The sequence below is a fragment of the Marinobacter sp. genome, from assembly GCF_040882185.1.
Lineage (GTDB): Bacteria > Pseudomonadota > Gammaproteobacteria > Pseudomonadales > Oleiphilaceae > Marinobacter.
Genome location: NZ_JBBEBW010000036.1, coordinates 115,344 through 173,014 on the forward strand (window position 1 = coordinate 115,344; position 57,671 = coordinate 173,014).

At 54.4% G+C, this 57,671-nt stretch carries 49 protein-coding genes and 3 tRNA genes (2 of these 52 cut by a window edge); 28 read left to right on the forward strand and 24 right to left on the reverse strand.

Features of this window, described 5'->3' with window-relative positions; all coding sequences use genetic code 11:
* Nucleotides 1-1,121 carry the 5' portion of an ATP-dependent RNA helicase DbpA gene (gene dbpA / locus WEB64_RS17290; protein ID WP_368057090.1) on the reverse strand. 253 nt of this gene lie to the left of the window's left edge, so the window shows 1,121 of its 1,374 coding nt (coding positions 1-1,121); it begins with the start codon at nucleotides 1,119-1,121; its stop codon lies beyond the left edge, outside the window.
* A 107-nt stretch (nucleotides 1,122-1,228) separates the two neighbouring features.
* Here dbpA and WEB64_RS17295 point away from each other — a divergent pair, with 107 nt between their 5' ends.
* Entirely contained in the window at nucleotides 1,229-1,765 is a 537-nt protein-coding gene (locus tag WEB64_RS17295; RefSeq protein ID WP_368057088.1) for a DUF2058 domain-containing protein, read from the forward strand.
* Nucleotides 1,766-2,048: 283 nt separating this feature from the next.
* Here WEB64_RS17295 and WEB64_RS17300 read toward each other — a convergent pair.
* The 7 genes from WEB64_RS17300 to WEB64_RS17330 form a co-directional block, all read right to left on the reverse strand.
* A tRNA-Arg gene (locus tag WEB64_RS17300) sits at nucleotides 2,049-2,125 on the reverse strand.
* Nucleotides 2,126-2,590: 465 nt separating this feature from the next.
* Nucleotides 2,591-2,667: transfer RNA gene (locus WEB64_RS17305), tRNA-Arg, on the reverse strand.
* A gap of 32 nt (nucleotides 2,668-2,699) precedes the next feature.
* A tRNA-Ser gene (locus WEB64_RS17310) sits at nucleotides 2,700-2,790 on the reverse strand.
* Nucleotides 2,791-2,925: 135 nt separating this feature from the next.
* The gene (csrA, locus tag WEB64_RS17315) at nucleotides 2,926-3,126 is read right to left on the reverse strand and encodes a carbon storage regulator CsrA (protein WP_368057086.1); all 201 of its coding nucleotides are present in this window, start codon (nucleotides 3,124-3,126) and stop codon (nucleotides 2,926-2,928) included.
* Between the two features lie 185 nt (nucleotides 3,127-3,311).
* Nucleotides 3,312-4,544 carry an aspartate kinase gene (locus WEB64_RS17320; RefSeq protein ID WP_368057084.1) on the reverse strand — a complete coding sequence of 411 codons (1,233 nt, stop codon included), beginning with the start codon at nucleotides 4,542-4,544 and terminating at the stop codon, nucleotides 3,312-3,314.
* A gap of 105 nt (nucleotides 4,545-4,649) precedes the next feature.
* The gene (alaS, locus tag WEB64_RS17325) at nucleotides 4,650-7,277 is read right to left on the reverse strand and encodes an alanine--tRNA ligase (protein WP_368057082.1); all 2,628 of its coding nucleotides are present in this window, start codon (nucleotides 7,275-7,277) and stop codon (nucleotides 4,650-4,652) included.
* Between the two features lie 222 nt (nucleotides 7,278-7,499).
* Nucleotides 7,500-8,693 (reverse strand): DUF5610 domain-containing protein, encoded by a 1,194-nt coding sequence (locus WEB64_RS17330; RefSeq protein WP_368057080.1) that lies wholly within the window; start codon nucleotides 8,691-8,693, stop codon nucleotides 7,500-7,502.
* A gap of 169 nt (nucleotides 8,694-8,862) precedes the next feature.
* On the opposite strand from WEB64_RS17330, the gene WEB64_RS17335 reads away from it, so the two are divergent.
* Nucleotides 8,863-9,351, forward strand: coding sequence for an RDD family protein (locus WEB64_RS17335; protein WP_368065729.1), 489 nt, complete (start codon nucleotides 8,863-8,865; stop codon nucleotides 9,349-9,351).
* Nucleotides 9,352-9,381: 30 nt separating this feature from the next.
* On the opposite strand, the gene lptG is transcribed toward WEB64_RS17335, so the two are convergent.
* Nucleotides 9,382-10,443: an LPS export ABC transporter permease LptG gene (lptG, locus tag WEB64_RS17340; RefSeq protein WP_368061090.1), complete on the reverse strand. Its 1,062-nt coding sequence runs from the start codon at nucleotides 10,441-10,443 to the stop codon at nucleotides 9,382-9,384.
* The gene (gene lptF, locus WEB64_RS17345; protein ID WP_368061089.1) at nucleotides 10,436-11,539 is read right to left on the reverse strand and encodes an LPS export ABC transporter permease LptF; all 1,104 of its coding nucleotides are present in this window, start codon (nucleotides 11,537-11,539) and stop codon (nucleotides 10,436-10,438) included. The genes lptG and lptF overlap by 8 nt, the downstream gene beginning before the upstream one ends.
* Nucleotides 11,540-11,786: 247 nt before the next feature.
* Here lptF and WEB64_RS17350 point away from each other — a divergent pair, with 247 nt between their 5' ends.
* From WEB64_RS17350 to WEB64_RS17385, 8 genes are all read left to right on the forward strand, one after another.
* The gene (locus WEB64_RS17350; RefSeq protein ID WP_368061088.1) at nucleotides 11,787-13,280 is read left to right on the forward strand and encodes a leucyl aminopeptidase; all 1,494 of its coding nucleotides are present in this window, start codon (nucleotides 11,787-11,789) and stop codon (nucleotides 13,278-13,280) included.
* Nucleotides 13,267-13,752, forward strand: a complete 486-nt coding sequence (locus WEB64_RS17355) for a DNA polymerase III subunit chi (RefSeq protein WP_368061087.1) — start codon at nucleotides 13,267-13,269, stop codon at nucleotides 13,750-13,752. Before WEB64_RS17350 ends, WEB64_RS17355 begins: the two co-directional genes overlap by 14 nt.
* A gap of 243 nt (nucleotides 13,753-13,995) precedes the next feature.
* A complete protein-coding gene (locus tag WEB64_RS17360; RefSeq protein ID WP_368061086.1) occupies nucleotides 13,996-16,074 on the forward strand; it encodes a TonB-dependent siderophore receptor in 2,079 nt (692 codons plus the stop codon).
* A 431-nt stretch (nucleotides 16,075-16,505) separates the two neighbouring features.
* On the forward strand, nucleotides 16,506-17,339 hold the full coding sequence (locus tag WEB64_RS17365; protein ID WP_368061085.1) for a formate/nitrite transporter family protein: 834 nt from the start codon (nucleotides 16,506-16,508) through the stop codon (nucleotides 17,337-17,339).
* A 59-nt stretch (nucleotides 17,340-17,398) separates the two neighbouring features.
* Nucleotides 17,399-19,120, forward strand: coding sequence for a protein kinase (locus WEB64_RS17370; RefSeq protein ID WP_368061084.1), 1,722 nt, complete (start codon nucleotides 17,399-17,401; stop codon nucleotides 19,118-19,120).
* A 237-nt stretch (nucleotides 19,121-19,357) separates the two neighbouring features.
* Nucleotides 19,358-22,210, forward strand: a complete 2,853-nt coding sequence (locus WEB64_RS17375) for a valine--tRNA ligase (protein WP_368061083.1) — start codon at nucleotides 19,358-19,360, stop codon at nucleotides 22,208-22,210.
* Complete coding sequence (locus tag WEB64_RS17380) at nucleotides 22,210-23,127, forward strand: ketopantoate reductase family protein (protein WP_368061082.1); 918 nt, start codon at nucleotides 22,210-22,212, stop codon at nucleotides 23,125-23,127. Before WEB64_RS17375 ends, WEB64_RS17380 begins: the two co-directional genes overlap by 1 nt.
* A gap of 3 nt (nucleotides 23,128-23,130) precedes the next feature.
* A complete protein-coding gene (locus WEB64_RS17385) occupies nucleotides 23,131-23,679 on the forward strand; it encodes a cob(I)yrinic acid a,c-diamide adenosyltransferase (RefSeq protein ID WP_368061081.1) in 549 nt (182 codons plus the stop codon).
* Between the two features lie 8 nt (nucleotides 23,680-23,687).
* On the opposite strand, the gene WEB64_RS17390 is transcribed toward WEB64_RS17385, so the two are convergent.
* The 4 genes from WEB64_RS17390 to WEB64_RS17405 all read right to left on the reverse strand — a co-directional run bounded on the left by WEB64_RS17390 (nucleotide 23,688) and on the right by WEB64_RS17405 (nucleotide 29,735).
* Complete coding sequence (locus tag WEB64_RS17390; RefSeq protein WP_368061080.1) at nucleotides 23,688-25,718, reverse strand: methyl-accepting chemotaxis protein; 2,031 nt, start codon at nucleotides 25,716-25,718, stop codon at nucleotides 23,688-23,690.
* A 148-nt stretch (nucleotides 25,719-25,866) separates the two neighbouring features.
* Complete coding sequence (ampE, locus tag WEB64_RS17395; RefSeq protein WP_368061079.1) at nucleotides 25,867-26,757, reverse strand: regulatory signaling modulator protein AmpE; 891 nt, start codon at nucleotides 26,755-26,757, stop codon at nucleotides 25,867-25,869.
* Nucleotides 26,757-27,383 (reverse strand): 1,6-anhydro-N-acetylmuramyl-L-alanine amidase AmpD, encoded by a 627-nt coding sequence (ampD, locus tag WEB64_RS17400; RefSeq protein ID WP_368061078.1) that lies wholly within the window; start codon nucleotides 27,381-27,383, stop codon nucleotides 26,757-26,759. The genes ampE and ampD overlap by 1 nt, the downstream gene beginning before the upstream one ends.
* Nucleotides 27,384-27,434: 51 nt before the next feature.
* Nucleotides 27,435-29,735, reverse strand: coding sequence for a DUF1631 domain-containing protein (locus WEB64_RS17405; RefSeq protein ID WP_368061077.1), 2,301 nt, complete (start codon nucleotides 29,733-29,735; stop codon nucleotides 27,435-27,437).
* Nucleotides 29,736-30,056: 321 nt separating this feature from the next.
* Between WEB64_RS17405 and nadC the strand changes: the two genes are divergently transcribed.
* Both nadC and WEB64_RS17415 read left to right on the forward strand, forming a co-directional pair.
* Complete coding sequence (gene nadC, locus WEB64_RS17410) at nucleotides 30,057-30,911, forward strand: carboxylating nicotinate-nucleotide diphosphorylase (RefSeq protein ID WP_368061076.1); 855 nt, start codon at nucleotides 30,057-30,059, stop codon at nucleotides 30,909-30,911.
* A 109-nt stretch (nucleotides 30,912-31,020) separates the two neighbouring features.
* Nucleotides 31,021-33,771: an EAL domain-containing protein gene (locus tag WEB64_RS17415; RefSeq protein ID WP_368061075.1), complete on the forward strand. Its 2,751-nt coding sequence runs from the start codon at nucleotides 31,021-31,023 to the stop codon at nucleotides 33,769-33,771.
* A 24-nt stretch (nucleotides 33,772-33,795) separates the two neighbouring features.
* On the opposite strand, the gene WEB64_RS17420 is transcribed toward WEB64_RS17415, so the two are convergent.
* The 5 genes from WEB64_RS17420 to WEB64_RS17440 form a co-directional block, all read right to left on the reverse strand.
* Nucleotides 33,796-34,122 (reverse strand): YqcC family protein, encoded by a 327-nt coding sequence (locus WEB64_RS17420; RefSeq protein WP_368061074.1) that lies wholly within the window; start codon nucleotides 34,120-34,122, stop codon nucleotides 33,796-33,798.
* Between the two features lie 20 nt (nucleotides 34,123-34,142).
* Nucleotides 34,143-34,937 carry a ParA family protein gene (locus tag WEB64_RS17425; protein ID WP_368061073.1) on the reverse strand — a complete coding sequence of 265 codons (795 nt, stop codon included), beginning with the start codon at nucleotides 34,935-34,937 and terminating at the stop codon, nucleotides 34,143-34,145.
* Between the two features lie 67 nt (nucleotides 34,938-35,004).
* The gene (hda, locus tag WEB64_RS17430; RefSeq protein ID WP_368061072.1) at nucleotides 35,005-35,718 is read right to left on the reverse strand and encodes a DnaA regulatory inactivator Hda; all 714 of its coding nucleotides are present in this window, start codon (nucleotides 35,716-35,718) and stop codon (nucleotides 35,005-35,007) included.
* A complete protein-coding gene (locus tag WEB64_RS17435) occupies nucleotides 35,697-36,254 on the reverse strand; it encodes a CDP-alcohol phosphatidyltransferase family protein (protein ID WP_368061071.1) in 558 nt (185 codons plus the stop codon). Before WEB64_RS17435 ends, hda begins: the two co-directional genes overlap by 22 nt.
* A gap of 27 nt (nucleotides 36,255-36,281) precedes the next feature.
* Nucleotides 36,282-37,592, reverse strand: a complete 1,311-nt coding sequence (locus tag WEB64_RS17440; protein ID WP_368061070.1) for a DUF2066 domain-containing protein — start codon at nucleotides 37,590-37,592, stop codon at nucleotides 36,282-36,284.
* A gap of 235 nt (nucleotides 37,593-37,827) precedes the next feature.
* Here WEB64_RS17440 and purM point away from each other — a divergent pair, with 235 nt between their 5' ends.
* From purM to WEB64_RS17455, 3 genes are all read left to right on the forward strand, one after another.
* Nucleotides 37,828-38,892 (forward strand): phosphoribosylformylglycinamidine cyclo-ligase, encoded by a 1,065-nt coding sequence (gene purM / locus WEB64_RS17445; RefSeq protein ID WP_368061069.1) that lies wholly within the window; start codon nucleotides 37,828-37,830, stop codon nucleotides 38,890-38,892.
* Nucleotides 38,889-39,554 carry a phosphoribosylglycinamide formyltransferase gene (gene purN / locus WEB64_RS17450; protein ID WP_368061068.1) on the forward strand — a complete coding sequence of 222 codons (666 nt, stop codon included), beginning with the start codon at nucleotides 38,889-38,891 and terminating at the stop codon, nucleotides 39,552-39,554. Before purM ends, purN begins: the two co-directional genes overlap by 4 nt.
* Before the next feature lie 110 nt (nucleotides 39,555-39,664).
* The gene (locus WEB64_RS17455) at nucleotides 39,665-40,450 is read left to right on the forward strand and encodes a DUF3108 domain-containing protein (protein WP_368061067.1); all 786 of its coding nucleotides are present in this window, start codon (nucleotides 39,665-39,667) and stop codon (nucleotides 40,448-40,450) included.
* Here the strand turns inward: WEB64_RS17455 and WEB64_RS17460 are convergent.
* From WEB64_RS17460 to dcd, 3 genes are all read right to left on the reverse strand, one after another.
* Nucleotides 40,447-41,718: a valine--pyruvate transaminase gene (locus WEB64_RS17460; protein ID WP_368061066.1), complete on the reverse strand. Its 1,272-nt coding sequence runs from the start codon at nucleotides 41,716-41,718 to the stop codon at nucleotides 40,447-40,449. The two genes, WEB64_RS17455 and WEB64_RS17460, sit on opposite strands and share 4 nt — an antisense overlap.
* A 45-nt stretch (nucleotides 41,719-41,763) precedes the next feature.
* A complete protein-coding gene (locus WEB64_RS17465; protein ID WP_368061065.1) occupies nucleotides 41,764-42,363 on the reverse strand; it encodes a YjaG family protein in 600 nt (199 codons plus the stop codon).
* 63 nt (nucleotides 42,364-42,426) lie between these two features.
* On the reverse strand, nucleotides 42,427-42,993 hold the full coding sequence (gene dcd / locus WEB64_RS17470; RefSeq protein WP_368061064.1) for a dCTP deaminase: 567 nt from the start codon (nucleotides 42,991-42,993) through the stop codon (nucleotides 42,427-42,429).
* A gap of 448 nt (nucleotides 42,994-43,441) precedes the next feature.
* Here dcd and WEB64_RS17475 point away from each other — a divergent pair, with 448 nt between their 5' ends.
* From WEB64_RS17475 to WEB64_RS17495, 5 genes are all read left to right on the forward strand, one after another.
* Nucleotides 43,442-44,014, forward strand: coding sequence for a porin family protein (locus WEB64_RS17475; protein ID WP_368061063.1), 573 nt, complete (start codon nucleotides 43,442-43,444; stop codon nucleotides 44,012-44,014).
* A 173-nt stretch (nucleotides 44,015-44,187) separates the two neighbouring features.
* A complete protein-coding gene (locus tag WEB64_RS17480) occupies nucleotides 44,188-44,787 on the forward strand; it encodes a paraquat-inducible protein A (protein WP_368061062.1) in 600 nt (199 codons plus the stop codon).
* A complete protein-coding gene (locus WEB64_RS17485) occupies nucleotides 44,784-45,401 on the forward strand; it encodes a paraquat-inducible protein A (RefSeq protein ID WP_368061061.1) in 618 nt (205 codons plus the stop codon). The genes WEB64_RS17480 and WEB64_RS17485 overlap by 4 nt, the downstream gene beginning before the upstream one ends.
* Nucleotides 45,394-47,067, forward strand: coding sequence for an intermembrane transport protein PqiB (locus WEB64_RS17490; RefSeq protein ID WP_368061060.1), 1,674 nt, complete (start codon nucleotides 45,394-45,396; stop codon nucleotides 47,065-47,067). The genes WEB64_RS17485 and WEB64_RS17490 overlap by 8 nt, the downstream gene beginning before the upstream one ends.
* Nucleotides 47,064-47,660, forward strand: a complete 597-nt coding sequence (locus WEB64_RS17495) for a membrane integrity-associated transporter subunit PqiC (protein WP_368061059.1) — start codon at nucleotides 47,064-47,066, stop codon at nucleotides 47,658-47,660. Before WEB64_RS17490 ends, WEB64_RS17495 begins: the two co-directional genes overlap by 4 nt.
* 26 nt (nucleotides 47,661-47,686) lie before the next feature.
* Here WEB64_RS17495 and apbC read toward each other — a convergent pair whose 3' ends face one another.
* Nucleotides 47,687-48,787, reverse strand: coding sequence for an iron-sulfur cluster carrier protein ApbC (apbC, locus tag WEB64_RS17500; RefSeq protein WP_368061058.1), 1,101 nt, complete (start codon nucleotides 48,785-48,787; stop codon nucleotides 47,687-47,689).
* A 144-nt stretch (nucleotides 48,788-48,931) separates the two neighbouring features.
* Here apbC and metG point away from each other — a divergent pair, with 144 nt between their 5' ends.
* From metG to nth, 8 genes are read left to right on the forward strand one after another with little or no spacing between them, the layout of a single operon-like run.
* Nucleotides 48,932-50,968, forward strand: a complete 2,037-nt coding sequence (gene metG, locus WEB64_RS17505; RefSeq protein ID WP_368061057.1) for a methionine--tRNA ligase — start codon at nucleotides 48,932-48,934, stop codon at nucleotides 50,966-50,968.
* Between the two features lie 17 nt (nucleotides 50,969-50,985).
* On the forward strand, nucleotides 50,986-51,567 hold the full coding sequence (gene rsxA / locus WEB64_RS17510; protein WP_368061056.1) for an electron transport complex subunit RsxA: 582 nt from the start codon (nucleotides 50,986-50,988) through the stop codon (nucleotides 51,565-51,567).
* An 11-nt stretch (nucleotides 51,568-51,578) separates the two neighbouring features.
* On the forward strand, nucleotides 51,579-52,157 hold the full coding sequence (gene rsxB / locus WEB64_RS17515) for an electron transport complex subunit RsxB (protein WP_368061055.1): 579 nt from the start codon (nucleotides 51,579-51,581) through the stop codon (nucleotides 52,155-52,157).
* Nucleotides 52,157-53,764, forward strand: a complete 1,608-nt coding sequence (rsxC, locus tag WEB64_RS17520; protein ID WP_368061054.1) for an electron transport complex subunit RsxC — start codon at nucleotides 52,157-52,159, stop codon at nucleotides 53,762-53,764. Before rsxB ends, rsxC begins: the two co-directional genes overlap by 1 nt.
* 11 nt (nucleotides 53,765-53,775) lie before the next feature.
* Complete coding sequence (gene rsxD / locus WEB64_RS17525) at nucleotides 53,776-54,828, forward strand: electron transport complex subunit RsxD (RefSeq protein ID WP_368061053.1); 1,053 nt, start codon at nucleotides 53,776-53,778, stop codon at nucleotides 54,826-54,828.
* A 2-nt stretch (nucleotides 54,829-54,830) separates the two neighbouring features.
* A complete protein-coding gene (gene rsxG / locus WEB64_RS17530) occupies nucleotides 54,831-55,457 on the forward strand; it encodes an electron transport complex subunit RsxG (RefSeq protein ID WP_368061052.1) in 627 nt (208 codons plus the stop codon).
* 25 nt (nucleotides 55,458-55,482) lie between these two features.
* Complete coding sequence (locus tag WEB64_RS17535) at nucleotides 55,483-56,199, forward strand: electron transport complex subunit E (RefSeq protein ID WP_368061051.1); 717 nt, start codon at nucleotides 55,483-55,485, stop codon at nucleotides 56,197-56,199.
* 13 nt (nucleotides 56,200-56,212) lie between these two features.
* Nucleotides 56,213-56,857, forward strand: a complete 645-nt coding sequence (gene nth / locus WEB64_RS17540; RefSeq protein ID WP_368061050.1) for an endonuclease III — start codon at nucleotides 56,213-56,215, stop codon at nucleotides 56,855-56,857.
* 87 nt (nucleotides 56,858-56,944) lie between these two features.
* Here nth and rpoS read toward each other — a convergent pair whose 3' ends face one another.
* On the reverse strand, nucleotides 56,945-57,671 hold the 3' portion of the coding sequence (gene rpoS, locus WEB64_RS17545) for an RNA polymerase sigma factor RpoS (protein ID WP_368061049.1). The gene runs 275 nt beyond the window's last position; only the last 727 of its 1,002 coding nucleotides appear in the window; the start codon falls outside the window, past its right edge; its stop codon occupies nucleotides 56,945-56,947.

A 57,671-nucleotide genomic window follows, 5' to 3' on the forward strand; every position in this document is an offset into this window, starting at 1 on the left:
GTCGCCAGCAGTGCCGGGGTATCGCCCCACGCGAGTGGCTTTCCGGCAATAACTTCAAGCCGAGACACCCGGTGCCCCTGAGAAGGCGTGCAGAATGTCACAGCGACCCCCTTCTCACCCGCCCGGCCGGTACGGCCAACGCGGTGGGTATGAATTTCAGAATCACGGGCTGGCTCTACATTGACGACCAACGGCAATGCCTTGATATCAAGGCCCCGGGCCGCCACATCCGTGGCGAGAAGTACGGCACAACTCTGGTTGGCAAAACGGGCCAGAACCGCATCGCGATCTCTCTGGTCCAGATCGCCGTGCAGGGCCAGCGCACTGAAACCACGCCCTTTCAGAGCAGCCTCAATCTCGTCGCACTGCTGTTTGGTTGTGCAGAACGCAATACACGAGGACGGACGAGATTGTGATAGCAAGGCCGCCAGAGCATCGGTCTGTTGGCCGGGCTGAAGCTCGTAAAAACACTCTTCAATATCGAGTTCTGGCTCCGAATCCGCAACGCGAACATCCACCGGATCGACCTGAAACGTTTCACTGAGAGTACGGATGGCATCGGGCCAGGTCGCTGAAAACAACAGAGTCTGTTTCTGAGCGGGTGTTTGAGCAAGAATATCGTTAATGGATTCACTAAAGCCCATATCGAGCATCCGATCGGCCTCATCAAGCACGACCGTCAAAAGCTTGTCTAGCGTGAGAGTACCTTTGCGCAAATGGTCCTGCACGCGCCCGGGCGTACCGACGACTATGTGAGCGCCGTGGCTTAAGGAGCCAATTTGAGGCCCGATAGCCACCCCGCCACACAACGTCAGTATCTTCACATTATCTCTGGCCCTGGCAAGCTCCCTCAGTGCCTTGGCGACCTGGTCAGCCAACTCCCGGGTAGGGCACAATACCAGGCCCTGAACTGCAAAATGCCGGACATTGAGTCGCTCAATGAGGCCAATACCAAATGCTGCGGTTTTTCCGCTACCGGTTTTGGCCATGGCTATAACATCCCTGCCTGCAATAGCAGGGGGAATACTGGCTGTCTGAACCGGCGTGGGCGAGCCAAAGCCTATCCGGGCAAGGTTGGCAAGCATAGCGGGCGAGAGCCCGAGGTGGTCAAAAGTCGACATAAACAGCCCTGAACATGGATACGGTTGGCCCCGAAAGACGTTATCTGCGCGTATACTAACCCATCAAAGCGACAGCGTCCGGCATAAACACGAGGAAGCATTTGATTATGGCATCACTGCAGGAACAATTAATGAAAGCAGGCCTGGCCGACGAGAAAAAGGCCAAAGCCCTGAAGAAAGAAAAGTACAAGCAGCGCAAACAGCAGCCCAAAGGCACTACCGAAGTTAACGAAACCCAGATTCGCGCACAACAGGCCCAGGCTGAAAAAGCAGAACGCGACCGGCAACTGAACCGGGAACGGCAGCAGATCGCTGAACGCAAAGCTGTCCAGGCCCAGATTCGTCAGCTTGTGGAGTCAAATCGCCTGGATCGCAAGTATGGCGAAACCGCCTATCAGTTCGTCCATGACAAGAAAATTAAAAAAATCTACGTGGATGACATTATGCTCGATCAGCTCTCACGGGGCCGTCTCGCTGTTATCTGCGTGAACGACAGCTATGAACTGGTGCCCGAGGTTGTGGCACGAAAGATTCAGGAACGCGACGAGTCTGCCGTGTTGGTGCTCCATGATCGCAAGCAGGACGACAACGCGTCGGACGATCCCTATGCAGGGTACGAAATTCCTGATGATCTGATGTGGTAAGGCGCCTGCTCCGGTCGAACCTCTTACGGTTCAAATCCTGGCAGACTCTGAGGTATGCAAACAAAAAACCCCGCTCTTGGCGGGGCTCTTTGTTTGATATGGTGCGGCTGGGAGGATTACTCGGGCCTTTGGCCCTCACCCCTTCGGGGTCGTCGTCGCGTTGCTCCGACGTTCCTGCGCAGGCGAGGCCTGCTCCGGTCGAACCTCTTACGGTTCAAATCCTGGCAGACTCTGAGGTATGCAAACAAAAAACCCCGCTCTTGGCGGGGCTCTTTGTTTGATATGGTGCGGCTGGGAGGATTCGAACCTCCGACCGCTCGGTTCGTAGCCGAGTACTCTATCCAGCTGAGCTACAGCCGCAAATTAGCTTTTAACGCGTTGACCGAACTTTTACGATTCAAACCCTGTCGTGTCTCGGAGTGTAGCTCAGGCTCCGGATTTACGACAGACTGTACTTAATTAATGGTGCGGCTGGGAGGATTATTCGGGCCTCTGGCCCTCACCCCTTCGGGGTCGTCGTCGCGTTGCTCCGACGTTCCTCCGCAGGCCGTGCCTGCTCCGGTCGAACCTCTTACGGTTCAAATCCTGTCTGGCCTTAGAGCATAACGAATGCTCGGGGTTTGCGACAGACTGTACTTAATTAATGGTGCGGCTGGGAGGATTATTCGGGCCTCTGGCCCTCACCCCTTCGGGGTCGTCGTCGCGTTGCTCCGACGTTCCTCCGCAGGCCGTGCCTGCTCCGGTCGAACCTCTTACGGTTCAAATCCTGTCTGGCCTTAGAGCATAACGAATGCTCGGGGTTTACGACAGACTGTACTTAATTAATGGTGCGGCTGGGAGGATTCGAACCTCCGACCGCTCGGTTCGTAGCCGAGTACTCTATCCAGCTGAGCTACAGCCGCACAATGTTCTCTTTCTCTCACCAAAATGAGGATGGCGGAGAGGGAGGGATTCGAACCCTCGATACGCGCAATGCGTATGGCTCCTTAGCAGGGAGCTGGTTTCAGCCACTCACCCACCTCTCCTTGAGAACGCGGCGTATAGTACCATAATTTTTCTGTTTTCATAGGGTTGACTCCGGATTTTTCTTGCTGTTTTCACCGAATAGAAAAATCAAAGCCAAAAAAAACCGCCTGCTTATGCTCAGACGGTTTTCATACTCAGCTGTTTCCAGGCTCCGGCCCATCCGAGTCACCTTTCTCACTTTGGATGCGCTGGTATATTTCTTCCCGGTGAACAGCAACTTCCTTAGGGGCGTTAACACCGATACGCACCTGGTTCCCCTTCACCCCCAAGACAGTCACGGTGACTTCATCACCAACCATCAGGGTTTCGCCGACACGACGAGTCAAAATCAACATTTTCTATACTCCCTTATCAAAGCTACCTGTCCGACGTTAGCGGTACGTCATATATTTATACTGGGACCACGCACTATGCTTCAAAAGCAGAACAATCACTTACATCGATTACTCTGACGTCTAAATATAGGGAATGGTTCCCTTTTTCACCAAGACCTGGACGAATCGATCTATGCTTCGCCTTATCAGGTCTCAATCTGGGGCTTATGCAATTCAAACGCACTATGAAGCGCCCGAACCGCCAACTCAAGATACTTCTCGTCGATCACCACCGAAATCTTGATTTCCGACGTGGAAATCATACGAATATTGATACCTTCTTCGGACAGCGCTTCGAACATTTTAGTGGCCACACCCGCGTGCGAGCGCATACCCACACCGACAATGCTCACCTTTGCTATCTTACTGTCACCGCTGACCTCCCGAGCTCCGAGCTCATCTGCGACGCGCTGAAGCACTTGCTGCGCACGCTTGAAATCATTCCTGTGTACGGTAAAGGTGAAGTCCGTACGGTTATCCGCACCGACATTCTGGACGATCATATCCACTTCGATATTCGCACTGCTTACAGGCTTTAATATACGTAAAGCGATGCCTGGAGTATCAGGCACACCGGAAATCGTCAGTTTGGCTTCGTCCCGGTTAAACGCGATGCCGGAAACCAGTGGTTGCTCCATGACACTCTCATCCTCAAAAGTAATCAGTGTGCCCTCGCCCTCCTGAAAACTGGAAAGCACTCTGAGAGGGACATTATATTTGCCTGCAAATTCAACCGCGCGGATCTGTAACACTTTAGAGCCCAGACTCGCCATTTCAATCATTTCTTCAAATGTGATGCGATCCAGTCTCCGTGCAGTATCTACTACCCGCGGGTCAGTGGTGTAAACACCATCCACGTCTGTGTATATCTGACACTCATCAGCTTTAAGTGCCGCAGCTAGAGCCACGGCCGTAGTATCAGAGCCGCCCCGCCCGAGGGTGGTGATATTGCCAAGCTCATCGATACCCTGGAAACCCGCCACTACGACCACCCGCCCTGCCGACAGATCCTCCCTCATACGCTGCTCGTCGATCTGGCGGATCCGGGCCTTGGTATGAGCACTATCGGTCAGGATGCGCACTTGGGCGCCGGTGTAAGAGCGGGCGTCACAGTTTCGTTTCTGTAGTGCCATAGACAGCAGAGCAATGGTCACCTGCTCACCCGTTGAAACCAGCACGTCCATCTCACGGGGAGTCGGCTCTTCCATGATCGCGCTGGCGAGCCCGATCAGCCGGTTCGTTTCACCACTCATGGCGGAGACCACCACCACAATGTCGTGCCCTTCCTCACGAAATCGAGCAATTTTTTCCGCAACCGCTTCGATTCTGTCCGTGGTACCTACCGAGGTACCACCAAATTTTTGAACCAACAGAGCCATGGTCTTCCCAAAGTCCAATCAGGGGGCGTTCAATGACACCAAGTCAGGCGTCACCCTTGTATAACCGGCGGATTATAGACCGCCCATTCTCCAGACAACAACGCTTTAAGCAGTGGCTGAGGCTACCCAGTCCGGCACACCTTTAAGCGCGTCCGTCAGTTTGGAGGGGTCGTTACCGCCGCCCTGGGCCATGTCGGGGCGTCCACCACCCTTACCGTCGACAAGACTCGTCAAGTGTTTCATCAGATCGCCTGCTTTAACGCGGCCAGTCACCGATTTGGAGACACCGGCCACCAGGGTAATCTTGCCATCCTCAACACTGGCGAGTACTACGACGCCCTCACCAAGCTTGTTCTTGAGCTGATCCGCCGTTTCCATCAATGCCTTCTTGTCAGCCCCGGCAAGCTCAGCCGCGACAACTTTCAAGCCGTTGACTTCAACCGCTGAACTGGCCAGATCGGTGCCAGCAAAACTCGCAAGCTTCGATTTCAGTTGTTCGAGTTCTTTCTCTAACTGCCGGGTACGCTCCAGCGTAGATTGCACCTTCTCGACGACGGACTCTCGCGAACCTTTAACCAGGCGCGCGAGCTCACGTAATGCCTGCTCGGTCTGATCCATCCACTGCAGGGCACCTTCGCCGGTAACCGCTTCAATACGACGAACTCCAGACGATATCCCACTCTCAGAGGTGATTCTCAACAGGCCAATATCGCCGGTACGAGAGACATGGGTGCCACCACAGAGTTCAACCGAGTAGTCATCGAGACCCATGCTGAGAACACGGACGGTATCGCCATACTTCTCCCCGAAAAGGGCCATGGCGCCTTTAGCCTGGGCTTGTTCCATATCTGTCAGTTCCGTCGCAACCGGGCTGTTACTACGAATCTGCTCATTTACCTGCCGCTCGATTTCATGCAATTCCTTGGCTGTAAGGGCTTCGAAATGCGAAAAATCAAACCGGAGCTTGTCGGGGTCAACAAGTGATCCTTTCTGAGTCACATGCTCGCCCAGCACTCGGCGTAGTGCTGCATGCAGCAGGTGAGTCGCGGAGTGGTTCAAGGCGGTGGCCTGACGACGAGCGTGGTCAATACGGGCATCCACTTCCAGGCCGGGAAACCATTCACCTTCAAGCACGCTACCAATGTGCAGGTGATGGTTGCCGTCTTTGCGAGTATCCGTTACCTGAAACCGTCCGCCACTCCAGGTAAGCAGACCGGTGTCGCCAACCTGGCCACCAGACTCAGCATAGAATGGGGTACGCTCCAGCACCACAATGGCTTCATCGCCAGCCTGGGCGCTCTTCTCTTCGCCCCCCACGATCACCGTGCGAATAGTTTCATGGCCATCGATGTGTTCATAACCGGTAAATTCGGTGCTGCCTTCAATGGTGAGGCTGTCATTGTAATCGATACCGAATTTGCTGGCCGCTCGCGCGCGCTCGCGCTGGAGACCCATGGCCTTTTCGTAGCCCGCGTAGTCCAGTGTAAGCCCCCTCTCCCGGGCAATATCGTTGGTTAGATCAACCGGAAAACCGAAGGTGTCGTAAAGGGTGAAGATGGTTTGGCCAGGAATCTCAGTACCTTTCAGCTCACTGATATCCTGCTCAAGCAACCGCAACCCTTTATCCAGAGTTTTGGCAAACTGCTCCTCTTCCTGCAGCAACACTTTCTCGATCTGGGCCTTGCTCCGGACCAGTTGGGGGAAAGCATCGCCCATCAGTTCCACCAGGGCTGCGGTCAACTGGTGGAAAAATGGCTGGGTAGCACCCAATTTATTGCCATGGCGAGCCGCTCGACGAATTATCCGGCGCAACACAAATCCCCGGCCTTCATTTGAAGGCATTACGCCGTCCGCGATCAGGAAGGCGCAGGAGCGAATATGATCAGCCACAACGCGCAGCGATGCCTCTGTGGTGTTAACACCACCCAGAATATCCGATGCCGCACGCAGCAGGTCCTGGAACAGGTCGATCTCGTAATTGCTGTGTACCCCCTGTAGTACGGCGGTGATGCGTTCCAGCCCCATGCCGGTATCTACCGACGGCTTGGGTAAAGGCTGCATTTCACCATCTGCCTGGCGATTGTATTGCATGAAAACCACGTTCCAGATCTCAATGTAGCGGTCACCGTCCTCTTCCGGGCTGCCCGGGGGGCCGCCAGCAACATCTGGGCCGTGGTCAAAGAATATTTCAGTGCAGGGGCCGCAAGGACCGGTGTCGCCCATTTGCCAGAAATTATCGGAGGCATAAGGTGCCCCTTTATTATCCCCTATGCGGATAATGCGCTCAGCAGGGACGCCAATTTCCTTATTCCAGATATCAAAGGCTTCGTCATCTGTGGCGTAAATGGTTACCCACAATCTTTCCTTGGGTAGCTTGAGCCATTCTTCACCGGTCAGGAATGTCCAGGCGTAGTTAATCGCCTCGCGTTTGAAATAGTCACCAAAACTGAAGTTGCCCAGCATTTCAAAAAATGTATGGTGGCGCGCGGTGTAGCCCACGTTCTCAAGATCGTTGTGCTTGCCGCCAGCCCTGACACATTTCTGGGTGGTCGTGGCCCGAGTGTAGTCCCGCGCTTCGCGGCCCAGGAACACGTCCTTGAACTGGTTCATGCCCGCGTTCGTGAACAACAGAGTGGGATCGTCCGCTGGCACCAGCGAACTGCTCGAAACAATGGTATGACCCTGCTGTTTGAAATAATCCAGAAACGCTTGTCGCAACTCTGCGGTTTTCATAACCCTGCCCTGATTTATCGACCAGTCTTTCGATGAGGAAGTCATTAGCGGGTTCGGTTAGACCCTGGTCGGGCCCAGCCAAGCCACACAAGGCCGCTACTCTAGCATAGGCGCCTAAAAGGAAAAACGAGAAAGGTCAACGCGGAACTCAATCGCATCAATTAATCCGTCAAATAGCAGGATGCATCTGGTCAGTACTGACTGCAAACAAACCGGCGGGGATCAGTTGTCTGATGTCGCGTCAGTGTCACGATCGGCTGCCAATTGCGCAATGACAGCCTGCCAAAAGCGATTCATCAGACTCTCCACCGGCTCACTTAACTCCACCGCAGCTCGTTGCTGGGCCTCCGCCATCGTGCGTTCCATCAATTGCACTAATTGAGGCTCGGCAACATTGGCCTGAACGGCCCGCTCAGAAAGCTCGCGAAAACCTTCAGCAAGATTACTCAATTTCGATAACGGAGAAGCGGGCTGAGACGCCACTTCCGCATAGGAGGTCGCTCGGCTCACCCGGGCATAACTGAGATTCAGACTGTAACTGGTAAGTTCATCACCGTTCAAACCGAGAGACTGCACCTCTTCAAATGCCCCCAGTACATCACCGCTAAAAAAACGTTCGCTGACTGATTGTGCTCCCTCGAAAAGCACGCCCAGCGCTTTCAGCTCGCCACTGTCCAACTCGCCCTCGACGGCGAATGCGTAACGTCCGGCAAACATCTGTGTACTCGAGGAAGCAACTATCGCGTCGTCGCCCGATGCCGAGCCTGCAAGCGCCGCGCTTTGAAAACGTCGTTCGTCCACCGTGACAGTCACTCGGTCACCATCACGGGTAAAGACCTCAAAAGCCAACTGTTGACGGGAGGCGCTTTCATAATTGACAACAGATCCGCCAGGTATCGCTTCTGGTGTTCCATTAATTGAAATCCGCTCTCCCAGCCGGTTCAGACCCTCATTGACACGGGCAAAGCTGTCGCCAATATCACCCTCCAGCTCATCCGTCATCATGCCCAAGGCCTGTATTTGCTCTTTTGCTTCCGAGAAGCCCTTGGTCACACCCTCCCGCGCCTGGGCTAACAATTTTTCCAGCCTTTCCGGATCTGCACCGCTGGCTTGCTCCCGGGCCAACCTCGCCTCGACAAAACCCAGTATGCGATTAGCCACCTGAACCGCGCTGGGGCGCTCCAATTCCCCCAGAGCAGGTCGACCAACCTTTATATCAAACGCCTGCATACGCTGTTCAAGTCGCTTCCTGAGGATTGCGATGCCGTCCTCTGCGGTTACTATGCGCCAGCTGGCACTTACCTGTTCTGGTAGGCTTTCAGGTTTAGCGGCATTGCCGCGATTTGAGCGGGCATCGGTCGCATCAGGCAAAGCTTGCGCTCTACCGGACGACATGGGGTTAACAGGTGAAACCATGACACTCTCCTGATTCGGACCAAAGCCCTGAAATAACCTCAAACACAAGTCTGGTTATCGGTTCCAGGCACGCAATCTTTAGGACGAATACGCTATACTCGGCGCCGGTTTTATTGCCTGTTTACTATCCTGGGGCGCCCCGGGCGTCTTCCGTCAGTCTGGAGCTCATATGGCACGGCGTTTTCACGAAGGTAACGAAGCATTTCCCCCCGCGTCGCTGATCAAGCGGTTGCTGGCGATGCTTTACGATGGCCTGATTTGTATCGCGGTGCTGATCGTCGCAACCTGGGGCTACACGATGCTGGCGGCATGGGTCGTTGGTTTTGACCGCTATATGGATATGGCGGAAGCCGGAAAACTCAACACCGACCCGCTGCTTTCGTCTCTGTTGTTTATTATTCTGTATTTATTCTACGGCTACTTCTGGACCCGCACCGGACAAACCCTTGGCATGCAGGTTTGGCGGATCCGGGTTGAGAACAGCAACGGCGTTTCCATCAGTTGGGTTCAGGCGTTGCTGCGGTTCATGATGGGATGGGCAAGCTGGATTACCTTAGGGCTGGGATTTTTCTGGATGATCTGGAACAAAGACAAGATGACCTGGACCGACAAGTTCTCGGAAAGCCGGGTTGTCTATGTCGCCCCGCCGGAAAGATAAAAATCGTGATGGTTGTTTGATCGAAGGAGGCTACCCGGCCCGGCGCATCAGCACGAGGCCGACGGCCGCGTTAATGGCAATAGGTACCAGTATTGCAAGTACCGGATTGAAGCCGAATACCACGCTCATAGGGCCAAGCAGGTCCTGCATGTACTTGAATAACAAGCCTACGATCAACCCGGTAAACACCCGGAACCCCATCGTCACTGAACGCAGTGGCCCGAAAATAAAAGAGATCGCCACCAGCACCATAACGCCCGTGCCCAGAGGCATCAGCACCTTCTTCCAGAATGCCAGCCAGTAAGGTGCTGCAGTGAGACCCTGCTCTCCCAAATATGTCGCGTAAGTATACAGACCGTTGATGGAGAGGTTTTCAGGTTTAACAATCAGCACGCTTAAAACCTCGGGGGTAAGGCCAGAGTCCCAGCGCAATCGATCATAACTCTCCTGGGACGTTTCCTGCTTCGACAGTTTTGTCGTGGTGACATCTTCGAGAATCCAGTGGCCATCCTGATACGTCCCTCGCTTGGCGAACGTCGCCGTTGCCATCCAGTGCTCATCGGTAAACTCGAAGAGTGACACGCCATAAAGCGACCCATTCGGCTGCACCGCGTTCAGATGAATAAACGTGTCGCTTTCCCGGTGCCAGATACCCGATGCCGAGGCGATGTTCTGGCCAGCTCCTTGCGCCATCGCCTTCTGGCTTTGGGCCATCCGCTCAAAGGGCGGCGCCACGTACTCTCCAATCAACAAGCCAATAATCACAATTATCAGGGTGGGTTTCATCGCAGACCAAACGATACGCCGAATGGACACCCCTGCTGCGCGAATCACCGTCAGTTCCGATGAGCTCGCCATCGCACCAAGCCCTACCAGGCAGCCCATAAATGCGCCCAGCGGAAGGTAATCGTATATACGTCTTGGCACGGTCATGAATACGTAGCCCAGCGCCTGCAGCATCTGGTAATCGTTCCGGGCGTCATCCAGCTCGGCAATAAAACCGAAAATCAGGTCCAGCGACAACACGACGACCATCACCAGGAACATAGCCCCACCGACAGTACGCATCACATAACGGTCGAGTTTATGCACGGCTCGCGCCCTCCTTTTGCAGCCGTCGCTTGCGCATCCAGGCGGGCCCCAGGTGGAGCCAAATGCCCAACCCAAGAAACAGCGCGTGGACCCAGAGCATGCCCAGCCACTCAGGCACTTTGCCACTTGCAAGCGCATCCCTGGCAACAATCAGCAAACCAAGATAGAGAATGTACAGGAGCATGGCCGGTAATAGATGAAAAAAACGGCCCTGGCGTGGGTTCACCCGACTGAGTCTGACCGCGAGCAGTGTCACAATGGGAACGATCAATGGAAGCGAGAAACGCCAGTGAAGTAAAGCTCTGGCTTCGGGGTCACTGGAGGCCATCAGCTCACGGGTGCTCAGCGCCTCTTCCAGAGTCTTGTCGCTCCCGCCTGAGCCTTCGATGCGCAATCCGTAGGCTTCGAATTCAGTGACCGCGAAATCGAGCTGGCCAGGCACTCCTTGAAACTGATTACCCTCCTCAAGCACCAGGAAACGGCTTCCGGTACTTTCATCAATAAATTGGGAACCGGTGTCAGCAGAGATCAATGTCAGGTTGTCCCCACCCTCGGAGAATTCGGCGATGAACACACCTCTTAACTCCCGCTTATCATCACTCAGCGATTCCGTGTATGTGACCCGACCGCCAGACTCCAGGCTCTGAAAGCGGCCCGGGGCAAGCAATTCAAACTCGGTGGCCTGGCGTTGCTCATTGAAGATGGCTTCCACTTGCTTCATCCCCCAGGGCGAGACATAAAGACTCATAGCGCCAACAATCACCATAACGAGAAGGCTGCCAACCAGAGTTTGTGTGAGTAACTGCCGCTCACTGAAGCCGCAGGCTGACAGCACGGTCATCTCACTCTCAAGGTACATGCGGCCATAGGCGAGCAAAATGCCAATGAAAAAGCCGAGGGGCAGAATTAATTCCAGGAAGCCGGGAAAACGATAAGCCATGATCTGGAACAGTACATCGCCAGCCAACTCACCGGCGGCGGCATCTGCCAGGTACTTTATGAACCGGCCACTCATGAACACCATCAGCAACACGCCGGATACTGCCAGCATACTGATCATCACTTGTCGGGTCAGATAGCGAAAAATAATGCTCAAAGCGGTCTCGGCCTGAAAAACACGATGAATAAAGGGCGAGCGTCCAGTGACAGCCCGGCTGTGTGCTGGCTATTCTATGGAACCTGAATCTCGAATGACAGCGCCTGCCCGTGCTCAAACAGATCAGGCGCTTGATATAGTGAATCTTCACCCTAAGATAGAGCGTAAACCAACGCTTTTTGTGCAGCTTTCAGATGTAAACCCGCGAGTCCCTGGCTTACATTTTTTCTGACCGTCCGGAGATTTTATGAACTTTACTCTCAGCAATAAACCTCTAACCAATGTGAAGGCAGACTGTCTGGTCGTGGCTCTCCCAGACAAGGGCGACTTACCGGAATCCACAAGACTCGCAGATGAGGCGCTGGGCGGGCTGATCAAAAAGCTGCAAAAGAGCGGCGACCTCTTAGGAAAAAATGCCCATACCGTAATGATTCCGACACCCGACCAGCCCTGGGATCGACTCTTGGTAGTCGGTACCGGTTCAGATAAAAGCCGCACAACGGCCACTTTCCACAAAGCGCTGATTGCCATGACCGGTCAGTTGAAAGAGGGCGCAGCAAAGCACGCTCTGGTCGCCCTACACGACACCCCGCTAACCGGCGATGACACGGCGAGCTCTGAGTCAGCAAAACTCAGCCTCATCGGCCGTACTCTGGAAGATCAGCTCTACAGTTTTAACAGTTTCAAAAGTGAAAAACCGGCCAGTCGCAAGCTCAACAAAATTACCGTAACAGCCTCGGCTGCTGGCAAGAGTCAGAAAGATGCCTTTCAGCTTGGCCTTGCCACTGGCCGCGGCATGAACTTCACCAAGGATCTGGGCAATACCCCGCCCAATATCTGCCATCCGATCTGGCTGGCCGAACAGGCGAAGACGCTGGCGAAAAACCATGAGGCGATCAAGACTGAAATACTTGATGAGAAGCAGATGGAAAAGCTCGGCATGAACACCATCCTGGCGGTTGGTAAAGGCAGTACGCAGCCACCTCGTTTCATCATCATGGAATACCGTGGCGGCAAAGCCAAAGACAAACCCCATGTATTGGTTGGTAAGGGCATCACCTTTGATACCGGTGGTATAAGCCTGAAACCCGGTGAAGGCATGGACGAGATGAAGTATGACATGGGCGGGTCTGCCAGCGTTCTGGGCGCCATGCAGGTTATTGCCGAAGTAAAACCTAAAATCAATGTTGTTGCTGTCATTGCTGCAGCGGAAAACATGCCGGATGGAGGCGCCTCGCGCCCGGGCGATATTGTCACCACGATGGCTGGGCTGACCGTTGAAATTCTCAACACGGATGCCGAAGGCCGCCTGGTACTCTGCGATGCCCTGACCTACGTGAAGCGTTACGACCCGGCCTCTGTCGTCGATCTGGCTACCTTGACAGGTGCATGTATTATTGCCCTGGGGCACCATGCCAGCGCTGTATTCAGCAATGACGAAGGTCTGTCAAAGGAGCTTCTGGCAGCGGGCGAACGCGCAGGCGATCGCGCCTGGCCGATGCCGCTTTGGGATGATTACCAGAACCTGCTCGACAGTAATTTTGCCGACATGCAGAACATCGGAGGCCGGGCAGCCGGGTCCATCACTGCGGCTTGCTTCCTGTCACGCTTTGCCAAGGATTACCGCTGGGCCCACCTGGACATCGCGGGCACGGCCTGGAACTCCGGCAAAGCCAAAGGCTCTACCGGTCGGCCTGTGCCATTGCTCGTTGATTACCTGATGTCTCATGTCGGCAAGTAATACTGACGTCAGCGTCGTAAAGGATGCGCGGAACCAGTCTTACTGGTTCCACATCCTTGCTCAGAGCAACGCTGCTGCCCGCAATCTCCACGCGGTCAAACTTGTGACTAAAGCGTGGCAACAGGGTGATCGCGTGTGTATCGTTTGCGATAGCGAGGAGCATGCCGACGAGTTGGATAATCTGCTCTGGAACACAAGTCCGGAGGCGTTCATTCCCCATAGTGTGGTCTCCGAGGCGAACGCACCATGTGTGGAGCCTGTAGGCGTTCTGTTGTATTCGCCAGCGCCCACCGACTGGGACACGGTTATTATGCTCTCAGCCACACTTCCAGCAGAGGCCGGTCAGTTCAAACGGCTGGCACTGATAGCCCATAACGAGACATCAATGCTCGATCAGGCCCGCTCACACTTTAAACAGTTGAGGGCACTGGGTATCGAGCCAAAAGTGCATGACCAGAGGAAAAATCTGTAAGGGTTTATAAATACCTGCCCTTACCCACTGAATTGAAACTGTTTCTCCAAAACCCCGCCTCTTAGCTATCTGACCGGAATCCTCCTCGCGCCTACTCGTCCCTAGAAGCTGCCTCATACCACGGCTCGCCCACAACCTTAATAGTAATGATTTGCGTTTAAATTAATGAATCTTTATTATTCGCGTTAATGATATTGGCGCTTTGCGGCGGTATCGCCCCACCTTCTGCAGTCGAGGATACCCATGCACTTGCAAATATTGCCCTTGAATCGTCTGACCCATGCGATACGCCGCTCGTTACCCTTGGCCCTGTGCGGATTTTCTGCTCTTGCTTTGGCACAGGACGAGGGGCAAGACACTACCATTCTTGATGCACTGGTGGTTTCAGGAACAGCGTTAAAGGTTGCAGCCCCCCTGGTGGAAACACCCCGTACGGCTTCTGTGGTCGAACGTGAAGAACTGGAAGAGCGCAATGTTCAGTCACTGGATGAAGCCTTCCGTTATCGGGCGGGGGTTTTGTCTGGCCTGTACGGTGGCGATAACGACACGGACTGGTTCAAAATCAGGGGGTTCGATCAGTCCACCTATCAGGACGGTTTACGTATCTACCGGGAGGGGTTTTATCAATGGTTGCCGGAACCTTTCGGCCTGGAACGCGTTGAACTGCTGAAAGGTCCAGCGTCCATACTATACGGCGAAGCACCTCCGGGCGGTGTTATTAACGCCATCAGCAAGCGCCCTACTGAAACCAGACAAGGCCTGCTGGAGATCCAGGCGGGCACTAACGATCACCAACAGATTGGCATTGATACGTCGGGCCCGGTCAGTAGCCGCGACGATATTCGCTATCGCCTGGTCGGTCTCTACCGTGGCGGAGACGGCGATCTTGATTACACCGAGAATGAGCGCTACTACATAGCCCCCAGTGTGGAATGGGATATTTCTGATCAGACCCGAATGACCTTTCTGGCCAGTTTTCAAAAAGACGACGCCGTGCCTTTCAACGGTTTCAAATTGCCCTATGGCACCGTGCAGAACACTCCGTTTGGCAAGGTTGACCGGTCTACCAATTACAGCGAACCCGGTTACGACACTAACGAACGCACTCAATCCGCGATTGGTTACTCTCTCAGTCACCAGTTCAACGACACCTGGCGCTTCGAGCAGGATCTGCGTTATAGCCAGCTCGACCTGTTACTGAGAAGCAGCTACATTCTCGCCCAGACAGGGCCAAGGGAAGGCAGCCGGGGTCTTACCTACCGTGACGGGGAAATAAACAGCTGGACCATAGACAACCGGCTGGTCGGTAAGTGGTTCACTAACCGAACAGAAAATACCCTACTTCTCGGGGTGGATTATCAAGACCTTGAGAACAAAGGCGACGAAGCGAATCTGTTCAGCTTTGGCAACGCGCCCATTGATCTTTTTGACCCCCAGTACGGTAATTTCACTCCGGTTGCCCCCAGTGATCTGGTCAGTCGTGATATCACCAAGCAACAAACCGGACTGTATATTCAGGATCAATTGCGACTTGATAACCGCTGGGTGTTTCTGGCCGGAGTGCGCTACGACCGGGCTGAAACCGACAATACCAACCGGGGTTCGAACACCACCGAGCGTTCGGATGACGATCAACTCTCCCTGTCCGGTGGCATCATGTATCTGGGCGCCAACGGCGTTTCGCCCTACATCTCGTACGCTGAATCCTTTCAGCCGATTGCAGGCACCGATAGCAATGGTGAACTTTATGATCCGAGGGAGGGAAAGCAGCTTGAGGCTGGCGTGAAATTTGCGCCCGAAAATCTGGATGGCTACGTCACCACCTCGGTGTACAGAATCGAGGAAGACAATTCGCTAGTGACCTCCCCTGGCGGCTTTCAAGTACAGGAAGGTGAAAGGACCACTGATGGCTTTGAACTTGAGGGCGTAGCCTACCTCACCGATCAGCTAGAGTTGACGGCGGCTTACACATACAGTGATTCCAATACTGAAAACAAGTCCAGCAACGAGGGGGAACAGCGAGCCAGACTGATTCCCCGCCACATGGCCTCCGCCTGGCTGGACTATGTTTTTGAAGGGGTGGCACCAGGCTTGAAAATTGGCGGCGGCGCGCGCTTCGTCGGTGAGACCCGCGACGGCGAAACTGAAGTCCCGTCTTACACAGTTTTTGACCTGATGGCGCAATATGACTTTACTCGCCAATGGCGGGCGCAGCTGAATGTCCACAATCTGGCGGACAAAGAATACGTCGCCAGCTGTGATTATTGGTGCTATTACGGTGAAGCCCGAAGTGTTGTGGGTAGCGTAAGCTATCGCTGGTAACATCAGGATCTATAACCCGCCCGAAGGCGCCAGCCGAGGCGAACCGATATGGGGCATGGGAGCCTTTGCTTTGCGCTTCCGTGCCTCCTGCCAGTGCACACTGCTCCCAATACCTTAAGCTTCTCTTACTTCCACTTTTAGCTTAGCGCTTCAACCTGTTGATAAATATTTACTTCTTTTATCTGAAATCAAAATCGGCATGACTGTTGCAGCCTACCAAGGTGTATTCGGCGAAAGCCCCGGCGGGATACGGTAGCCCACGACAATTTGAGCAGCACCCGGACAGCGGCGTCCACACCCTCCTGAAAACCGGTTTGTGTGAATGGCGCTTTTTTTATCTGGTTGTAACCAGACCAGGTTCAGCTCATCAGCCCGGCACCGACTGCCATCCCAAGGGCCACCAACACTCTACTGATGAAAGAGGTAACAGAATGTCTTACTTGGTTCCTTCAGAGTTCGTTACAAAAATGGTTGATGCGGGTGAATCAAAGATTCACATGTCGACCCGGGATACATTGATACGAGGCTTTATGGCGGGAGCGATCCTGGCTCTGGCAGCCGTTTTTGCCATAACCGTTGCCGTTGAGTCCGGGAGCTTCCTGCTGGGAGCAATACTGTTTCCGGTTGGTTTCTGCATGCTTTACCTGATGGGTTTCGACCTTCTGACGGGTGTTTTCATGCTGACCCCCCTCGCCCTCCTGGATAAGCGTCCCGGAGTGGACGTCCCCGGCATCATGCGCAACTGGGGTCTGGTATTCGTGGGCAACTTCGCCGGCGCCCTTACCGTCGCGTTCATGATGGCTTTCGTGTTCACCTATGGCTTCAATATTGAACCCGGTGCAGTTGCCGAGAAAATTGCCGGTGTCGGTGAAGCTCGCACTCTGGGTTATGCTGAATACGGTGCAGCCGGTTGGGTCACCATTTTCATTCGTGGCATGCTGTGTAACTGGATGGTTTCTCTGGGTGTCGTGGGCGCTATGATCTCCACCACTGTCGGCGGTAAAGTTCTTGCCATGTGGATGCCAATCATGTTGTTCTTCTTCATGGGCTTTGAGCATTCAGTCGTCAACATGTTCCTGTTTCCCTTCGGCATCATTGTGGGCGGCAATTTCTCTGTCATGGACTATTTGGTCTGGAATGAAATTCCCACCGTACTTGGCAACCTCGTGGGCGGCATCGCCTTCACCGGCCTGACTCTTTACACCACCCACCTTCGCACCGGCGCCAAGCGCACTTCAGCACCCGCACAGCGCGTACCCGCCTGATATCAGGAGGAACTCGGCGCCCGCAGCCTATTTGATGGCATGGGCGCCGACACCCAACCATGACGCGACGCTTAGCGGTTTCAATAGGGCAGCATTCTGATAAAGGTCGGAAACCATCGAACCAGGATTTCCACGGCTCCTGTCAGCCCAACGAACCACAACTCAGCCTCAAAGGTATCGCCTTCGCGATGGCCGATGGCATCAGCAGCAGTGATGTCAGCCACATTGCCAGTGAGGCGGCCATACACGGTTTTCTCGATGACTATTTCTGCACCTCAGAGACCTGGTCAGTCCGGAATTCTGTCGAGCGCGTGTTGACCGCCACCAACTCCTGGCTTTACGCCCAAACCCGGAACAGTCCTTACCGCTACGAAAAAGACCGGGGTTACGTCTGCACGCTTAGTGCCCTGATCATCAAAGCCACCACGGCTTACCTTTTCCATGCTGGCGACACCCGCATATACCGCCTGCGGAATAACGGGATGGAACAACTGACCAATGATCATCGCCTGTGGATGTCCGGGGATCAGAGCTATCTCAGCCGAGCGTTGGGGGTGGAACCACTGTTGGAACTTGATCATCAGGCATTACCGGTAAGAATCGGTGATATTTTCATCCTGGCTACCGATGGCGTGTACGAGCATACCGAGACTGGGCACATCACCCGTATGATCAGCGCGTATCCTGCCAATCTGGATATGGCTGCGCGCCTTATTGTCGATCACGCGTATCAGAATGGCAGCGAAGACAACCTCAGCATCCAGATTGTCCGTATTGACGACCTTCCCGACAATAATGATTCCAATGACTTCAACAAGGAACTTGAAGACTTACCTTTCCCGCCCATCCTGGAACCAAGGAACCGGTTTGACGGCTACGCAATATTGCGGGAGGTGCATGCATCCAGCCGCAGTCATATCTACCTGGCTGAGGATGAAGAGACAGGCGCACAGGTTATCCTGAAAACGCCCTCCATCGATCTTCGCGACAACTCCCATTACCTCGAAAGCTTTCTCATGGAGGAATGGATAGCCCGGCGCATCAACAGTGCGCATGTGCTGAAAGCAGGTATGCAAAGCCGGCAACGGCATTATCTGTACACGGTGACAGAGTTCATCGACGGTCAGACGTTGGCCCAATGGATGGTCGACCATCCGAGCCCAAGCCTGGAAGCCGTGCGTGGAATAGTCGAGCAGCTTGCCCGGGGGCTCTACGCTCTGCATCGCATGGAAATACTGCACCAGGATCTGAGGCCCGCGAACATTATGATCGACACCTCAGGTACGGTAAAGATCATCGATTTCGGCTCTGCCAGAGTTGCCGGTATCGGTGAGGCCACCACTTCCGAACAAAACGGTGCTCCCGGTACAGCCCTCTACATGGCCCCGGAATACTTTATGGGGGAACTCGGCACCGCCCGCTCCGACCTGTACTCATTGGGAGTACTGGCCTATCACATGCTTTCGGGACGCTACCCTTACGGCACAGGGGTCGCGAAGACCAGAACCGCAGCTGCCCAGCGCAGGCTGCTCTACCAGACCGTCCTGGATGACGAACGTGAAATCCCTGCGTGGATTGACGAAACCCTCAAAAAAGCTGTTCATCCAAATCCGGACAAGCGCTATCAGGAGTTGTCCGAATTCACCTTTGATCTCCGGCGGCCCAACAAAGCGTTCATCAACAAAACCAGACCACCTCTCATCGAGCGCAACCCAGTCGTCTTCTGGCAAGGGGTGTCCGCCCTCCTTGCCGTTGCCGTGCTAATCCTTTTATTGCGTTAATTTCTTGCCTGGCAAGGTCGGTGAATGGCTGTCGAGGCCGGAGCACTGTACAGCGGCAATCTTTTTCTGGCGCGGGACTTTGCTGATTACCGGTTGAATCGTGATATGACGTTAGGGAGCCTCTGATTAACTCCTGAATCGTCTCTGCGCGGTTCGCCGCAACCGTGACGACCATGTATAATTGCCGCTCTCAAATTACCCCTGTAAACAACACAACCGGCTATCAGCAGAAACCCCATGGAAAAAACCTACCAGCCAGAAAACATTGAGCGCCAGTGGTACGAAAACTGGGAAAAAAAAGGCTACTTCCGCCCGTCAGGTGATGGCGAATCTTTCAGCATCGCCATCCCGCCGCCCAACGTTACCGGCAGCCTGCACATGGGCCATGCTTTCCAGCACACCATCATGGATACACTGACCCGTTTCAAGCGCATGCAGGGCCGCAATACCTTGTGGCAGGTCGGGACCGACCATGCAGGTATTGCTACCCAGATGATGGTCGAGCGTAAACTTGCAGTGGAAGAAGACAAAACTCGACACGATCTTGGTCGGGACGAATTCATCAAGCGCATCTGGCAGTGGAAGGAACAGTCTGGCGGCACCATTACCGGCCAGATACGTCGGCTGGGCAACTCGGTAGATTGGGACCACGAACGTTTCACCATGGATGATGGCTTCTACAAAGCGGTGCAGGAAGTTTTTATCCGGCTCTACGATGAAGGCCTCGTCTACCGAGGCAAGCGCCTGGTGAACTGGGATCCGAAGCTGCACACCGCCATCTCCGATCTGGAAGTGGAAAACAAGGAAGAAAAAGGCCATTTCTGGCACTTGAAATATCCCCTGGCGGGCGGTGCCAAAACCAAAGATGGTAAAGATTATCTGGTCGTTGCCACCACACGCCCGGAAACCATGCTGGGCGATACCGCCGTAGCCGTGCATCCGGACGATGAGCGCTATCAGCACCTGGTTGGCAAAACCGTGTTGTTACCGATAGTGAATCGCGAAATTCCCATTATTGCTGATATCCATGCGGACCCCGAAAAAGGCAGCGGTTGCGTCAAGATTACCCCGGCCCATGACTTCAATGACTACGCCGTGGGTAAGCGCAATAACCTCACCATGATCAATGTGCTGACCCAGGATGCCTGTGTCCGTGACGTTGCCGAAGTATTCAACGCTGATGGCAGCGAAAACCCGGAGGTCAACGCCAGCTTGCCTGCCGCCTACGCTGGCTTGACCCGCGAAGAAGCCCGCAAACTGATTGTCGCCGACATGGAGGCGGAAGGTCTGGTTCAGCAGGTGGAAGACCACCTACTGAATGTGCCCAGGGGCGATCGCTCCGGCCTGATCATCGAGCCGATGCTCACAGATCAGTGGTTCGCCGACGCCAAGACTCTCGCCAAACCCGCTATCGAAGCAGTGGAGGATGGCCGCATCCAGTTTGTACCGAAGCAGTACGAGAACATGTACTTCTCGTGGATGCGGGACATTCAGGACTGGTGCATCTCCCGCCAGCTCTGGTGGGGGCATCGCATTCCGGCCTGGTACGACGTGGACGGCAATATTTACGTCGGCCGCAGCGAACAGGAAGTGCGGGAGAAATACAGTCTGACAGCTAATCTGGCCCTGAAACAGGACGACGATGTACTCGACACCTGGTTCAGCTCCGCACTCTGGACCTTCGGCACCCTGGGCTGGCCGGAGATCACCGAGCGCCTGAAAACCTTCCACCCGACTGATGTGCTGGTCACCGGATTTGACATCATTTTCTTCTGGGTTGCCCGCATGATCATGATGACCATGCATTTCATGAAGAACGAAGACGGTAGCGCGCAAGTGCCCTTCAAGACAGTTTATGTCACCGGCCTGATACGGGATGAGCAAGGTGACAAGATGTCCAAGTCCAAGGGCAACGTCATCGATCCGCTGGACATGATCGATGGCATTGGCCTGGATGACTTGCTGGAAAAGCGCACTGGCAACCTGATGCAGCCAAAACTGGCCGAGAAGATCAGCAAACGCACCCAGAAAGAGTTTCCTAACGGTATCGCCGCCCATGGTACCGACGCCCTGCGCTTCACCCTGGCTGCAATGGCCACTACCGGTCGTGATATCAACTGGGATATGAACCGCCTGGAAGGCTACCGAAATTTCTGCAACAAGCTGTGGAATGCCGCCCGCTACGTGCTGATGAATACCGAAGGCGAGGACTGTGGCGTTAACAATGAGCCCGTTGAGCTTTCACTGGCGGATCGCTGGATCATCAGCGAGCTGCAACAGTGCGAACAGGATGTCATCCGTCATCTCGACCAGTATCGGTTTGATCTCGCCGCCTACGCACTGTATGAATTTATCTGGAATGAGTACTGCGACTGGTACTTGGAACTGTCCAAACCTTCTCTGAATGATGAAAACGCCAGCAATGACGCCAAACGCGGTACCCGCCGCACGCTCGTCCGGGTGCTTGAGGCGGTGCTTCGACTGGCTCATCCGATCATGCCATTCATTACCGAAGAGATCTGGCAGCGGATCGCCCCCTTGGCTGGCAAGCAGGGCGATAGCATCATGCTTCAGCCCTTCCCCAAGCCAGACCTAAGCCGGCAGGATAACAGCGCCAGGGCGGATATCGATTGGGTGAAAGGCGTGATCGTAGCGGTACGCAATATCCGCGGTGAGATGAATATCTCCCCGGCAAAGAAAATCCCGGTGTTACTGCGGGGCGAGCATCAAAACGACCGGCGCAGGATGACGGAAAACCGGCAGTTCCTGAGTTCGCTGGCGAAACTGGACACTATTGACTGGCTGAGTGACGGCGAGGCGCCCATGTCGGCTGCACAGTTGGTGGGCGACACCGAAATATTGGTTCCCATGGCCGGGCTCATCGACAAGCGAGCCGAACTGGCCCGTCTCGACAAGGAACTGGAACGACTCCATAAAGAAATCGGACGCCTGCAAGGCAAGCTCAACAATGAAAAGTTCACCGCCAAAGCGCCAGCCGAGGTGGTAGAGAAAGAAGTGGAAAAACTCCGGGATGCCGAGGGTGGCCTTAAGCGTCTTGGCGACCAGCGGAAATCCATCGAGGCGATGTGATGTCGAAAGGCTGTCTGATACTGGGTGCCGGCTCACTGGGCCGGTTCTGGGCAGCCAGTTTGGCTCCGGGCGTGGCGAACTTTGTACCGCGTCCGGAATCAATGCTCTCTGGCCAATGTGAGTATCTACTCCAGACCTTCCAGGGCTCTTCAGTAACGGTTTCAGTACCCTGGCAACCGCTGCCTGCGCCCTACACGCCATCCGCGCTTTTGGTCACTACCAAAGCAATGCACGCTTTGCCTGCGCTGACGCGCATTGCAGCTTCGCTGCCCGACGCAACGCCTATCGTACTTTTCCAGAACGGCATGGGCAGCCAACAGGCAGTGGCTTCCATGTTTCCGGAGCGGCCCATCCTTGCCGCGACGACAACCGAAGCCGCCAACCGACCACAACCGGATGTCGTCGTGCACGCAGGGCGTGGCGTTACCTGGATTGGCGGTTTGAATGCCACCGGTAAACAGGCGCTGACGCCCGTGGTAGAGCTTTTGAGCCGCAGTCATCTTCAGATCCGGGCGGCCACCGATATCACCTCAGGGCTGTGGCAGAAATTGGTGATCAACGCAGGTATCAACCCATTCACCGCCCTGCTAGATTGTCCGAACGGACAACTTCGTGATCAGACTTTTTTCCTTCGACACATCGATGCCGTGTGCGAGGAGCTTGCCCAGTTAATGAATCATGAAGGTATCCCTGCGGACGCAAAGAACCTGCGTGTGGATATCGAAACAGTTGCGCAGGCAACGGCCAGCAACACCTCATCCATGCGCGCTGATGTGCAAATGGGTCGGCCGACGGAAATTGACTTCATCAACGGCTACGTCGCTCGGCAAAGTGCAGCTCTGAATCTGCCCGCGCCGGTGAACCGTATGCTGACCGAACGGGTACATTCCATCACTAACACTCAGCAACGGGGATAAACCATGGGCAACCGCCTTTCAAAGATTTACACCAAAACCGGAGATGATGGCTCAACCGGTCTGGCCGATGGCAGTCGAATTGCCAAGAACGCCCAGCGCGTGGATGCCATGGGCTCGGCAGATGAACTGAACTGCCAGATCGGTGTGCTAATTGAGTGTCTGAGTAATGATGATGAGATCACGCCGTTGCTAAAGCGTATCCAGCATCACCTTTTTGATCTGGGTGGCGAATTTGCGATTCCCGGCAGTCGTGTCATCAGAGACGAGCATATCGAGTGGCTGGAGCAGACCCTGGACAAGTTCAACGAGTCCCTGCCACCACTGAAAAATTTTATCCTGCCGGGTGGATCACTGGCTGCAGCACACTGCCATATGGCCCGGTCGACTTGCCGTCGTGCCGAACGCGTTGTGGTGGCATTGGGCCATGAGGATTCCATAAATACCGCTGCACGGCATTACCTGAATCGCTTATCGGACCTGCTATTCGTGCTGGCGCGCTGTCTGGCGCGCCGCGAAGGCGCCCAGGAAGTTCTGTGGGAGCAAGGTCAATAGTCGGCTCCTTAGACTCTGAACGCTTCAACAAGTTTCTGTAGCGAAGCGGTCAGATCTGACATCTGACGGGAGGCCTGCAGAGTTTCGTCTGCGTTGCCTGCGGTCTCCTGCCCCAATACGCTGATTTGATCGACGTTGGTATTGACGTTCTTGGCCACGGCAGCCTGCTCTTCGGCGGCCTGGGCAATCTGGTGACTCATATCAACAATGGTAGCGATACCCGCGACGATGCGGTCCAGGGCCTCGCTTACGTCAGAGGATTTCTGGACGGTTGCCTGTGTCACCTCGTGACTGTTATTCATAGCGGTGACGGCATCCTTAACACCGCCCTGCAGACGGGAAATCATGCTTTCAATTTCTTCGGTGGATTTGTGAGTCCGCTGAGAAAGCGAGCGCACTTCATCAGCAACAACTGCAAAGCCTCTGCCCTGCTCTCCCGCCCGAGCAGCTTCAATGGCCGCGTTCAATGCCAGCAGATTTGTCTGCTCAGCAATGGCCTTGATCTCCACCAACACCTGACTGATGCTTCCGCTGTCAGCGCTGACCCGGTTTATAACGTCGACCGCGCCCGTAATTTCAGTGGAGAGCCGATTGATGGTGGCAACCGTTTCAGCGACTACTTCGCGACCCTTATCCGCATCCTGCTCCGCCTGTCCAGCCGAATCAGAGGCGCGATGGGCGCTCTCTGCGACTTCCTGGACCGTATCCACCATCTGGTGCATGGCCTCCGCGATCTGCTTGGTTTCATCCATCTGGCGCGCCACTGCCTCACTGTTTGAGGTTGCGGTCTCATGCACCCGGGTGGCTTGCTGGTCGACATTACCGGTTGTTTGGCCAACGGAACGAATCAGCTCGGCCATCTTTGAGGTCATATTATTGAACTCACCAGTCAACTCACCCAGCTCATCACGGTTATCAAGATTTATCCGAACCGTCATATCGCCTGCAGCCACCTCCCGGGCAGCCTTGCTGAATGAGCTGATCGCAGTACGTACCGACATGAAGAATCCAATGTAGAGATACACGACAATGATCAGTATCGAAATCAGGGCAATGAATATCCATCGGCGCTGACTCAGCTCATCCGCCAAACGGCCATCAAGATTCTCCCCGATGACATCAAAAATAACTTCATTCGTTGCTCGCATATGGTCTATCTGTGAAACCATTTGGTCGTTGTACTCAGACCAGGACATTTCAAGACGCATCGGCGTTATGATGTGTTCATCAAGCATAAGCTGCACGGCTCCAAGACTCTTCGAGACACCTTCAATAGCGTCCATGCCCCGAGAATTAAACGCAGGTGAACCGCTGGCCGCTACCCTTAGGGCTGGTTGCAAAAGCGTATCGAGATTGGTGAGGCCATCGTAGATCTCGTTGGCGGTGTCCCCCAGAGAGTAGCCAAGCTGGCCTTCCAGCAACGCAAACATGCCATAAGAACGCGCCTGGCCTATCATGTTGTAAGCGTTAGGTAAGGTATAGGTCGATAATTCCAACAAAAGCTGGTTTTCCCGGGAAGCGTCCTGGGACAAGCCTGAAATCTGGATCGTGGCGGACAGCAAGGCGCGAACCTTCTGCACAAACTCCTGGTAATACTTGAACTGCGGACCCATGTTTTGCTGGTATATGTCTTCGCTCTTGAGCGTTTCCCAGTCCGCTTGCAGTGACTCAACCTGCGCTTTCCAATGGCCGTTGTTATCGAACATGGCATCCGTTGCGGTAAAGCCCGCCAACACCCGATCGATGTCATCCCGAGCCGTATCCGCCAAGGCCAGAATCTCCGGGTCTTCTTTAAGTTTTCCTGGCGCCCGATAGTCCCGATATCGATAAGCGGCATCAAGCAGGTAGTTGACCCGCTGGAGGCGATCTGTGCCCTCGATGCCCTTGGTAATCGTGGCGACTGAGCGATTGAGTTCACTAACGACAAGGAAAGAGAGAGCCACAATTGGCAATAAAAACAGAATGCTGATCAGGCTGAACTTGTAGAACATCGGCAACCGGTTCATCAGAGTGACAGCTGGACGGATAAGATGGTTCAAGAAAACCCCCAATAAATGCGACAACCGATTTTTTGTGTTTTATACAGTAGTTGTCGGACGCTTCCTTCAAAATTTGAAGGGAAATTAGTATTTATTTGTAATTATCGTGATCCGTTCGAGGATTTTACCGATTCCCAAACTATCGCTTTCACGCAATAAAACCCGCGATCACCAACAGCGCCAGCACGCAAATCCATACCAGCATGCTGCGATTCAGAAGATCACGAATAGCAGAGAAGCTGCGCCCGCCATACTCTGACCACTCATCAGGGTGCAGTTTTTGAAATCGCGAGGGCTCCAGCGCATAGCCGGTCAAAGCGCTGTTGGCCGCATCCATAAGCACCAGAGGAGGAGTCGCGGAGAAATTACTCATACTGCTGCGCCCTGCCCGAAGCCAGCCTGTGAGATCCCCGGCCAGTCCGAACGTAAACGACAGCACCCGAACGGGAAACCATGCAAGTAAGTTGGCAGCTACTCCGAAACCGATACGGGCCGCGGCCTGAGGCCAGTGGTCGCGCAAGGCAATAACCGCCCGCACCAGAAAGGCAACAGCAATACCTCCAACGACGTACCAGAAAATAATCAGAAAATAGCGTTCAAACATCACCACCATAAACCGGGAAGAGACCGACAAATGCAGGTGTTCGGGGGCCGAAGCAGTTCCCCGTTCGGTTGCCGGCAAACTGTCTTTGATATGATGCCACGCCGCTTGCATGTCACCGCGCCGCCACGCCTCTGCATAGACCTCCATACGCAGCCTCCACCCGGGAGCCCCCATAAGAAGTACAAGCAACAGATAATCAACTAGCGAGGCTAAAACTACTAAAGAAAGGGTTCTCAAAATATAATCGAGGGCGAGCAACATCAGCGTGGGAATAATCACAATCACTATTCCGGGCCATACCCGAGCCTCTCGGCCGGAAGGTGCGCTTGCGCCCCAACTGAAACTCTGGCGCCAAATCGATTCGGTATTGAGACGATCGGCACTGTCGAGACTCCGACGGGTCACATAGGCCAGTAACAGTATGAAGAACGGCATCAGAAAACAATCTCGCCATCGCCGGTGCGCTCTGCCATGCCCCGAACAGACAAACACTGTTGATAATATTGCCAATCAAATGCCGGGCCAGGATCCGTTTTCCGGCCCGGTGCGATATCACTGTGACCTGTAACCCGCTGGGGCGTTACGGCAGGCCAGGCCTCCATAATCAGGATGGTCAGGCCCGCAAGTGCATCATATTGAGCCACTGTATAGGGATCATCATCGGTACCCTCCAGTTCGATACCGATTGAGTAATCATTGCACTCCGGGCAACCATCAAAAACAGAGCGGCCAGCATGCCATGCCCTCTCAAGAAAATTCACAAACTGAACACAATGACCATCGCGTCGGACCAGCACATGGGAAGAAACCTGCATTTCGGCAATGGTTTCCAGATATGGATGACCGGATGAATCCAGGCGGTTACAGAAAAAATCTTCAATCTCAGGCCCCCCATATTGGCCGGGCGGCAAGCTTATGTTGTGCACTACCAACAATGAAATTTCCGAACCCGCAGGGCGGGGTCCAAAATTTGGAGACGGGCACCATCTGACCGAGGACAGAAGGCCGGTACGCCGCAAGCTTGCGGCCTGATCAGCAGGGGAACGTTTTGTATGGCTCATCCCCGGGATTGAAGCACATAGGCAGGGAAGTCGCCAGAGGTCGGCCCCAAGTCAGTCCTTACGGCTATGGCGTAAATTATCGATGATCGACTCCAGGGCCCGATCAAAAATAAGTCCGTCATCCAGCATTGTCATATCACCACTGGCTAGCTCAGCGGCGAGTTTGTCTCGCTGATACTCCGCCACCTTGGCACCGTTTCTGTTGACGAAGATATACTTTCCGGTCGCCTTGATAAATGCCGCCAGTTTGCATCGGATTTTCTGGTCGCCATTGGCCATCTCGATCCACGAACCTACTCGCATGCTTTCGGCTTTGCTTAGCCATTCCGTGGAGACTTCGGTAGTCACGACGTCCAGCGATGGTGATATTTCGGACAAAGCGCCCAGGACAGGTTCTGATACCGGGATAAGATGATCAGGACCCGATAGCGACGATTGGGCCGGTGGTTGAGAAGATGGCGCATCCAACGCCACATCCTGAACAGGCGCCTCCGCCGGTGGCGCCTTGCGAACGTCGCTGTAAGAAACGAGCTGCTGCATGACATCAACGTGAGCAAGCTCCAGGTCCCTTATTACTGAGTCAATTGCAAACGGGTCCCAGGACACGCTGTGCAATGCAGCTCGCAGGGAGTCCACGATCGTGGGAATCGCCCGAAGCAATTCGCTACGGGTGTCTGAACCTACCGGGACCGGGTCGACGCTCCAGATCAATTTCCCAGTCAGGTCAGATGCATCCTGCCAGAGTTCACTATCAACCCCTTCCCGCAAGATGACCCATTGCAGATATTTTCTCCATGGGCCTGCCAGCAACGTTTCCACCGCTGGCGGCACATTCCGTTCTGTAAGAGCGAGTTCCACCAGATTGTCCACCGATTCTTTCGCACGCTCCTGCTTTGCCCGCCCCTCTTCTGCATCCTTCAGGCGTTGCTCGACCAGCTCGCGACGACGACGATCAAGATCCATGAAATGGCCGAAGTCTTTCAGCAACTCCGAGAACAAGTCCACGTTGTCGGTGAATTCATTAAGCAACCGGTCGACCACTGCCTCAATTTTCTCCCGCAATGGGTCACGCTGGCCGACTGGTTTTTCATTCCAGCCAATACCTGCCATCGCCAGCTCATTCAAAAGCTTACGGGCGGGATGACCCCCACGGTTGAAAAAACTGCGGTCACACAATGCAACCTTAAGGACAGGAATTTGCAGCCGCGCGATCAGCGCTTTCATAACCGGTGGTAACTGACGGTCTTCAAGAATAAAATCAAACAGCATAGTGACCAGGTTGATCACATCATTGTCGACTTGCTGGACGGAATAAACCTCCCCTGCCCCTGACCCAGACCCAGAATCCAGAATACGCTTGAGTTGCATCTGCAACGACATGGTGTTCGCACCATTGACGACAAACTCCTCCGCCTGGATTTCACCCAGTCGGCTGATCAAAACATCCGTGTTCAGTCGACGGCCCCCTGCAGGTCCGGACTGACGAGACACCCCTGAACCGTCCCGATGTAACAACGCGCTGAGCTCAGAAAACGTACCCTGACCGCTACCGCCGCTCTCGTACTGACCTACAGACTCGCCTTCTGCATTGACCAAGTGACTGGGTGAGACGGTATCCTGGCTTGTTGTGTTCTCACCGAGCTTTGACCGATGATGACCGACCGGTGGACGTTTCATGTCGGGCAAAACACCCTCTGACACCAACAACCTATTGGCGTCCTGATAAAGCAATTCCAGGCGGCTTATCAATAATTTGTCGAATAGTTTCAGGACCACGAGTTTAGCGCGGATATCAATATCAAGCTCGCCGCATGCTTCTCCGAGGCCGGTACAAATCACTTCTGGACTGAGGGGCATCTGGCGATCTTCCAGCCGCACGCCCGAGGCTACGTGGGAAACGCGCACAACCAGCAGTCGAATGGTATCGCTGTAACGATTTCGGAGTTTGGTAATCAGATTATCCAGAGCAACCTTCTGCTCAAGATCCCCATGGTCCATCAATGTCAGGGAATTCTGATCAACATTTTCCAGTGCATTGTTACCCGGCAAGGGATCAAACCGGCCTAATTCATTGAAGGCTCGCCCCAGCCATTGCAGCACTGACAGCGTCATACTTTTGCGACGCAACCTAAGCTCACGCATGGCGTCAAAATACGCCGTCTGTTCCTGGTTTGAACCGGCCTTGTCAGCCATGTTGAACAGTGCATCATCGGCACCGTCAAAAAATTCAGACAACAGTGTTTTTAGCGACTGACCGGAGGCGTCCCGCAACCGAATCAAAGTCGCGGGCATGGTAAAACGATCCATCCCCCGCTGTCCTTTCAGACTGACGACCTTGTTGTCCTGCGCCATAACGGCTTACTCCGGTTTTGCATCTATGGAACTGATATTTCGCATCATAGGCGCTTGATGCGTCACCTTGTGTCAGGATTTGTCACCTTTTGTGTTTGCCGGAACCGGTTCACATATTAAGCCAAATACTGAGGTCATAGTGACTCACATCAAGTGCGTTGGCACAGCCAAATTTCCACCGTTGCGCAAATCGAGTGACAAAAACTGACGCGTTGTGTCAGAGAGGTAAATATCTCGTAACAGGATTAATTTGGCCCCGGCTTTGAGTAACTATAGAATCATGTTTCATTTTTATGTTGCCAGCCAGAGCCTTACTTGAACATGAGCCAAATACCCCCGGACCTGCTCAGGCAGGCGCAAATCGAAGGTGTCGCACAGAGCCTGAGAGAAGATATCGGTGATGGCGACATCACTGCGGCTTTGATACCGGCCGGTAAAACGACGGTCGGGCGCGTCATCACTCGAGAGCGTGCCATCATAGCTGGTGTGGCGTGGGTGGAAGAGGTTTTTCGCCAGGTGAATCCCACCCTCTCTCTGACCTGGCATGTTCAGGATGGCGATGAAGCGGCTCCGGATCAGATTTTATTTTCATGCGAAGGTAACGCCCGAAGCCTGCTAACCGCAGAACGGGCTGCCCTGAACTGGCTGCAAACATTGTCCGGAGTTGCCACGCGATGTGCCTTCTATGCACGTCAAGTGGAACACACCAGCGTCAAATTGCTGGATACGCGCAAAACCCTGCCAGGTCTGCGGCTGGCTCAAAAATACGCAGTCACTTGCGGCGGCTGTCACAATCATCGCATTGGGCTCTACGACGCATTCCTGATCAAGGAAAATCATATCGCAGCGTGCGGATCGATTGCCGCTGCTGTTAATACCGCCCGTGAGACCGCGCCCGGACGGCCGGTGGAAGTTGAAACGGAAAATATGGGCGAGTTTGAGGAGGCTCTGGCTGCCCAGGCGGACATAATAATGCTGGACGAATTCCTGCTGGCAGACATGCGCGCTGCAGTTGCGCTGGCAAGCGGAAAGTCTAAACTTGAAGCGTCAGGCGGTATAAACGCTCAAACACTGGTTGCCGTAGCGGAAACCGGTGTCGATTTTATCTCTATAGGGGCGCTGACAAAGGACGTCATTGCTATAGACCTCTCTATGAGACTTGGCGCGTCCGTCTGAAAGGCTGACGCTTTTGCATGATATTGGCCGCCGACAGCGGCCCTTGATGAAATCCGGAGACCGGATATGGAATTGTATCCACTCCGTCACAAAAGAGGTAAGGACACCCTTGAATACCACTGAGTTACAACCCCGGGGATTAAAGTGGCGAAGTGTGCTCGGGCATATAGCGATGTTCCTGGTTCTTGCAGTGGTCAGTTCCGCTTTCAATACCTCTGGCGCCTATGTCCCTGCGCTTTGGTTACCTTCAGGTTACGGGCTTGCCTTGATGTTCATATCAGGCTCTCGGGCACTGCCCTTAGTGTTCGTCGGCGCCATTATTTCTGCCTGGGTACAGGCCCTCATGCCAGTAGCTGAACCGGTAAAAATGACGCCGGTAATGCTGACTGTACTTTCAACCTATGGCTTCATCGTGCCCGTAGTAACCTGGTGGAGTTACCACAAGACGTCTCGCCAACCATCGCCCTTGGTCAGCTATAAGGCCTTTTTGTGGCTACTCGGTACTCTGACTCTTGCATCGGTCGTGGCGACGCTTCCGCTGGTTTTTCATACCCTCCTCTTTCAGCCTGAATCGGCGATGGCGGGTGACAGCCTGTTGCTGCGAGGTTCATTCAGTGCGTTTCTCGGTAGCCTGATTATTGCTCCGGCCATTATTGCCATAGGCAAGGCATCGGCTTTTCCACGTCGGGTTCAGCGCCCCGCTGAGTGGTTCGTGTGGTTTCTCACCCTTGGTTTTGTAATCACTATGGCGAGCTACGAACCGGTCCAGACATTGTTCCTGCTGCTGCCCCTGATGACCTGGGCCGCAACCCGATTCTCGCTGCCAGGAGCCATGCTCGCCATCGGTATTGCGGCCCTGAGCGGGCTAGCCTGCTCTTTTGTTGCATTACCTTTGGATCAAAACGGCAATCTCTATCTGCTGACTGAAACACTGATTGCCATGATGGTGGCAGCTTCCTGTTATGTCAGGGTTTTACTGGAAGACCGTGAGCGTATCGAAAATGGCCTTGAAGCCGTCGTTGAAGAACGTACGAGAGAACTGCAACTGACCAACTACGAACTCAAGGATGAAATATTTGTTCGTCAGCAGGCCGAGAAATCTTTCCGCCGCTCCTCGAGACATTATCGGGCGCTTTTTGAAACTGCGTCCAATCCGATTGTTGTCATTGATGACCGCATCCGGATCCGTCAATGGAACGGCGCTGCAGAAATCCTGTTTGGTTACAGTCGTGATGAGGCCGTTGGTCGAAGCTTGACGGATGCTTTCATCCCCCGAGAGCAAAAGGACGAACTGGCCTGGAAGATTCTGAAGGTGCTCAATAGCGGCCTTACCCAGGATACGATCGAAACCCAGATCAAAAGTTTCAGTGGAAACCGTCATATCATTCTGTGGAACCTGAACCGGCTCCACGAAGACGAAGACGACGGCCGTGCCCAGCTGATTTTAATTGGTCAGGACATTTCAGAAATTCGCCGCACCCAGGATCAGCTCCATTACCTCGCCCACTACGATGTGCTGACCGACACCGCCAATCGCCGCCTGTTCGAAGACCGCTGTCGCCAGGCTATTACCAGCTCACTCCGGCATGGTCATCATTGTGCCCTGATTGGGCTCGACATTGACCATTTCAAACGCATCAACGATACCCTCGGCCATGACGCGGGTGACCATTTGTTGCAGGAGATCGCCCGTCGACTTGGCGAAAACGTGAGAGAGGAAGACACCATTGCCCGATTGGGCGGCGATGAATTCGCGGTACTGCTCAGCCAGGTAAGCGGGGCGGAGGGCTGTGAAAAAGTCGCCCGTGGACTTCTTGACGCCATGACCCGGCCGATTGCGGTACCTGGCGGCGAAGTTATCATTACGTCAAGTATCGGCATCACGCTGGCACCGGATGACGGGCGTAGCTACGAGCAACTGCTGAAAAATGCAGATATGGCGATGTACCGGGCAAAAAAAGCGGGCCGTAATAACCTCCAGTTTTTCTCGAGTGATATGAACGAAGACATGCTGCGTCAAATGTCTCTTGAGCACGAACTCCGGGAAGCCATTAAAGCGGGTCAGTTTGAGCTTCACTATCAGCCTGTTATTAATGCAAAAAGTGGAAAAATTGTTGGCCTTGAAGCATTGCTCCGCTGGCATCATCCGGAAAAGGGCATGCTGGTACCGAAAGATTTCATCGATGTTGCCGAGCAGACCGGCCAGCTACAGGCGCTGGGAGAATGGGTATGCCACAATGCTTGCCTCCAGGCCCGCGCTATTCAGGCGATGAGCGGGTATCCGGTTCCCGTTAGCATCAACCTCTCATCACGTCAGTACAATCACCCCAAGCTAACCGAGCAGCTTGGTCGGATTATCGGGGAAACCCGTCTGGATCCCACGCTTTTGCTGATTGAAATTGATGAGCGAATTCTTTCGGATCGCCTGGAAGAGACTGCCAAAACACTGGCTCAGCTAAAAGAACTGGGGATAGGACTTGTACTTGACCGGTTCGGTAGTGGCCTGTCGTCGCTGCGACTGCTGCGAGAGTTACCCTTTGACCAGGTTAAAATTGACCAGCATCTGCTGCGACACGCCACGACTGAAGAGAGCACGGGTGCCATCGTACATACACTCATCAATCTGGCCCGACAACTGTCACTGACGGTGGCCGCAACCGGCATCGAAACAGCAGATCAGGACTCTTTCCTGCGTCAAGCTGGCTGCCATCTACTCCAGGGTCACCGTTTCTGCCCGGCGATCTCAAGCGAAGAGCTCGCCGCCCTGTTCCAACGGGTGAAACAGGGCTACACCCTCTTACCAGCCGACCAATTCAGTCTGCCTTTATCGGGTGAGTCCCCTCATACCGGTGATCAGTGACGTTCACTTGAAACCCATCGTCCGTCATGCTGGCCTGGACAACAGGCGGTCGATAACCTGAAGCTCCCGTATCAGGCACTCGCCAGACAGAGCACTGTCTTGGAGGCACTCTTCTGCCATGGGCGCCATACCAGATACCGACGGTAAATCCTGACCGTGCTCGACCAGAACTTTCATTTTGGGCAGAAATACAAACTGAAGCCATTCAACAAACTTCAGCGTATCAATGCAGAACGGCTGAGAGCTTTGTAAAGCCTCGTCCGGTGGTGGCGAGTCAGACCAGGCCGAGAGGCGCCGCAGTTCGATTTCGATACGTAGCAAGCTGTCCGCCACTTCTGAGTACTTATCCACGTTAAACTCCGGTCACAGGCTCAGGTCAAGGGCGTGAGCTCCACTGACTCGCCCTGCAGCAGTTTGAAAAGGTCCACATACTGTAACGTCAGGGTGTGCTTGGGGGCAAAGTGAATCAGCGGTCGTCCAGCCTGATGGGACTCCTTCATCTTGACTGAACTGGAGAGCCTGACCGGCAACACCGGCAACCCCTCCTCCATCAGTTCCAGAACCAGTTGCCGTGGCAGTGACGCCCGGGCCTGAAACTGGTTCGCAATAATGCCTTCGATCGCCAGACCTTCATTGTGGTCTTCCTGCAGGTCACGGATTTCGCCGAGAAGTCCATACAGCGCTTGTCGGGAGAAATCGTCACAGTCAAACGGAATCAGGCAGCGCTCAGAAGCAATCAATGCTGAGCGGGTATAAAAATTGAGTGCCGGGGCAGTATCGATATAAATTTCATCAAAATTTTCCCCGAGTTTTTTTAATGCTTCTCGCAGTTTGTAGATTTTATGTTTGGCTTCAAGCTTGCGCTCAAGAAAATCCAGCTCCGGGCTCGAGGGCAGCACAAACAGGTTGTCGTAAGGTGTCGCATGGACGAATTCGTCTGGACGCCGGTTAAAGACGGTGAAAGACACCGTCTGTTCAAGTAAATCCGCGACCGTGTCTCGCAGTCCACTGGCAGGCTTACCTAGCAGGTACTGAGTTGAATTACCCTGTGGGTCAAGATCGACCACCAGCGTGCGTTTGCCCCGGGAAGCGCTGATCGCTGCCAGGTTACAGACAATACTGGATTTACCAACACCGCCTTTTTGATTAAATACCACTCGTCTCATATCGCCCTCTGGCATCGTTTCCCTGAGAAAAACCCAGACGCAGCGGCCCCCGTAGACCCTGCCTGCGTCACCAAGCCATTACCGACTTCACGAACGGAATGGTTAACCTTCGCTGTGCACGTAAAGAATTCTCGTCAAGCCGGTCCAGTATCATTAGCAGTTCCGCAAGCTCCCTTGACGCCCGGCGCATAATAAATACCGCCACCTCGTCACTCAAAACGAGGCCTCGCTGCTCTGCCCTTGACCGCAATATGGTCATGCGGTCGTCATCCCGGTATATGCCAAGCTGAATGACCAGGCCATGCCGAAGTCGGGATACCAGGTCCTCAAGCTCAAAAGGCAGTACACCTGGAAGGTCCTTGAGGCTAATTAAAAGGGAATGCCCCTGATCGGCCACCCGATTGTAGAAATGGAACACGGCCTCTTCCCACTCTGTATTTCCAGCGATGAGATCAAGATCATCCAGCGCCACGAGACTGGGCGAATCCAGTCCCACCAGGGCTTCAGGCCCGAACCGCAACAGTTCGTCGATGCTCATACACACAGACGTTCGACCGAGCTCATCCGCTCGCCTACACCCCGCCTGTAGAAGATGGCTCTTACCGGTATCTTTGTCCCCGCAAACCACTGCAACAAAGTGTTCAGTAGCGGTGCAGAGACTGACCAGACGTTCAGCGGCGCGGGCATTACGTTCACCGTGAAAGTTCTCAAACCGGGCGTCATCACTGAGTCTGACGCCTAACGCAAGCTGGGGACCACTCATCCTCGTTTTGACCGCCATGCCCTGCCCGTCCAGATGATGACATAGTGCAGGCCGCTGGCGACAGCCGACAACGCAACTAGATCAATGCCCAGCGGTAGCACCCAGGGCGGTATGGGAAACCCGGCCAGCAAGATAACAATAGCCAGTACGACCAGAATCTGGACAAACGTATTCAGTTTGCCCAGCAGGCTCGGTTGGAGTTCAAACCTGCCCACACTGTAGTGAAATAAAAGTCCGCCCAGAACAATCAGCACATCCCGGCCAAGAACAATGAGAAACAGCCACAGCGGTAATACGCCTGTCCAGGTGAGCATCAAATACGCTGTAATCAGAAGTGCCTTATCCGCGAGTGGATCTGCGATGGCGCCCACCCGGGTGCGCCAATCGAAGTGCCGGGCAAGATATCCATCGATACCGTCGGTCACAGCGGCGATAAAGAACACACTCAGGGCGACTCGATATTGGGTTTCAAGCAACGCCAAGGCAAACGGGATTATTAGCAACACCCGGAGAAATGTAAGTGCGTTGGGAATCCAGCGCCAATAGGTTGACATGATCAGAGCTCCGCTCCGCTCATTGTTTTATCCATCCGTTGATTGGTCGGGAACTGCCACTACATCGCCCCCTTGCCAGCGGTATCTCAAGGTCTGATACAGAGATTCGAAGGCCTTGGCAGCAGTGCTCTCGTCGCTCTCATCCCTTGCGGTCTCCAGCGGGCTAAACTGGAGCCCCTGATCGCCCTCATCCGCGTTCGGTGCACCCGGCGCTTCGGGCGTATCAACGACCACAGGCTCGTCTGAGCTGCTTTCAGCGCCGGGCTTCGGGACAGTTTCTGTTTCCGATGGGCTACCATTGCCGGGACGGGACTGGCCTTCAAAGAACCGCCCGTCAAGCTCAATGTAACGTTCAAGCTGCGACAGCTCGCCGGAGAATGAAACTCTCACGGTCATTCTGTCCTTTGTCACCCGCACCGGATTAGCTCCAACCACCGGCGTCATCTGTGCGAATGTGCGCTGAACCGACGCGTAATCGTCCATTGAGCGGACCCCGTCAACGACAATATCTACCCGAGTTGCGTTCTCGACGTCCCCTGCGGCGACCGCATAGCGATCCGCCAGCATGTCTGCCCAGGCGCCGACAATGGCGTTCGTCAGCTGCTCGGGACTGGAGCCACTAACCATTTCATCACCGGTTTCAAAGCCACTGCCTTCGAGACGCCATGCGCCCTGCCATTGATCGCCCCGCCGACTGATTTTGACCACCGTCAACAGATCGTGTTCAACACTTTCCGACGCCTCTCTCACGGGGCCCATAAACTGGCCCCACACTTCGGACAACAGGCGACGATCAGCTCCGCGGTCAGCCGATGGCAGTGCCAGCGGTAATCCACGTCTGGCAGCCGCCGCCGAAAAAGCCTGATTCCAGGCTCGGTTGCTGCTCGCACCGTCTTTGCTCAACAACTGCCGGTCGCCTCGGTCTTCAACAGCGACCCAAGCCAACGTTAGCGGCCTGTTTGCCCCCCACACCGGAGCGTCCAGAGATGCCAGGGCACGATTAACACCAACCGCGCCAAAAGTCATGCTCAAACGATCCTGAGCGCCAGTCCCAGAAGCTCGCAAAAACTGATACGACTGCACTAGTGTCTGCGCTTCGTCCATCAGCGATGCCATCCCTTCACGGCTCATGATATCGCGATCACCCGAGACCCTCAGGAGCACCAGGCGAAGGCCATCGGCGTATCCTCGCTTTAAATCCTCCGGAGCAGAACCTGCAACGGGCACCTGGATGGAGTAGAGTCCGTCAACAGTTACCGCTGCCGCAGGCATGCAGAACCCGGCCAGCACTATAAGCATTAGACCCGTTTTCTGTTTCAGTTGCGCTGTTATAGACATTCGGCACCCTGGAATTCGCTGGAATGGCGCATAGGATACACCAAGCCATTTACCCTGAGTAGCAATCAGAGCCCATTGATAAAGGTAAGTGGATAATTGGTAAGGGTGTACCTGCTGGACATTACAGCCTGCGCCCTGGTAAATCAGGGAACCTCCTTCAATTGCATTTGGAGCGACTTGACGCACCTGTTAAAATCCAGCGCTTATTCTTTCAGGCCAAGGCGGTTGCCATACCATGAGCGAACAGAAGCCCTCCCTTACATACCGCGATGCCGGTGTTGACATTGACGCTGGCAACGAGCTTGTCAATCGTATCAAAAACACCGCGGCCCGCACTCGGCGGCCGGAAGTTATGGGGGGGCTGGGTGGGTTCGGGGCCATGGTTTCCATTCCGACCGGTTATAAAGAACCCGTACTGGTTTCGGGTACCGACGGCGTGGGCACCAAGCTTCGACTCGCGATGCAACTTGGGAAGCACGACACCATAGGGATCGATCTGGTGGCCATGTGCGTTAATGATCTGATTGTGGGCGGCGCTGAGCCACTATTCTTCCTGGATTACTACGCCACCGGTAAACTCAATGTGGATATCGCAGCCAGTGTGGTCGAAGGCATTGGCGAAGGCTGTGAATTAGCTGGCTGTGCACTGGTCGGAGGAGAAACCGCCGAAATGCCGGGTATGTATGAGGGCGATGACTACGACCTGGCTGGCTTCTGCGTCGGTATAGCCGAGCGCAGTAAAATCATTGATGGCCAGCGTGTTCAGGCAGGTGATGCTTTAATCGCCATTGGTTCCTCTGGCCCACACTCCAACGGTTATTCACTGATTCGGAAAATTCTGGCGGTCAGCTCTGCGGATTTGACCCAGCAGGTCGGCGAAGCCACGCTATCTGACGCGCTGATGGAGCCTACAAGAATCTACGTGAAGAACATCCTACAACTTATTAAAACGGTTGATGTTCGCGCTTTATCTCATATTACTGGCGGTGGCTTGCCTGAAAATATCCCTCGTGTATTGCCTGACGGCGTTTGTGCCGCAATCGATACCGAGAGCTGGTCACTGCCACCTGTTTTTGAGTGGCTAAAGCAGGCAGGTGGCGTTGCAGATCACGAGATGTACCGTACGTTCAACTGCGGAATTGGTATGGTGGTTTGTGTTCCCGCTGACCAGGTGTCCCTGACACTTGATACGCTGAGCGCGTCGGGGGAAAACGCCTGGCAACTCGGCGTCATTGAGCGCGTTGATAATAACGAACTGAAACCTGAAGTGCGCTATGCGCCAGGGCTTTTGCAGGCATGATGGCACCGGATATAACGGAACCCCGTATAGTGGTGTTGGCGTCAGGCAACGGCACCAACCTCCAGACTCTTATCGATGCCACCGCAAGTCAGGATTTTCCCGGCAAGATTGTCGCGGTCGGCTGTAACCGCCCCCAGGCATTTGCCCTCGAGCGTGCGTCACAGGCCGGAATCGAAACCTTTACCGTAGACCATACAGAGCATGACTCCAGGGAAAGTTTTGATACTGCGCTACGTGCAGAAATTGACCGGTACGCGCCGGATCTTCTGGTTCTCGCAGGGTTCATGCGTATCCTGACCACTGAGTTCGTGCGTCGCTATCATGGCATCATGATCAATATTCATCCATCTTTACTGCCAAGGTACACTGGCCTTGGAACCCATCAGCGAGCACTTGATGCCGGTGACAAAGTGCATGGTGTATCCATTCATTTTGTCACCGAAGACCTGGATGGCGGGCCGGTCATTGCCCAGGCAGAAGTGATGATTTCCCCAGAAGAATCCGCAGCGTCGCTTGCTGAAAAGGTCAGGGTAAAAGAACATTTGCTCTACCCGATCGTGGTGCGCTGGTACTGCGAGGGACGACTTAAAATGGAAGCAGACCGTGTTCACTTCGACGGAGCGCCGCTCCCAAAACCTCTTTACCTGGCCGAAGAAGAATAAATTCACAGCCGTATGACCTGACTGTCATCGTACAACTTTGGTATCGACTCGCCGTTGGCATACCATCAAGTGTATCTGGCTTTTCACCCGTACCTGGTTAGGGAATTACAATGAAACTGCCCTCTTGCGTCTATGCGCTATTGCTCACATCTTCTGCGCTGGTGATGGCCGGGGCGGCCAATGCCTCCGTTCCGGAAAAACTCATCCCTGATGGGCAGATACTGAAGAAAACGGATCCGGCAGAAACGCCCAGCGGAAAGCTCACGGCTCTTAGATCAAGGTACAGCGCCTCTATCGACAAGGGTGTTGCCATTAATGGCAGCGCGGTTCGTAGCCTTGAACCCCAGTCTGACGGTACTTGGCTGTACCGTTTTGATGTGGATTCTTTCATTGCAGATATTGAGGAATCCCTGAGCTTTAGGTGGGAAAACAATCAGGTCATCCCCCTGCATTATCGCTACAAATTGTCCGGCTTTATGATTCGTAACCGGGAACGCAGCATTGAGTTCAATCAGGAGGCGCAAACGGTCAGCGGTCACTTTGAGGGTGATAAGTTCCGGATGGATCTGAAAAAGAATGCCCTTGATCCACTGGGGTATCAGTTGCAGCTGATGCTGGACCTCAAAGCAGGCAGGCGGGAATTGACCTATAGCGTGACCGACGAGGGCGATTATGATGAGCATCGCTTTGCTGTGCTCGGAGAAGAATCACTCAAGACTGCGTTGGGCGAACTCAATACCATCAAGGCGGAGAAGGTTCGAGATTCCGACAGCAAGCGTGAAACATTGATGTGGTTTGCACCGGAACTCGATTATCTACTGGTTCGCCTGGTGCAAGTGGAATCGGACGGGACCCGGTACGAAATCGAAATCAAGGAAGCGGATATTAGTGATTAATGTTCATCGCTCTCTCGCCAAACGACTTTTACTTCCTCTGCGATAATCCGCAAACCTTCAGCCACCCGCTCATCGTCCTGGGAGTAGGTCACTCTCAGGCACTCCAGCCGGTGCCGCCAGCCATCTTCTGGTAAGCCCGGGAAGAAATAGTGCCCTGAAACCACCAACACGCCCCGCTGCTTTAATCGTTGGTAGAGCTCGAAACTGGTGATAGGCAAGTCAGGAAACCACAACCAGAGGAACATGGCGCCCTCCGGTTTGTGAACATACCACTGACAATCTTCCCCCATGGCTTTACTAAAGGCCGCGACCGCCCGCTCCATTTTTGCCTTGTAGAAGGGACACACTACATCGCGGCTCAGGCGGAGGATTTCACCACTACGAACGAGTGGCTCTGCCAGCATAGCGCCAAAACTGCCCGTTGCCAGATTCATGATCGCGTTAATGCCGGATAGCGCCTTGATAACCGGCGCGGCCGCAATAACGATACCGGTTCTTGCAGCTGGCATCCCAAGTTTGGACAAACTCAGGCAAAGGATGATTTGCTCATTCCAGTGTGGTGCCGCATCGACAAAAAGCAGGCTGGGAAACGGCGTACCGTAAGCGCCATCGACTATTAGTGGAATGTCATGGACTCGCGCCAATGCTTCAAGTCTGGAAAGTTCGTCGTCTGTAATCACATTGCCGGTGGGGTTAGTGGGACGTGAAACACAAATTGCACCGGTTTGACCCGTCACTTCCAATTCGTCGAAATCGACCCGATACTTGAACTCGTGCGCGTCGGTATAGGATATGTCCGGTCTCACCGCATGGAACAGATCCTGCCCAATCCCCGCATCGGCATAGCCGATGTATTCGGGAGCCAGTGGCAATAATATGTGCTTGCGATCACCTCCGCCATAATCACCGCCAAACATGTTGAACAGCATGAAAAAGGCCGCCTGACTGCCGTTGGTTAGCGCAATATTGTCGGTAGTGAGGCCCCAATCATATTCCGAGTTGAGCAGGGCCACCAGCGAGGTGATAAAGCGTTTTTCGCCCTGAGGCGGATCATAAACCCCTACCAGTCTTCGCAATGCCTCCGGGTCGTTTGAGATGTCCCCCAGTATGTCTTTTAGCCGGTCCTGAACCTCGGGAATGTGACCTGGATTGCCACCACCCATCATGATCATGTCGTCGCCAGCAGCCAAGGCATTGCCCAAATCGTCCATTAACGACGTGATACCGGACTCGACCGCCATTTTCTGACCAAATGCAGATAACTTCATCAGTTCAACCATTACCTCGGGATAGCGAAAACAAGCTGGCCAGAATCAACCCTCGAGGGAAATCCCTATATTACTCACACCCTGATTGGCTGATTCCTCTTTGAGGCGCTCGAGAAACTGCTCTGTCGGGGTCCGTTGGCGCTTTACCGATAACACTACGTCACGCTGAAAAGCTTTATCGATCTTCATCAAGTCATGGCGATCCAGCAATCGCACCAACTCATCTTCTTCCATGCCCTCGCCTTCCGACACTTCGATAAAGCTCATAACCGTGCCTGTAGCCCATTGCGAAGCTTCGGTGGCACGGTGACGGTCCGGGTTGAGACGGTTCAACAGGGCCTGCTCCAGCAGCCGACAGCAATCGAAGGCCGGATATACCCCATAGGCATCGTATTGCTCAACATCGGGAGAGAGGCTTTCAAGCCTGGCGAGCATATTGGGAATTGCAGATTCCGAGGGCTCTTCCTGCAACATAGCCCAAGCCTGGTCGAGCAGATAACGCATTTTACCGCCGCCCTTCATGCCAATGGCATCAGAAAACAGGGCGTAATTCGGAAAGGCGCGTTCAGCCAGCGCCAACAGAAAGGCGCATTCGCGCCAACCCTGGAGTTGTTCAACCGCCTTTAGGAACTGATTAGCGTTCAAGACTGTCCTCCCCGTTCAAGACTGTCTCCCTGAACTGTAATGCGTTTGAACAATAATGTGCATTCAGGTGCGCGGTAGCGTAACACCGGTCTGGCCAAGGTATTTTCCGCCGCGATCCTTATAGCTGGTTTCGCACACTTCATCGGATTCAAAAAACAGCATCTGCGCGACGCCTTCATTAGCGTAGATCTTCGCAGGCAGATTGGTGGTATTGGAGAACTCCAGCGTCACCTGACCTTCCCATTCAGGCTCCAGTGGCGTGACGTTCACAATAATCCCACAACGAGCGTAAGTTGATTTACCCAGGCAAATCGTCAGTACGTTCCTCGGAATACGGAAGTATTCCACCGTACGAGCCAACGCAAAAGAATTGGGCGGAATGATACACACGTCGCTGGTGATATTGACGAAGCTGTTGTCGTCAAAATTCTTCGGGTCCACCGTAGCCGAGTGAACATTAGTAAAAATCTTGAACTCATTGCTGCAGCGAACGTCGTAGCCGTAACTGGAAGTACCATAGGAGATGACCCGGCCCTTGGAAGATTCCCGAACCTGGCCAGCTTCGAAAGGCTCGATCATGTCGTGGCTCTCGGCCATACGACGAATCCATTTATCGGATTTTATGCTCATCAGTGCAGTCTCATCATGAGTTCGAAAGGTGTTGCCGCCCGTCTCTCGGCTGACGGAGGCGTATCTTAACGCCAGTGCAGGTCGAATACAAAATGTGTATCCGATCCTGGCATTCCAAGCGTATCAAGGCTTCAGGTGCTAATTCGCTGGGGGGGGGGAACCCAAGACCCTCCGGCCCGATCAGAATCCCAGACCCGGGAAAACAACCTATGTTTATATTTACCAACAATTAACAAACATCAAAGTGGATTTTATAAAAAATCACATGATTAGCTAATCTATTTAATGCTAGGAAACATTAAATATATGTATTTATAATTTAACTAAAAGCTATAAATTTCAGCGTATTATTATTACAAGTCATTCGATTTGAATTGTTACCCCAATCAAGTCAAATGAATTTATTTGCTTAAGCAGTTTATTTAATGAACCACAGGGAAGGAACGATATGAACTACAAAACCAAGTTTGCATGTGCGACCGTCTTCACTGCTGCTGCGTTTGCAGCACCTGCAGTCTACGCTCAGGACAGCCGAGATGATTCCGGACTGTTTATCAGCGGTAGCTATGGTGGCTACAAGTCACATGGCGGCGAATTTGAAGACGAGAACGACCTGTTTGGTGCTTCCGTGGGCTATCAGTTCAATGAATTCTTCGCCCTTGAAGCCGATTATATTGACTTCGGTAATTTTGGTGATGACGATGTAAAAGCCGACCTGAAAGGTCTTGGACTGTCGGTGCGTGGACGGCTGCCGGTCACAGAAAGCTTTGGCGTTTACGCAAAAGCCGGTGCTTTCGTGTCTGCATTTGACGTTGACGCTTTTGACGAAGACGAGACCTACGACGACGTATCACCTTTCGTCGGTGCAGGTATTGATTTCCGCATCTCCCAACAGTTGACTGCGTTCGCGGAGTACGACCGCTACAACGTTGATATTGACGAAGACGACTTCAACGGCCAGATCACCAACGACGGACCAGAATTTGATACCGGCCGGGTTGGCGTGCGTCTGTTGTTCTAAAGAACAAGCGAGCCTCGCCTGGCACCTACAGTCTTCAGAGCACGGAGAGACGATTCAGGAGTTCATCAGAGGCTCCCAAGCGCTTGCAGTAACAGTGGAAGTGCACCACTCTGGACAGGGAGTCGCGATTCACCCAAGCTGACGTCTGACCGTCAGCAACAGGAATCAGCGTGGTGCACGACCCGACCGAACTTATTATCTGCGATTATTGCGATTCGGTTTATCATCGGCCCGCATTAGCCAGCCACCAGCAGGCTCGGTGTCAACGGTGTGACGCCATACTCGCCCGCCACCATTTTTTATCCCTGGATCAGTTACTGGCGCTCACCGTGACTGCCGCGATGCTCTTGTGCTTCCTTCTTTTCTACCCAATCCTTATCGTTCAGACCCGAGGCCAGACTCAGTCAGCAACCTTGATCGAATCCGTGCTGGCTTTGGCTCAGGGCCCCATCAGCATAATGGCCATCACCACCGCGTTTGCGGTTTTACTGGTGCCCGCAATGCAGATTACTTTACTCCTCTGGATCCTTGTGTACTCACGTTTTTCAAGGCGTGCGCCCGGCTTTCGACAGGCCATGCTCACGCTTACTGCGTTGCGCCCGTGGAATATGCTTGAGGTTTTTCTGTTAGGTGCGGTAATCGCCATTGTAAAGCTCACAGGACGCCTTGAAGCGCTGCCCGCAGTCGGATTGTTTGCTTTGGGCGGTCTCAGCCTGTTGATGATTGGCATTGCCGGTCGTGACCTGCCTCTGCTTTGGGAAAAGCTGTTGTGAGCCCTCCATCCGCCCGTGAACTTAATCTGCTACAGTGCCATCGCTGTCGGCTTGTTTGCACTCGTGACGTTACCGGACAAACCTGCCAGCGTTGCGGAACACATCTTCTTGCGCGGAAACCGAACGCTATCGCTCGTACCTGGGCCCTGATGATTGCCGCTCTTATTCTTTACATACCTTCCAACGTGCTGCCCATTTTGCACACCAGTGCACTGCACCATGAGTCGACCACCACTATTCTTGGTAGCGTTGTTACACTGTGGCGGGCAGATGCATGGGATATTGCCGCCATTATATTTATAGCGAGCGTCGGTGTGCCCGTCACCAAATTCCTGGTGCTCGGATTGCTGTTGGTCACCGTTCAGCGAGGCAGTATCCGGTCACGCAAAGAGCGGACAAAGCTATACCGACTGCTCGAATTGATAGGCTACTGGTCTATGCTTGATGTTTTTGTAGCTGCTCTGCTAGCAGCCCTGGTGCAGTTTGGTGCCCTTGGGGCCATCGAACCAAAGGCAGGGATTCTGTTTTTTGGCTTGGTGGTTATCCTCACCATGATGGCCACGCTGAGTTTTGATCCACGACTGATATGGGATTCACAACCAAAAAATGAGTAATAGCCCTTCCACCCAGCCCGGCGAGGCCGATGTCCGCTCCCGTCGTGTCGGTTTATCACTGGCCTGGCTGGTACCGATCGTCGCCGCCCTGGTCGGACTCTCGATGCTTGTCGGATCATGGCGTGACGCTGGACCCACGATCGAAATCACCTTTGACTCCGCCGGCAGCCTCACCCCGGAGAAATCGCCGGTTAAATATCGGAACGTAGCCATCGGTGAGGTCAGAGAGGTCACACTCAGTGACGACCATCACAATGTGGTTGTTACCGTGGATCTGAACAAAAGTGCCGACGCATTCGCCCGTGAGGATTCACGCTTCTGGGTCGTGAAGCCACGCATCGGCGCAGCAGGTGTTTCCGGGCTGGATACACTGTTGTCCGGCGATTTCATTGCGGCCACCCCCGGCACCTCCGACTCCGCCTCTAAAACCTTCAGGGGGCTCGAAACGCCACCACCGATCACCTATGACGAGCCGGGTAAGCGCTTCGGTCTGAAAGCTCCTGACCTCGGCTCCCTTGATATCGGGTCAGCAGTCTACTATCGCAAGGTAAGGGTTGGTGAAGTGGTCTCCTATGAATTGGACCCGTCCGGCGAATGGGTCAACCTGGGAATATTTATTACCGCTCCAAACGATCAGTACGTCACCGCTAACACTCGGTTCTGGAATGCCAGCGGCATTGATCTCGGGGTCACTACTGAGGGCATCGAACTTGATCTGCAGTCTCTGGCGGCAGTGCTTGCAGGCGGAATCGCCTTTGAAGTGCCCGCCCGGGAGCCGCCAGCAGAGTCGGCCAGCCCCGAGAACGAATTCACGCTATACAATGACAGGGCCTCGGCAATGGCTCCTGACAAGGGCCCTGCCCATTCGATCCATATGCGTTTCGATCAATCGCTGTTGGGACTGAACGAGGAAGCCCCGGTTTACTTTATGGGTAATGAAATCGGTGAAGTAACCAGTGTAACTCTAGATTACGATGCCAGGCAGCAAACCTTTCCGGTGGTGGTGGACGCCAGAATTTATCCCCGTCTGATGGGCCAGGCTTACGACCAACTGCTGGAGACCGTCGGTAATAAAGCCGATGATGAAAACCCCAAGGCACCCATGGCGACAAGACTGTTCAGACAGTTGGTCAAGCATGGCCTGAGGGCTGAGGCACGCACCAGTAATATTCTGACCGGGCAACTCCATATTGCACTCGAGTTTTTTCCTGGAGCCCAAAGCACCCAGGCTTCCGTCTCACTGGTCGACTCGAATCAAATCGTGATTCCGACCCAAGCCACCAACCTCGACAAAATGCAGGATCAGCTTACCTCCTTCCTTGAGACTCTCAACTCTCTGCCGCTCGACAGCATTTCAAATAACCTGGAAAGTAGCCTGGCAGAACTGCAACAGACATTGCGATCTATCAATAATGAAGCGCTCCCGACAACTCTCGACACCTTAAAGGGGATAGAAGAGCTCATGAACAGCATGGCATCGACGCTTGCATCGGCAGACGCCACCTTGTCACCGGACTCACCGGAACGCCAGCGTTTGGGCCTGGCTCTGGACGAGGTGGAGCGGATGTCCCGGTCCGTCAGGGAGCTCTCGGATTATCTGCGCCGCCACCCGGAAGCGTTGCTGCGGGGACGGAATGAGCAGGGCCAGAGCGAGTTCAGCCAATGAAATTATTACTTATCCCACGGCCCGAATCCGGGTGTGCCTGCAGAGGTTTTCTCACCTTCGTGCTTTTGGCTGCCTTATCCGCTTGCAGCAGCTCTCAGATTCGCGTTCACACGCTGGTGCCACCGCCGCTGGCAAGCGAGAACGACAGCAGCCCCGACGCGATTGCGGTGGAGCGCGTAAGCGTACCGCCACAACTCAACCGCACCGAACTGATTCTCCGCAAAGGTGACAGCCAATTGCTGGTACTGGAGTCGGACTGGTGGGGTGCCCCGTTACCGGAAGAAATTCGCAGTGCCCTCGCCACTCGACTCGAGCAGACAACAGGCTCAGAGTATCGGACCAGGGTCTGGGTTTCGGTTACGAGATTTGATGCCATACCCGGCCAGAGCGTTTGGCTGGACGCCGACTATCGACTGGCTGGCAATCCGGACCTGGCGACGTCCGCGCTGCAATGCAGCATTCGACGCCGTAGCGAGTCAGGTAACACCCTTGACTCCATTGTCCTCGCTCACCAATTGAACATCGAGGCGCTGGCGGAGGACATTATTATGGCAGTACGCAACCTCAACGCCGGTAACCCGGGTTGCCCATAACCGGCAATACGGATACCTGTTCACGTTTAGTCATCACTCATGGAAATACTGGGTATGGGTGAGCTCAGGTTTCGGGCTCGCTGAGACAGGGTCGCCCCTACCCGGCGGGCAATATCCCGATAACGTCGAGCCACCTCGGAGTCCGGTTCCGCCACCACGGAAGGCGTGCCACCATCGGTCTGTTCACGGATGGTCATGTGCAGTGGCAACTGGCCGAGCAACGTGGTGTCGTAATCGTCCGCCACGCGAGCGCCGCCGCCTTCACCGAAAAGATGTTCCTCATGGCCGCAGTTGCTGCATATGTGAACGCTCATATTTTCCACCACCCCCAACACCGGAATCTCGACCTTGCGGAACATTTCAATGCCTTTTTTGCAATCCAGCAGCGCGATATCCTGAGGAGTAGTAACGATCACTGCACCGGTGACCGGCACCTTCTGCGCCAACGTAAGCTGAATATCACCGGTGCCCGGTGGCATATCCACCACCAGATAGTCCAGATCATCCCAAAGAGTCTGGGTCAGTAACTGCTGAACCGCCCCGCTGACCATCGGCCCGCGCCAGACCATCGGGGTTTTATCGTTGACCAGAAACGCCATCGACATGGCCTGGATGCCATGAGCAGGCACCGGGATAAAATACTTGCCCTCTTTGGTGTCCGGTTTCTGGCCTTCAGGAATGCCCAGCATCATGCCCACACTGGGACCGTAGATATCGGCGTCCAGTACTCCGACCCGGGCGCCCTCCTGACTCAGGGCCAGCGCGAGGTTGACTGCTGTAGTGGACTTACCCACGCCGCCCTTGCCAGATGCCACTGCAATAATATTCTTTACCCCCGCAATGGACTGCAGATTACCCTGGGCCTGGTGGGCACGAATACGCTGACTTACTTTGACGGTAGCGGCGGTCACACCGGGGACATCCTCAAGTGCATTCCGGACGATTTCTTTCAGCGCGCCAGCGATTCCTTCTGATGCGTAAGGTAGCTCAACGGTCAGCGTAACCTGGCCATCTTCCCCGGCGATGAGGGTCTTGACCGCATTCAGCGCGTACAGGTTCTGTTCAAGGTAGGGGTCCAGATACTGGCCGACAGCGGTTTCAAGGGCTTGTTGGGAAATCTGGGTCATCGAACTCTCCACAGGGGTAAAATTCAGAAAAAACGGGCCAAAGCGACGAAAACACGGCTGGCCAGATGAAAAAAAAGTGCCCGGAAGGTATCATCTGTGCCCGCTTCTGACCATAACCATTCTTGACCAAGGTTCGGACCTAAAATGACGCAAGCGAGCTCACTGAAACAGCGCGATATTCTGGTGACCAGTGCCCTGCCCTATGCCAACGGGCCCATACATCTCGGGCATTTGCTGGAATACATCCAAACGGACATCTGGGTGCGCTATCAGAAAATGCGTGGCAACAACTGCCATTACGTTTGCGCCGACGATGCTCATGGTACCGCCATTATGCTACGGGCAGAGCGCGAAGGCATCACCTCCGAGGAGCTGATTGCACGCATTAACCAGGAGCATCAGGAAGACTTCAGCGGTTTCCATGTGGGTTTCGATAACTACTACTCCACGCATTCGGAAGAAAATCAGTCCTTTTCCAACTACATCTACAAACAGTTGCAGGACAACGGGCACATTGCCACTCGTAAAATCGTCCAGGCCTACGACCCGGAAAAACAGATGTTTCTGGCAGACAGGTTCATCAAGGGTACCTGTCCCAAGTGCAAGACCGAAGACCAGTACGGTGATAACTGCGAAGCCTGTGGTGCAACCTACACGCCCGCTGAACTGATTAACCCACGTTCAGCAGTATCCGGTGCCACACCGATCGAAAAGGAATCCGAACATTATTTCTTCCGCCTGCCCGAGTTTGCGGATTTCCTGCAAACCTGGACCCGTAGCGGCACCCTTCAGCCTCAGGTAGCGAACAAGCTTGCTGAATGGCTCGACGCTGGCCTGCAGGAATGGGACATCAGTCGCGATGCGCCTTATTTCGGTTTTGAAATTCCTGACGCACCCGGTAAGTATTTCTATGTGTGGCTGGATGCACCCATTGGCTATCTAGCCAGCTTCAAGAACCTGTGCGACCGGGAAGGCATAGACTTTAACCATTTTTGGAAGCCGGATTCCACCGCCGAGGTCTACCATTTTATCGGCAAGGACATCATCAACTTTCACGCCCTGTTCTGGCCCGCTATGCTCCACAGCGCCGGCTACCGGACTCCCAGCGCCATATACGCCCACGGCTTTGTGACGGTTAATGGCAAAAAGATGTCCAAATCCCGTGGCACATTTATTATGGCCCGCACCTATCTTGACCATCTGAACCCGGAGTACCTGCGCTATTACTTCGCGGCCAAACTCACCGGCAGCGTCGACGATATGGACCTGAACCTGGAAGATTTTGCGTTCCGGGTTAATTCCGACCTCGTGGGCAAGGTGGTCAACATTGCCAGCCGCAGTGCGGGCTTTATTACCAAGCGCTTCGACGGCAAACTCGGCCAGGTGACAGAAACTGACCATATGAAAACCTTCATCGACGCCGGGGATGATATCGCCGATTTCTACGAAGCCCGGGAATTCGGTCGTGCCATGCGCCGCATCATGGAGCTGGCGGATATTGCCAACCAGTATGTCAATGATGAGCAACCCTGGGTGATTGCCAAGCAGGACGGCCAGGACGACAAGCTCCAGGCTATATGCACTAACGCCCTCAACATGTTTCATTTGTTGATGACCTACCTGGCACCGGTGTTGCCGCAAACCGCCGAGGCGTCGGAGACCTTTCTTAATTCCAGACTTGACTGGAACAATCGATCCCAACACCTTGAAAGTCATGAAATCAATAAATTCAGCCCGCTAATGAGCAGAGTCGAAATGCCTCAGATTGACAAGATGCTGGAGGCCTCCAAAGAGGAGATGCCAGCCGCTGTGGGCGACAAGGCGCCAACGCAAACAAACGCGGAGCCAATTGCCGATGAAATCGATTTCGGCGACTTCGCGAAAGTGGACCTGCGGGTGGCGGAAATCGTCAAGGCTGAACATGTGGAAGGCGCCGATAAACTGTTGCGGCTGACCCTGAACATTGGTGAAGGCGAGCGCAATGTGTTTGCTGGCATCAAGTCAGCCTATACACCGGAGCAACTTCAAGGCCGGTTAACGGTTATGGTCGCCAATCTCAAGCCCCGCAAGATGAAATTCGGCCTGTCTGAGGGCATGGTGCTGGCTGCAGGTCCCGGGGGCAAGGATATCTTTATCCTGTCACCAGACTCTGGTGCTACCCCCGGCATGCGGATCATGTAAAACGAGAGCAAGCCAAGATGTCGGAATACCTGCTCATACTGGTCAGCACCATTCTGGTGAACAACTTTGTGTTGGTCCAGTTCCTGGGTCTATGCCCTTTTATGGGCGTATCCGGGAAGCTGGAAACCGCCATGGGTATGTCGCTGGCGACCACTTTCGTGTTGACTCTCGCTTCTATCTGCAGCTATCTGGCGTTTACCTATCTGCTGGCGCCCCTGGGCCTGGAATTTCTGAAGACTATTACCTTTATCCTGGTGATTGCAGTGGTGGTGCAGTTCACCGAGATGGTGGTTCGTAAGACCAGCCCTCTGCTCTACCGGGTTCTGGGCATTTTCCTGCCGCTGATCACCACCAACTGCGCAGTGTTGGGAGTCGCCTTGCTGAATCTCAATCGCCAGAACAACTTTGTCGAGTCGGTTTTGTATGGCTTTGGTGCAGCGGCCGGCTTCTCCCTGGTACTGGTGATGTTTGCCGCCATGCGCGAGCGTATAGCGGTGTCTGATGTGCCGGGAGTTTTTCAGGGGGCCTCTATAGGCCTGATTACCGCCGGTCTCATGTCGCTTGCATTCCTGGGCTTCACCGGCCTGGTCGGCGTATAAGGAGGCGAATCATGTGGACCAGTATAGTAATTGCTGTCGCGGTGCTCCTGGCGCTGGCGCTCATCTTTGGCGGCATACTTGGTTACGCCGCAGAACGCTTCCGGGTCGAAGGCAACCCGCTGGTCGAACAGATTGATTCGCTGCTGCCACAAACCCAGTGCGGGCAATGTGGCTTTCCCGGCTGCCGTCCTTATGCGGAATCCATTGCCAACGGGGATGCTATCAATAAATGTCCGCCCGGTGGTGAAGGTACTATCAAGGCGCTAGCAGATCTGCTGGATATTGAGCCCCAGCCACTGGACGCGGAACACGGCATTGAACAGGAAAAACGTGTCGCCATCATTCGCGAAGATGAATGCATCGGCTGCACCAAGTGTATCCAGGCTTGTCCGGTTGATGCCATCCTGGGCTCGGCGAAACACATGCACACGGTGATCCAGAGCGAGTGCACCGGCTGCGATCTCTGCGTTGACCCCTGCCCGGTAGACTGCATCGATATGGTGACCCTTGAGCCCGATATCCGGAACTGGACGTGGAGCCCTCCGGGCAAGTCGATTATTGCCACTGATCGTCAGGAGGCAATGGCCTGATGCGCAAACTCTGGGATTTCCCTGGTGGTATTCATCCACCGCAGCAAAAGAACCAGTCCAACACGCAGCCCATCCGCCACGCCGGGCTCCCGGACAAACTGATATTACCCTTGCAGCAACACATCGGCTCCCCTGCTGAAATCCGCGTAGCCGTGGGCGATACGGTATTGAAGGGCGACTGCCTGGCCACCCCGATCGGCATTCTTGGCGTTCCGGTTCATGCTCCCACTTCCGGTAGGGTGGAGGCCATTTCAAAGCAGCCGGTTCCACACCCCTCGGGCATGGTGGACTGGTGCATTACCTTGATACCGGACGACCGGGACACCTGGGGCAAACGTCATCCCATGCCTGACTACACCCAGCACCCACGCTCCGAAGTGCTCGCCCACATTCGGGATGCGGGCATTGTCGGGCTGGGCGGTGCCGGCTTTCCCACCAGCTTTAAACTGCATCCACCAAGGCATGACAAAGTTGAGACCCTGATTCTTAACGGGGCCGAGTGCGAACCTTATATCACCGCTGATGACGTTCTGATGCGGGAGCGAGCCGCCGAAGTGGTGGAAGGCCTGAACATTATGGCGTGGCTGCTGGAACCGGCCCATTGCGTGATCGCAGTAGAGGATAATAAACCTGAGGCAATCGCTGCCCTGAGCAGCGCTGCACAGGATACGCTGATCGAAGTGGTCGCCATCCGGACCAGATACCCCTCCGGCGGCGAGAAGCAACTGATCCAGATCATCACCGGTGAGGAGGTACCCCACGGTGGTATACCGGCCGATATCGGCACCATGTGCCAGAATGTGGGCACAGCAGTGGCCGTCTTTCGGGCCATTCATCATGGTGAACCGCTGATCAGTCGCATTACCTCGATTACCGGAAGGGCCGTAACCACACCCGGCAATGTTGAAGCCTTGATTGGTACACCTATTCAGTACCTGCTGACGCAGGCGGGTCTCCAAATTGACCGACTTGATCGCCTGATTCTTGGTGGCCCCATGATGGGATACACCCTGCAGAGTGCCGAAGTACCGGTCATAAAGACGACCAACTGTATCATTGCCGCCGTCAGTGGCGAGCTACCCGAGCCCCCACCCGAGCAGCCCTGTATCCGTTGTGGCGCGTGCGCGGAAGCCTGCCCGATGGAGTTGTTGCCACAGCAATTGTTCTGGTACGCGAAAACCGAAGAGTTTGAGAAAGCGGAACACCAGAATCTGTTCGACTGCATTGAATGCGGCGCGTGCTCTTATGTCTGCCCCAGCAGTATACCCCTGGTGCAATATTATCGTTTTGCCAAAGGCGAAATACGAACTCACAACGCTGAACAGTTGAAGTCTGATCATGCAAGAGTACGTTTCGAGGCTCGTCAGGCAAGGCTGGAAAGGGAGCAGGCAGAAAAAGAGGCCCGCCGGGAGGAACGCGCCCGCGCGGCGGCAGATGCTCAGACGAGAAAGAGCCAGCAGACTGATAATGTCGCCAACCCGAAGCCACTGGACGACCGCGCTGCCAAAACAGCCGCTGTTCAGGCCGCTTTGGCCCGTAAGGAACAGAAGTCGCAGCAGTCACAGGCTGCGGAGCATGCACCGAACGACAGCCCCACGAAGCGGTAACGGCAATACTGATGACACTACGACAACAATCATCCCCCCACACCCGTGGTGCACGCTCAACCGCCCGCGTCATGCTGTGGGTGATGCTGGCAACCCTGCCGGGGCTGGTCGCGCAAACGGTCTTTTTCGGCTGGGGTAACCTGATCAATGTTATGTGGTGTATAGCCCTGGCCATCGGAGCAGAAGCAGCTGTTCTCAGGCTCCGTCAGCGCCCGCTGGGGTTTTACCTATCTGACAACACCGCCGCCCTCACCGGCCTGCTGCTGGGCCTTGCGTTACCTCCATTCACTCCATGGTGGGTATCCGCTGTCGCGGTTATTTCAGCTATTGTGATGGCAAAACAACTCTACGGAGGTTTGGGTTCCAACCCGTTTAACCCGGCAATGGTGGGGTATGCGCTGGTGCTGATCTCGTTTCCAGTCGCCATGACAACCAATTGGGCAGCGCCTGCAGGCCTTTTAAACGGTACTCCCGGCTTCGTTGAAACATTGGGCATAATTTCAATGGGTCAACAAACCGCCATTGACGCCTACACAATGGCTACACCTCTGGATGTCTACAAACACGAGATTGGTGCTCTTGTAGCCGACGAAGTGCGGCAACATCCCAGTTTCGGTGATGGCATAGCGAAGGGTTGGGAATGGGTTAACCTGGCGTTTCTGGCGGGTGGCCTGGCGTTGCTCTACCTGAAGGTCATCACTTGGCATATTCCGGTCAGCGTCCTGGCCACACTAGCGATGACGAGTCTGGCTTTCGGCAGCAATCAGGACCTTTACGCGCCACTGTCCCTGCACATGCTGGCCGGTGCCACAATGCTTGGAGCTTTTTTTATCGCCACGGACCCGGTCTCGGCCGCCACCAGTCATCAGGGCAAACTGGTCTACGGAGCCGGTATCGGTTTGCTGCTATATATCATCCGGACCTGGGGAAGCTACCCCGATGCCGTCGCCTTCGCAGTGTTACTGATGAATTTTGCGGTTCCCTTGATTGACCATTACACGCCGCCCCGCACCTACGGCCACCGTAAGCCCCGCCGTGGCATTGCTCACAAGAGTTCGAAGTGACCGTGGCAGCCATCAGACAGTCCATCGCACGCAACGCCATCGGCCTCGGAATTTTTGCCGTGATTACCGCCGGTGTGATCGCCATTACTCAGGTGGTCACCGCAGAGCGCATTGCAGACCAGATTCGCCGGGCGGAAGCTGCAGCGCTGTTCGAGATTATTCCCGAACAACAGCACGATAATGACCTTCTGGCAGACACCGTCGAACTGGCACCAGACCCGCGTCTGGGCAACAAGGAACCGGTTGACGCCTGGGTCGCGCGTGAGGCCGGCGAGCCTGCCGGGATTATCATCCCGGTGGTCGCAAACGATGGCTACTCCGGGGATATCCGACTACTGGTCGGCGTGGCTCCAGATGGTACTGTATTGGGAGTGCGAGTGACCGCGCATCGGGAAACCCCCGGCCTCGGCGACAAGATTGAACTCCGGAAATCTGATTGGGTTCTGTCCTTCAACGGTCGCTCCCTGGGCGATCCCGAGCCGAATAGGTGGGCTGTGAGCAAAGATGGTGGAGTATTTGATCAGTTTACCGGTGCTACCATCACTCCCCGTGCAGTCGTGAAGGCGGTTCGACAGACCCTGAACTATGTACGGGACCATCAGCAAATCTTTCGGCGCGACGACGTCTGACCAACAGCAGCACCTGGGCAATCTAATGGCAACGAAGACCAGCACTGAGATCATCAAGGACGGCCTTTGGACCAACAACCCGGCGCTGGTTCAGGTACTTGGCCTCTGCCCTTTGCTGGCAGTCACCAGCACCGTGGTTAACGCCATTGGGCTTGGGCTTGCCACCCTGATGGTTCTGATCGGCTCCAACCTGGCGGTGTCGCTGATACGCAATTTCGTACAGGAATCCGTCCGACTGCCTGCTTTCGTGATGATCATTGCCTCCTATGTAACCTGCGCGGAACTCTTGATGCAGGCCTACACCTATGAGCTTTATCAGATCCTGGGCATTTTCATACCACTGATCGTCACGAACTGCGCCATCCTCGGCCGCGCCGATGCATTTGCTTCCAAGAATGCCCCGGGCCCCGCCATTCTCGACGGCGCCATGATGGGCATCGGCTTTCTATTGGTGCTCATTGTGCTGGGAGGCCTTCGCGAACTGCTTGGCCAGGGCACGTTGTTCGCTGGCATGGATTTGCTCGTAGGGCCAATAGCGGGCGATTGGATGATCCGACCATTTGAGCAATATCCGGATATGCTTTTTATGGTTCTGCCACCTGGTGCTTTTGTCGGGCTTGGCTTGCTCATCGCCCTCAAAAACGGCATCGACCGTCGTATAGCGGCCCGCCGACAGGCAAACGCCCGACAGCCAGAAACAGCGGGGAGCAAACGGGTACGTGTAACCGGCCATGTCTCTTGAAGGTACTAACACCATGAACAAACAGAAGCGCACTGAAATCTTCGAACGTCTGAGAAAGGCGAATCCAGCACCAACCACAGAGTTGGTCTACACCTCTCCGTTTGAGTTGCTCATTTCAGTGATCCTTTCGGCACAGGCCACAGATGTTGGCGTAAACAAAGCAACAGCCAAACTCTATCCTGTCGCGAACACGCCGGAGACGATTCTTGCCCTTGGTGTGGACGGCCTGAAGCAGTACATCAAGACCATCGGCCTTTTTAACAGCAAGGCAGAGAACGTCATAAAAACCTGTCGGGCGCTGGTTGAAACGCACAACAGTGAGGTTCCGGGTAGCCGGGAAGAACTGGAAGCTCTGCCTGGCGTCGGGCGGAAAACTGCCAACGTGGTTCTTAATACGGCATTCGGGCATCCAGCCATGGCGGTAGACACCCACATATTCCGGGTTTCCAACAGGACCGGCATAGCGCCTGGGAAAAACGTGCTAGAGGTGGAAAAACGGCTGATGCGGCTGGTACCCAGGGAGTTCCTGCTGGACGCCCACCACTGGCTGATTCTACACGGGCGCTACACATGTGTAGCGCGCAAACCCCGTTGTGGGGCGTGTATCATCGAGGATCTCTGCGAGTTCCGCCAGAAGCGGGACTACATGGATATCTAGTGTCCCGTCTGGTTCTCAATGGGCCACTCAAAAAACCGGTCAGGGATACTACTGACCGGCTTTTAAAAAGGTTTTACGAATATAGGGCTATTTGAACAACATGGTGCCCGACAATCCTTCCTTCTCCAGAATTTCCCGAAGGCGTCTCAGAGCTTCAACCTGAATCTGCCGCACACGCTCGCGGGTAAGGCCAATTTCCTGGCCCACTTCCTCCAGGGTGCTGGTCTGATATCCCCTCAGTCCGAACCGGCGCGAGAGTACTTCCTGCTGTTTGTCGCTGAGCTGGTCAATCCAGTTCTCAATACAAGAGCGCATATTATTATCTTGCAGCAGGTCCGCAGGATCAGAAGCAGCTTCATCGGCCACAGTATCGAGCAAGGACTTTTCACCCCCGCTGCCGATGGGTGTATCGACCGATGCCACCCGCTCGTTCAAACCGAGCATCCGCTTTACATCCGATACCGGCTTATCAACCATCTGTGCTATTTCTTCTGCAGACGGCTCATGATCAAGCTTTTGCGTCAGTTCCCGAGCGGCGCGAAGATAGAGGTTTAGCTCTTTTACTACATGAATCGGTAAACGGATGGTGCGGGTCTGATTCATTATTGCCCGCTCAATGGTTTGACGAATCCACCAGGTCGCGTAGGTGGAGAAGCGGAAACCCCGTTCAGGATCAAACTTCTCAACGGCGCGAATCAAACCCAGATTGCCCTCCTCGATAAGATCGAGCAGGGTCAGTCCGCGATTGACATAACGACGTGCAATTTTGACCACCAGTCGAAGGTTACTCTCGATCATTCGTTTACGACCGGAC

Bases quoted from the DNA above. Each gene is read 5' to 3' on its own strand.
- nth (WP_368061050.1), top strand. From the start codon at position 56,213: ATGAACAAACAGAAGCGCACTGAAATCTTCGAACGTCTGAGAAAGGCG.
- dcd (WP_368061064.1), bottom strand. From the start codon at position 42,993: ATGAGCATAAAATCCGATAAATGGATTCGTCGTATGGCCGAGAGCCAC.
- WEB64_RS17330 (WP_368057080.1), bottom strand. From the start codon at position 8,693: ATGGTTTCACCTGTTAACCCCATGTCGTCCGGTAGAGCGCAAGCTTTG.
- WEB64_RS17535 (WP_368061051.1), top strand. From the start codon at position 55,483: ATGGCAACGAAGACCAGCACTGAGATCATCAAGGACGGCCTTTGGACC.
- metG (WP_368061057.1), top strand. From the start codon at position 48,932: ATGACGCAAGCGAGCTCACTGAAACAGCGCGATATTCTGGTGACCAGT.
- hda (WP_368061072.1), bottom strand. From the start codon at position 35,718: ATGGCGGTCAAAACGAGGATGAGTGGTCCCCAGCTTGCGTTAGGCGTC.
- WEB64_RS17435 (WP_368061071.1), bottom strand. From the start codon at position 36,254: ATGTCAACCTATTGGCGCTGGATTCCCAACGCACTTACATTTCTCCGG.
- WEB64_RS17355 (WP_368061087.1), top strand. From the start codon at position 13,267: ATGTCGGCAAGTAATACTGACGTCAGCGTCGTAAAGGATGCGCGGAAC.
- WEB64_RS17295 (WP_368057088.1), top strand. From the start codon at position 1,229: ATGGCATCACTGCAGGAACAATTAATGAAAGCAGGCCTGGCCGACGAG.
- WEB64_RS17460 (WP_368061066.1), bottom strand. From the start codon at position 41,718: ATGAAGTTATCTGCATTTGGTCAGAAAATGGCGGTCGAGTCCGGTATC.
- WEB64_RS17425 (WP_368061073.1), bottom strand. From the start codon at position 34,937: ATGAGACGAGTGGTATTTAATCAAAAAGGCGGTGTTGGTAAATCCAGT.
- WEB64_RS17375 (WP_368061083.1), top strand. From the start codon at position 19,358: ATGGAAAAAACCTACCAGCCAGAAAACATTGAGCGCCAGTGGTACGAA.
- WEB64_RS17365 (WP_368061085.1), top strand. From the start codon at position 16,506: ATGTCTTACTTGGTTCCTTCAGAGTTCGTTACAAAAATGGTTGATGCG.
- WEB64_RS17405 (WP_368061077.1), bottom strand. From the start codon at position 29,735: ATGGCGCAGGACAACAAGGTCGTCAGTCTGAAAGGACAGCGGGGGATG.
- WEB64_RS17475 (WP_368061063.1), top strand. From the start codon at position 43,442: ATGAACTACAAAACCAAGTTTGCATGTGCGACCGTCTTCACTGCTGCT.
- WEB64_RS17490 (WP_368061060.1), top strand. From the start codon at position 45,394: ATGAGTAATAGCCCTTCCACCCAGCCCGGCGAGGCCGATGTCCGCTCC.
- nadC (WP_368061076.1), top strand. From the start codon at position 30,057: ATGAGCCAAATACCCCCGGACCTGCTCAGGCAGGCGCAAATCGAAGGT.
- WEB64_RS17440 (WP_368061070.1), bottom strand. From the start codon at position 37,592: ATGTCTATAACAGCGCAACTGAAACAGAAAACGGGTCTAATGCTTATA.
- WEB64_RS17320 (WP_368057084.1), bottom strand. From the start codon at position 4,544: ATGGCTCTGTTGGTTCAAAAATTTGGTGGTACCTCGGTAGGTACCACG.
- ampE (WP_368061079.1), bottom strand. From the start codon at position 26,757: ATGCCGTTCTTCATACTGTTACTGGCCTATGTGACCCGTCGGAGTCTC.
- apbC (WP_368061058.1), bottom strand. From the start codon at position 48,787: ATGACCCAGATTTCCCAACAAGCCCTTGAAACCGCTGTCGGCCAGTAT.
- alaS (WP_368057082.1), bottom strand. From the start codon at position 7,277: ATGAAAACCGCAGAGTTGCGACAAGCGTTTCTGGATTATTTCAAACAG.
- purN (WP_368061068.1), top strand. From the start codon at position 38,889: ATGATGGCACCGGATATAACGGAACCCCGTATAGTGGTGTTGGCGTCA.
- rsxB (WP_368061055.1), top strand. From the start codon at position 51,579: ATGTGGACCAGTATAGTAATTGCTGTCGCGGTGCTCCTGGCGCTGGCG.
- rsxA (WP_368061056.1), top strand. From the start codon at position 50,986: ATGTCGGAATACCTGCTCATACTGGTCAGCACCATTCTGGTGAACAAC.
- WEB64_RS17385 (WP_368061081.1), top strand. From the start codon at position 23,131: ATGGGCAACCGCCTTTCAAAGATTTACACCAAAACCGGAGATGATGGC.
- WEB64_RS17370 (WP_368061084.1), top strand. From the start codon at position 17,399: ATGACGCGACGCTTAGCGGTTTCAATAGGGCAGCATTCTGATAAAGGT.
- ampD (WP_368061078.1), bottom strand. From the start codon at position 27,383: ATGAGCCATACAAAACGTTCCCCTGCTGATCAGGCCGCAAGCTTGCGG.
- csrA (WP_368057086.1), bottom strand. From the start codon at position 3,126: ATGTTGATTTTGACTCGTCGTGTCGGCGAAACCCTGATGGTTGGTGAT.
- WEB64_RS17360 (WP_368061086.1), top strand. From the start codon at position 13,996: ATGCACTTGCAAATATTGCCCTTGAATCGTCTGACCCATGCGATACGC.
- WEB64_RS17495 (WP_368061059.1), top strand. From the start codon at position 47,064: ATGAAATTATTACTTATCCCACGGCCCGAATCCGGGTGTGCCTGCAGA.
- WEB64_RS17350 (WP_368061088.1), top strand. From the start codon at position 11,787: ATGAACTTTACTCTCAGCAATAAACCTCTAACCAATGTGAAGGCAGAC.
- WEB64_RS17380 (WP_368061082.1), top strand. From the start codon at position 22,210: ATGTCGAAAGGCTGTCTGATACTGGGTGCCGGCTCACTGGGCCGGTTC.
- WEB64_RS17335 (WP_368065729.1), top strand. From the start codon at position 8,863: ATGGCACGGCGTTTTCACGAAGGTAACGAAGCATTTCCCCCCGCGTCG.
- rsxD (WP_368061053.1), top strand. From the start codon at position 53,776: ATGACACTACGACAACAATCATCCCCCCACACCCGTGGTGCACGCTCA.
- WEB64_RS17455 (WP_368061067.1), top strand. From the start codon at position 39,665: ATGAAACTGCCCTCTTGCGTCTATGCGCTATTGCTCACATCTTCTGCG.
- purM (WP_368061069.1), top strand. From the start codon at position 37,828: ATGAGCGAACAGAAGCCCTCCCTTACATACCGCGATGCCGGTGTTGAC.
- rsxC (WP_368061054.1), top strand. From the start codon at position 52,157: ATGCGCAAACTCTGGGATTTCCCTGGTGGTATTCATCCACCGCAGCAA.